This window comes from Amycolatopsis albidoflavus (genome assembly GCF_039525725.1).
Lineage (GTDB): Bacteria > Actinomycetota > Actinomycetes > Mycobacteriales > Pseudonocardiaceae > Amycolatopsis > Amycolatopsis albidoflava.
The window spans coordinates 461476-517210 of record NZ_BAAAHV010000003.1 but is presented as its reverse complement, the minus strand read 5'-3'; the positions used below and the strand labels follow the sequence as shown (position 1 = coordinate 517210).

Sequence of the window (55735 nt, the reverse complement as noted above, 5' to 3'; positions counted from 1 at the left end):
GCATCCGTGGTGGACGCTCTCGACGAACCCGTTCCGGACGACCTCGACGAGGATCGGCTGGCCGGTCATTCCTCGACGCGCCCCAGTTCGCTGTCCAGCAGCTGGTCCACAGTGGCCGCTCCGCTGCTGTAGCGCGCGGCGATCTCGGCGTTGAGCGTGTCCATCACGCCTTGGACCTGGCGGCGAAAGGAGGACACGGACGCTTCCTCGGCCGCGTACGTGTCCAGCGCGGCGGCGAGCTTGTCGTCGGTGAGCGAGCCGACGTCGGTGAGCCCGGTGTCGCCGATCAGTGCCTCGGCGTGCCTGCGGTGCTCGCCCGCGCGGGACGGTTCGAGCTGCTGGTGGCGGCCCGAACCGGCGGCGGGGCCGAGCGCGTTGTCGGCGAGGATCGACGCGAGCCGGTCGACGATGCTGGCTTCCCCGCCGGACGAACGGCGCTCCTGTTCCGCGCGCACGATGTCGATGCGGGCGTGCAGGAGCCGGCGCAGGTAGGACAGGTCTGTCTCTTCCTGCGCGGCCTCGTCGCGCCGCTCGCGCAGCACCGGGAGCGGCAAGTCGCCTAATCCGGTGAGATATCCCGGGCCGAGGACGCGGTCGATCCGTCGCCGCCCGCCGGGACGCACTTCGATCACGGGCACATCCTGCTCCACATTCCGCGACGACGCTACCGTCGAGTTCACTTCAGCCCCGCAGTCTCTGCGCTGCTTCCCGTCCGGGCGCCGCGTGCTCGCCCGGCACCGAGTCCGGATCGACAGTGGCCTGGACCACTCGGTCCTCGTCGCCCGCCAGCAGTTCCGCCCCGCCCGGCACCGAGCGCTTGACCAGCGCCAGCGCGATCGGCCCGAGTTCGTGGTGCTGCGCGACTGTGCCGATCCGGCCGACCACGCGCTCGCCGAGCTTCACCGGGTCGCCGGTCTCCGGCGTGATCTCCGGCGAACCGTCGAGGTGCAGCAGCGCGAGATACCGCGGCGGGCGGCCGACGTTGTGCACCTTCGAGACGGTTTCCTGGCCGCGGTAACAGCCCTTCGCGACGTGCGCGGCCGAGCCGATCCAGCCGACCTCGTGCGGGATCGTCCGTTCGTCGGTGTCGACGCCGAGCCGCGGATGCCGCGATTCCACGCGCAGCGCGTCGAAGGTCCACGAGCCGGCCGGACGCGCGCCGGCGTCGGTGAGCCGTTGCCACCATTGAGTGAGCTGAGCGCGCGGCACCACGAGATCCGCGCCCGCTCGCGTCGGCCACGGCATCCGCCGGGCGAAACCGCCCTCGGGCAGCGCGGCCACCGAGTACGGCTCGGCGCCGAGCTCGACGCCGAGCACGCTGTCGGTCTCCGGGCCGAGCACCGAAAGAACGGCCAGTTCTTTCGTCGCGTCGCGAATCTCGACCTTGGACCAGAATTTCATCGCTTCGAGGTACTCGCGCAGGGTTTGCTTGCCGCCCTTGGGCAACGCGCTCGTGACGAGCGGGCCGGGGTCGCTGTCGAGGTACACCGTGTCGCCGGTGTGCGCGAGCACGAAATGGGTGTCGACGTGGCCTTGGCTGTCGAGGACGAGCGCTTCGGTGCCCGTGTTTCCGGCGAGTTCGGTGACGTGTTGCGAGATCACCAAATGCAGCCAGGACAAGCGTTCCTCGCCGGTGACGGCGAGGGTTTCTCGGTGCGAGCGGTCGATCACGACCACTCCTCGGGCGGCGGTGCGCTGCTCGGCGAACGGATCGCCCCAGTGCCACGGAACTCCGGCTTCCGGATGGCCCTCGGGCGCGGCGACCGCGCGGGGGATTTCGAGCAGCGGCGAGCTGTACGGCATAACGCTAAGGGTAAGTGAGTACCTTGTGGGGATGCGCGTTCTCGCCTTCCTCGACGGTTCACTGGCCGACCCCGAAGCCGCCCACCTCCGGGTGGACGACCTCGGCCTGCTGCGCGGAGACGGGGTGTTCGAAACGATCCTCGTGGCAGTGAAAAAGCCGCGGGAAATGCGTCCGCACCTCGACCGGCTCGCCCGTTCCGCGGCGATGCTGGACCTGCCGGCGCCGGACCTGGACGGCTTCGCCCGAGCCGCGCAGGCAGTCGTCGACGCGTGGCAGGGCGGGCCGGAAATCGCCCTGAAACTCGTGTACACGCGGGGTGTCGACGGTGATCCGGAAGGCAAGCCGACGGCGTTCGCGATGGGCTTGGAGGTCGACGAAAAGGTGCTGCGGGCGCGCACCGAAGGCGTCTCCGTGGTGACCCTGGAGCGCGGTTTCGGCCCCGAACTCGCCGAGCGCGCCCCGTGGCTTTTGCTCGGCGCGAAAACGGTTTCCTACGCGATGAACATGGCCGCGCTGCGCGAGGCGGCCCGTCGCGGAGCCCAGGATGTGATCTTCACCGCTACCGACGATTCGGTGCTCGAAGGACCGACGTCGACGGTCGTCCTGGCGAAGGAACGGACGCTCTACACCCCGCCGTCCACTGTTGGCATCCTGCCAGGAACGACCCAGTACGCGTTGTTCCGCGGCGCGGAGAAGGCGGGTTGGTCGGTGAAGGTGGAGCCGCTGTCGGTGGACGACTTGCTGCACGGTGACGGCGTTTTTCTTACGTCGTCGGTGCGGAAGGTGACCCGGGTGCACACGCTGAACGGGACGGAGCTGCCGGATTCGTCGGCGCTGCACGAGGAGCTGGTGGCGGCTTACGAGAGCGAGTACTGAGCGGCGTTCGCTTCGATGTGGGCGACGTCGCGCAGCCGGTCAGCGGCCGAGTCGATCACTGCTCGCGGGTCGGTGAATCCGTAGCTGTCGCAGAACAGTTTCGCGCGAGGCGGTAGAAGGCGTAGCCGAGGTCGTGCGTTCGAGGACCGGGATGCGCGGTGTCGAAGTCGATCAGGCCCACGACTTCTTCGCCGCGCAACACGCAGTTGTACGGCGCTTCGCGGCGGAAATCAGTGCGGGCGGCCGCAGCCGCCGACGAACTTCTCAGTCACCCACGACCTCCGAAATCAGCACCACCGACGGCGTGATCCCCTCCGCCCGGTACGCGCTGATCTTGTGGTGCCCGTCCACCAGCAACGGCCGCGTACCGGACAAAACCACCGCCACCGGACGGTGTCCGGAACGGATTGCCGTGCGGTAGTACGTGACGCGGGCATCGTCGTCGTCCGGCCAGTCGCTCGCCGGGACCAGGCTCGCCGCCTCGAAGCGTTGCGGGCCGCTGACTCGGTATTGGCCGTCGACGAGCAGCGCCAGCAGCTCGCGCAGGGTTTCCGCCAGCGGCAGGCGTACCTGACCGGTCGCGAGCGCGATGCGCAGCGACTGCGGCAGCTCCGCCCGTCCTCCGGTGTTCAGCTCCAGGAAACCCGCGCCGCCGGTGATCGTTACCCGTTCCACGCTCAGAAGGACGCGTGGAACCGCACCAAGGTTCCGGGGCGTGCTTGAGCGAGTGCTCCGAGTGACTCCCGTCTCACGACCGCGACCACCGGATAACCGCCCGTGGTCGGGTGATCGGCCAGGAACACCAGCGGCAATCCGTTCGGCGGGACCTGAATCGCGCCGGTGAGCACGCCTTCGCTGGGTAACTCCGAATTGGACACTCGACGTAGCGGCGGCCCGTCAAGGCGGACCCCCACTCGGTTGGATTCCGCGGTGACTGTCCACTGTGTGTTGAGCGCGCTCGCGGGATCGGTGAACCAATCGTCGCGCGGGCCGAGCAGGACGGGCACTGTCAGCTGCGACGGCACGGGCGCGGTGACGACCACGTCGGCACCAGAAGGAACACCGGTGACCGGACCGAGGGGGACTCTCGCGCCAGCTTCTAACGGCGAGGGGCCGAGTCCAGAAAGGACATCAGTCGACCGGCTTCCCAGCACCGGCGGCACGGCGACACCGCCGGACACCGTCAGGTAGCAGCGCAGCCCGGTGGCTGGTCGGCCGATCGTCAGTTTTTGGCCTGGCCGCAGCGAAATCGGCAGGTGCGAGCCGGTTTCCCGGCCGTCCACGGACACCGCGACCGGCGGTCCGGTCACCGCGGCAGTGCACGAAACCACAGCCTGGACAGCCAGTCCGCCCAGCACGGTTTCGATCCCGGCGGCGTCCTCGGCATTGCCGACCAGCCGGTTGCCGAGCCGTAGCGCGGCGACGTCAAGAGCACCCGACGGTGGGACGCCCAGATGTGCGTAACCGGGCCGGCCGAGGTCTTGCACCAGAGCCAGCGATCCGGTCGAGACGATCTCCAACGCGCGCATCAGACGCTCCGGAACCGCACGCGGAGACCGGGCGTGAACAACGCCGGCCGCTCGGCGGAAGGGTCGAAAAGCGTCGCCTCGGTGTGTCCGATCAAGCGCCAGCCACCAGGGGATTCTCGCGGGTAAACGCCGGAGTACTCGTCGGCGATGGCCACCGAGCCAGCGGGGACCCGGGTCCGCGGAGAGGTCAGCCGTGGCTGCCGCAACTGAGCGGGAAGCCCGGCGAGATAACCGAAACCGGGCGCGAAACCAGTGAAAGCGACCGTGTAGACCGCGCCGGTGTGGAGGGCGACGACCTCGTCCACGCTGAGCCCCGCGTCTTCAGCGACCAGCGAGAGATCTTCGCCGGAGTAGCGCACGTCCAAAACAACTTCGCGGGCATCCCCGGCGGGCGGATGGTCCAGATCGGCCGAAGCCAGCAAGGAACGCGCAGCTTCCAGGGCACCCGCGGACGCGACTACCAGCAGCGTGCGCGCCCCAGGGACGATCTCCTCGACGCCGTCGAGCGCGGCTTCGGCGAGGGTCGCCCGGGCTGCGCTCATCTCCGCGAGCGAGGCGCAGTCGAGCAGGGCGGCGTGTTCGCCGTACCGCCGCCAGCGCACGGCGTCTCCCGGAGCCTCAGCCCACCACGCGGCGCAGCAGCGCGGAGGCGTGCGGCTGCATTTCCTGGCCGACCATCGCGCGTTCCTCGACGTACCCGAGGTCGCCGTTCACCAGGCCGTACAGCCGCTGCGCACCGGTGACCTCCTTGGCCGTCGCGGTGCGGATGACCGCGTCGGTGCCGAGTTCCCAGGACGTCTGGCTGCGCGGTTTCCCGTAGTACAGCTCGACGATGCCGGAGCTGTGCGTGAGCAGCAGTTCCAGGGTGTCGTCCTCCTGCGGACGCCAGAACCCGGTTTCGCGGGCGGCGGGCCGCAGCACGCTGCCGTCCTCGTTCAGCAGCCACGAGCGCGCCTCGTGGTACAGGAACGGGCGGCCGTCGTGGGCGACGGTCAGCTGCTGGGCGAACTTGATCGGCCCGTCGATCGTCGGGTAGTCGATCTCGCCCTCGCCGCGCCAGACGCCGACGAGCGGCAGCAGTGCGAGGCACGCGTCGTTCAGGTTCGGGCCCTCGCGCAGGTTCGCCGTGTCGTTCGGGATCGCCAAGTCGTCCCACAACGGCAGGTTGCGGTCGCGCGTGCTGGCGGCCCGCTCCTCGGCTGCCGCGATGGCCTCGTCGCCACTCGTCATGCTGGTCAGCGCTGGTCGGCGTACAGCCGGTAGACGACAAAGACCGCGAACAGCACGGTGGCGATGCCCGCGATGATCAACAGGGTCGTAAACAAGGTCTCCACAGCGAGGACAATAGTCCGCCCCGGCTCATCTAGCGCTGCGCAGGGTCGTCGCGGTGAGGACGGTCACCGCCAGCAGCGCCGCTCCAGCCACCGCCATCGCGGTCTGCAGCCCTGTCGTGAGCGTGCTGCCGCGATCGAGAAGGGCTCCGAGCGCGGCGACGCCGAGTGCCATCCCCACCTGCCGCGCGGCGTTCACCGTCCCAGCCGCGGTGCCCGTGCGCTGCACCGGAAGCCCGGCGAGCCCGACGACGTTGGTCGGGGTGATGCTCAGGCCGAGACCGATGCCGGACAGCGCCAGCGGGACGCTGAGCAGCCAATACGGGCTCGTGGTGTCGACCAGCAGAAAGGCGAAACTGCCCGCCGCGGTGATGACCAGGCCGATCGGGAGCACCCGTTCCGCGGTGAAGCGGGCGGCGAGCCTTCCGGAGAAGAACGCGAGAACGGCGTTGGCGACCACGTACGGCAGCATCTGCACGCCGGTCGTCGAGGCGGTGCTGCCCCAAGCCTGCTGCAGGTACACGGCGATCAGGATGGGCAGCGGGTAGCAGGCGAAGCCGATCACGAACGACGTGAAGATCGAGGTGGCGAAGCGGAGTTCGCCGAACAGCCGGATCGGCAGCATCGGATGCGGGGCGCGCAGTTCCACCACGATGAACGCGGCCAGCCCGAGCGCGCCGAGCACCGCGACCACAGCGTTGGACGCGATCACGGCGTAGGTGAACGCGCCGATCCACAACGCGCCGAGCACCTGTCCGGGCAGGTCCAGCGCACCGTGCGCCGGATCGGACGACTCGCCGAGACCCCGGCGGCCGGCGAAGACCGCGAAGACGCCGATCGGCAGGTTGACCAGGAAGATCGCGGGCCAGCCGAACGCGTCGGTGATCGGTCCGCCGATGAGCGGCCCGATGACCAGCGCACCTCCGGCCACCGCGCCCCACGCCCCCAGCATCCGCGCCCGTTCGCGCGGCTCCGGATACGCGTGCGCGAGCAGCGCGATGCCGCCGGGGATGACTGCGGCCGCCGCGACGCCTTGCGCGACGCGCGCGGCGATGAGCAGTTCGAGCGTCGGGGCGAGGCCGCACACCAACGAGGCGAGCGTGAACACGGCGAGTCCGCCGAGGTAGATCCGCTTGCGGCCGTAGCGGTCGCCGAGCGTGCCGCCGGTGAGGATCACCGCGGAGAGCGCGACGGTGTATCCGTCGACAATCCATTGCAGGTCAGTGAATTCGGCGTGCAGCTCGTGTTGAATCGTCGGCAGCGCGACGCTCACCACGCTCGCGTCGAGCAACGCCATGAAGCTGCCGACGAACACGGCGATGGCCAGAAGTGGGCTCCGCGCAACGATTTTCGTTTGGGACACCCTTGCGAGCTTGGGTCCTCAAGTCGGCTTGAGGTCAAGCGTCCGGAAAGCCGTGAAGGGCCCCTTGAGGGAATCAGATTCCCTCAAGGGGCCCTTCACGGACCGTAAATCAGGTGTTCTCAAGCAACCGAGATGGCCAGCTGGTGCAGGCCCGGTCCCTCCGCAGTGACGTTGGCCTCGCCGTTGCCGGTGCGGTGCAGCGCGCGCACCGTCCAGGAACCTTCGGCCGCGTAGAAGCGGAAGTCGCCGTCAGCCGAGGAAACGACCTCGCCCGCGAAGTCGCCGCCGCCGTCGAGCAGCCGGACGAACGCGCCGCCGACCGGACCCTCGGTGCCGGTGACCTTGCCGGCCAGCACGACCTGGCCGTTGGTGTCGAAGTCCGCCGGGGTCGCTTCCTGCACAGGTGCGCTGCAGCCGTCTGCCATTACTTAGCTCCCAACTCGACCGGAACGCCGACCAGCGAACCGTATTCCGTCCACGAACCGTCGTAGTTCTTCACGTCCGCCTGGCCGAGCAGCTCGTGCAGGGCGAACCAGGCGATCGAGGAACGCTCGCCGATGCGGCAGTACGCGATGGTCGCCTTGCCCTCGTCGTAGCCGGCCTCCGCGTAGAGGTCCTTGATCTCCTGCTCGGACTTGAAGGTGCCGTCCTCGTTGGCGACCTTCGCCCACGGCACGTTCAGCGCGCCCGGGATGTGGCCCGGCACCTGCGACTGTTCCTGCGGCAGGTGCGCCGGGGCGAGCAGCTTGCCGGAGAACTCGTCCGGCGAGCGCACGTCGATGTAGTTCTTCGCGCCGATCTCCTTGACGACCTCGTCGCGGAACGCGCGCAGCGAAAGGTCCTGGTCCTTGGCCTTGTAGCTGGTGGCCTCGCGCTTGACCTCGTCGGAGTTCAGCTCGCGGCCGTCGAGCTCCCACTTCTTGCGGCCGCCGTCGAGCAGCTGCACGTTCTCGTGGCCGTAGAGCTTGAAGTACCAGTACGCGTAGGCGGCGAACCAGTTGTTGTTGCCGCCGTAGAGGACCACGCGGTCGTCGTTCGAGATGCCCTTCTCCGACAGGAGCTTCTCGAAGCCCTCCTTGTTGACGAAGTCGCGGCGGACGCCGTCCTGGAGGTCGTTGCGCCAGTCGAGCTTCACCGCGCCGCGGATGTGCCCGTTGTCGTAGGCGGTCGTGTCCTCGTCGACCTCGGCGAACACCACGCCCGGGGTGTCCAGGTTTTCCTCGGCCCACTGGGTGGTGACCAGGACGTCTTCTCGGCTCATGGAAGCTGGCTCTCTTTCTTGGTTGGGTTTACGAGGACGCCCGCGCGGGGCTGAAACGCTTGATCAGCAGGTACACCTGGCACCCGAGGCAATAGTTGAACGCCGCGTTGAGGAAGGCGGCGAAGAGCGCGAACGCGGTAGCGACGACGCCGAGCGGCGTCACGCCGGTCGCGAAGCCGATCGTGCCGACGAGCGCGAACACGAACCCGACCGCTTGGGCGAACCGCAGCGGAGCGGCGTCCTCGCGTTCGGTCGGCGGCCCGAGCCGCGGCGCGACCACGAGCCGGTACAGCACCGAGTACGGCGCGGGCTTGAGCCCGACGAACGCACCGATCGCGAAGACCACGGTCTGCAGTGCGAGCAACGGCCACCACTGCGTGACGAGCACGACGGCGAGCACCACCGTGGTCACGATCGCGGCGAACCTGGGACCTCGCGGGTCTACGGCCGGTCCGGCGGACATGGGTTCCTCCTGCTCAGTGCGAGGGGAAGGGCGTGCGGGCAGCACGCGGCGAAGACGGGTACAGCGGAACGGCGCGAGACGTGCTTCAGCGCCGGCCGGAAAAAGGCAGACACAAGCTGCTGCGCACGCGGCAGAAATCGACCGCGCGGCGCTGCGTCAGAAGGGTGATGGGCAGCTCGTCCACAGGGGGGAGGGTACCCAGGCTCGCTCGCTCCCGGAACCATGTTCATTCCTTGGGACGAGGTCCGGATCCTGAGAATCAACCGCCGCGGGGCCGGGTCTCTCTCCCATGCCCGCCGGCCCGGCACGCCGTGCGGAGGTCCGTGAGGGGAACCCTGACGGAATCAGAGTCCGTGAGGGTTCCCCTCACGGACGTCGGGGCAAGCGGAGCCCGGCGGCGAGAGGGTCAGTGCGACGCGGCGGTGAGGTGCGGGCGGAGCGCCTCGAGCAGCTCCGGGCCTTTGGGCACGCCGCCCACGCGCAGCAGTTCCCGGCCTTCCGGGTCCAGCGCGAGCGTGGTCGGCGTGCTGAGCACCGACAATGCCTGCGCGACCTCGGGACGTTCGGTGACGTCCAGGTCGACGTGGTGCAGGCCGTCGGTCTTCTCCGCGAGCGACGACAGAATCGCCCGCGTGTGCCGGCACGGGGTGCAGAACGTGGTGGAGATCTGCACCAGGGTGACGGCGGATTCCGGATCAAGGGCCTCGGCGACCGGAGCGGGGAGCGTGCTGGCGGTCCGGGTCGCGGCGGCCGGTTTGGCCGCGCGGATCCGGCCGTTGCGCGCGCGCAGGAGCAGGCCCGCGGCCGTCGCCACGACCAGCGTCGCCAGCAGCACCCACACTCCGGTCACCGGGATCAGCCTCCGTGGTTGGTGGACAGGTCGGCGAAGTTCACGTCGTGCGCTTCGCCCTTGAGCGTCACCGAACCGCTGTCCACGCGGACCGCGGTCGGCGTGACCGACAGCGGCAGCCGGGACGTGGAGATGGTCGCCCGGAAGTTCGGCAGCAGAGCTTTCTGCACAGCTTCCGGAACGATCGTGGTGCTCTGGTCATTCCCGAACTGCAGCCGGTAAGGCACGATCGAGATCGACTTCGCCTTGAGCTCGATCAGCGCGAAGCAGAAGATCTCCACCTTCTGCCCGGCCACCTGGACGTCGCCGGAGATCCGCAGTCCCGCGCTGGTGCCGTCGGCCGGTTCGCCGTCGGCGTTGGTCGGCGTCGGGTCCGGCTGCTTGCCCTGCTCGGTGTCGCCGTACTTCACGTACGCCTGGGTCGACTGCTCGATCTTCAGGTTCTGGATCTTGTTCAGCGGCGAGACGCGCGCGAGGTCGGCCGCCTTGATCGTCACCGCGCCGGTGAGCTTGCCGATCTTCACCGCCTTGGTGTTGCCGGACGTGAGGTCCGACAGCGGCGCGATGACGTCCTCGAGTTCGGCGCTGACCCGCAGGTCGCGAAGTTCGCTGCCGACCGGCACGCCGTCCGCGGAAACCGTGATGTGACTGTAGTCACCGGAGAGCGCCTGCACGGTGAACGGGAAGCCGTGGATGGTGACCGACGGATCGTCGCTCAGCCCGAGCTGCGCGCGGGCTTTCTGCGAGATCGTGTGCTCGGCGAAGGCCGCCGCTCCGAAATCCGCACCGACCAGCAGGAGCACCAGCACTCCCAGCACGATGAGCCACCGCCGCACGCGCCTGCCGCGGCGGCCGTTGCCGGGGTTGCTGGCCGGTCGGTCGTCCCGGGTCACGGGCCTGCTCGCCATCGCCTCGGTTCTCCTGTTCGGGTGGATTTCGTCGTGGTGCGGGTCACGCCCGGCGCGTTGGACCAGGTGTGATCGATCCAGCACGAGCTAGGTGCCGGGGTGTTCACCCGCTATTCTCACTTAGCACCGACCGACGCCACGTTTGAGGCGACGAATCTGAAGGCGGTGCGGATCATGAGCTTGGACCTGCTGGTGCTGACGGGGGAACTCGACGCTACCTCCGTACTACCCGCGCTGGACCTGCTGCCGCACACCGTACGCGTACGCGAGCCGGAAGTGACGGCCCTGCTCGACGCGGGCCACCGGGACGTCATCCTCCTCGACGCGCGCAGCGATCTCGCGTCCGCGAAGAGCCTGTGCCGCCTGCTCAAAGGCGCGGAGGACGAATCGGGCACGCCGGTCATCGCCGTCGTCGGCGAAGGCGGTCTGGTCGCGGTCAACGCCGAATGGCGCACTGACGACATCCTTCTGCCCACCGCGGGTCCCGCCGAAGTGGACGCGCGGCTGCGGCTCGCCACCACTCGCGACGGCATCGGCCTGCAGGCGGACGCCGAGCTGCGTGTAGGCGACCTTGTCATTGACGAAGCGACGTACACGGCGAAGCTGCGCCGTCGCACGCTTGAACTGACGTACAAGGAGTTCGAGCTCCTCAAGTACCTCGCCCAGCACGCCGGCCGGGTGTTCACCCGCGCGCAGCTGCTGCAGGAAGTGTGGGGTTACGACTTCTTCGGCGGCACGCGCACGGTCGACGTCCATGTACGGCGGCTTCGCGCGAAGCTCGGTCCGGAGCACGAGCAGATGATCGGCACTGTGCGAAACGTCGGCTACAAGTTCGAGCGGCCGGCGAAGGGCGCGAAGCCGGTGATCGCCGTTCCGTCCGACGCTTCGGAGCTGACCTCCCGCTGACTTTCGCCGGTAAGGTCGGTCTGTGGCTATCGACCTTGGCGACTGGACGACCGATCCCGACGACGCGGTGCGCGAAGTGCTGCTCGCGGCGAAAGCGACTGACGGGCGTCCCGAGGTCGACGCGACCGGGCCGTTGCCGCGCGACTTCGAGGGCGGGCTGCATCTCCTCGCCCGCCTCGACGGCGCGCCCGCCGGGTATGTCCACCTTGATACCGAAGGCGATTCCCACGGCCATCAGGTCGCGGAGCTTTTCGTGCACCCGGATTTCCGGCGTCGTGGCGTCGGCACCGCGCTCGCGCGGGCAGTGGTCGAACGCGCCGACTCGGGATTTCGCGTGTGGGCGCACGGCGATCACCCTGGTGCGGCAGCGATCGCGGCGAAACTCGGCCTCGGCCGTCAGCGCGAAATGCTGGTCCTGCACGTCGATGTCGCCGGTGCGGACTGGCCGGAACCGGTGCTGCACAACGGTTTTCGGCTGCGCACCTTCGTGCCGGGCCAGGACGAGGACGCGATGGTCGCGGTCAACGCGCGCGCGTTTGACTGGCATCCGGAACAGGGCGCGCTGACCGCCGCCGAGGTGCGCGCCGAAGAAAGGCAGGCCTGGTTCGACCCGGCAGGCTTCTTCCTCGCGGAGAACGAGAGCGGCGACGTCGTCGGCTTCCACTGGACGAAGGTCCACGACCCGGTGCCCGGCCGGTTCGACGGAGACCCGGTCGGGGAGGTCTATGTGGTCGGCGTGGATCCTGCTACTCAGGGTAGTGGCCTCGGCAAGGCGCTGACCTTGGCCGGACTCCGTTACCTGCGCTCCCGGGGGCTACCGAGGGTGATTCTCTACGTCGAGGGCGACAACGCCGCGGCCTTGGCCGTGTACAACAAGCTGGGGTTCCAGCGTTTCGAGACCGACGTCCAGTACGGTGAGTGATCACGGTCGGCGCATGCGGTGACCCGGGTTACTTTCTGCGTACTAGCAGGTCACGACCAGGCCACGGCACCCATTCGGGGTAGTAGTCCTGCTCACAAACGGTGACTTGTTCACCTCCCGTTCATGCAACCAAGGACGACCGTCCACCGAGGCTGCCTAGTGTCCGGTTCCGGTGCGGCTCACCCGCCGCCAATCCCGACCGGATTCAAAAAGGCACATCTCCGAGTGGAGGAAATGCAGTGAAGATCATGCGGCCCCTGGGTGCCGTCGGCATCGTGGCGAGCGCCGCCCTCGTCCTCGCCGCTTGTGGCTCCGACCCTTCGGCGTCGAACAGCGGCTCGGGCTCGAACTCCGCCGCTCCCGCCGCCACCGGAACCGCCCAGGTCGACTGCGGGGGCAAGAGCCCGCTTTCCGCTGAGGGCTCGACGGCCCAGAAGAACGCCATCGAGGTGTTCAACCAGGCCTACAACAAGAAGTGCTCCGGCCAGAAGGTGAACTACAACGGCACCGGTTCCGGCGCCGGCGTCAAGCAGTTCAACGCCAACCAGGTCGACTTCGGCGGCTCGGACTCGCCGATCAAGGACGCCGACCTCGAGGCCGCCACCAAGCGCTGCGCCTCGCCCGCGCTGAACATCCCGCTGGTCGTCGGCCCGATCGCGGTCGGCTACCACCTGTCCGGGGTGGACAACCTGACGCTGACCCCGCAGGTCATCGCCAAGATCTTCAACGGCGGCATCAAGAACTGGAACGACCCGGCCATCAAGGCGGTCAAGGGCAACGAGAGCCTGAACCTGCCGGACAAGCCGATCCAGGTCGTCTCCCGCTCCGAGGAGTCGGGCACCACCGACAACTTCCAGAAGTACCTCGGCGCGGCCGCGAAGGACGTCTGGACCCAGGGCGCTGGCAAGAAGTTCGTCGGCGGCGTGGGCAACGGTGCGCAGGGCTCGAACGGTGTCGCGAGCACCGTCAAGGGCGCGGACGGCTCGATCACCTACGTGGAGAGCGCGTTCGCCAAGGACGGCGTCACCCCGGCCAAGATCGACAGCGGCTCCGGCGGCGTCGAGCTGAGCGCGGAGAACGTGGCCAAGTCGCTGGACGCCGCCAAGTTCGCCCACCCGGGCACCAACGACCTGGCGATGGACCTCAACGGCATCTACTCCAGCAACGTGCCGGGCGCCTACCCGCTGCTGCTGACCACGTACGAGATCGTGTGCTCGAAGTACTCGAACCCGGACGTCGCGAAGGCCGTCAAGGCGTTCCTGACGGTGGCCGCCACCGACGGCCAGCAGCCGCTGTCGGCCAAGGGCTACGTGCCGATCCCGCAGAGCCTGCAGGACAAGGTGCTGAAGGCCGTCAAGGAAATTTCCTGAACCGCCTAACTGGTACGAAGGCTGACAGAGACTGTCGATGAGCGACCAATCCTCGACGCGAACGCCCACCGGCGACCCCGGTGGGCGTTCGTCGTCCGCCCGAGCGTTCCCGGAGGATCCGATTTCGGACAAGCCACCCGCGCCGGCGCCGGAAGCGCCGCCCGCGCGGAAGAAGCCGACGAAGGTGCGAGCCGGTGACCGCATCTTCCAGAACTTGACCACCGGGGCCGGGATCTTCGTCGTCGCCCTGATCGCCTTGATCGGGATTTTCCTGGTCGTGCAGGCGATTCCGGCGCTGAAGGCGGACAAGGTCAACTTCCTGTTCAACCACGGGTGGTCGACGAACGACCCGGCCAACATGGCGTTCGGGATCGCCGACCTCGCCGAGGTCACCGTGGCGACCTCGCTGGTGGCGCTGATCATCGCGATGCCGATCTCGCTGGGCATCGCGCTGTTCCTCACCCAGTACGCGCCCGCGAAACTGGCCCGGCCGTTCGCCTACGTCGTGGATCTGCTCGCCGCGGTGCCGTCGATCATTTTCGGCCTGTGGGGCATTCTCGTGTTCGCGCCCGCGATCGAGCCGTTTTCCGAGTGGGTCAACAGCACCTTCTCGTGGATTCCGATTTTCGCGCCGGGCAACATCGCGCCGAACGTGCGCGGCACCATTTTCACCGCTGGGATCGTGCTCGCGGTGATGATTCTGCCGATCATCACGTCGCTTACCCGCGAGGTTTTCGAGCGCACGCCGACCGCGCAGGTCGAGGGCGCGCTCGCGCTCGGAGCCACGCGCTGGGAGGTCATTCGCACCACGGTGCTGCCGTTCGGCAAGGCGGGCTTCGTCGGCGCGTCGATGCTGGGCCTCGGCCGCGCACTCGGTGAAACCATTGCGCTGGCAGTGATTCTGCTGATCCCGCAGGGCCGCAACTTCGACTGGAGCCTCTTCGACGGCGGCGCGACCTTCGCCTCGAAGATCGCCCAGAACTACAGCGAGTTCAACAACCCGACCTCGGCCGGTGCCTACATCGCGGCCGGTCTGGTGCTGTTCGTGCTGACGTTCCTGGTCAACTTCGCCGCCCGCTCGATCGTCGGAAAGAAGGTGGGGTGACCATGTCGACCACCCTCGAACGGCCCGCGACGACACCGGCTTTCCAGCAGGTGAGCGCGGCCCGCAAGGTCAAAAACGGCGTCGCCACGGTGCTCGTGTGGCTGTCCTTCCTGATCGCCGTGGTCCCGCTGGTGTGGGTGCTGTACACGGTGATCGCCAACGGGATCAAGCGGATCCCGTACAGCAACTGGTGGGGCCAGGACTTCGGTTCGGTGCTCGGCGACGAGGTCGGCGGCGGCGTGCTGCACGCGATCATCGGCACCCTGTTGCAGGGCGTGGTGTGCGCGGTCATCTCGGTGCCGATCGGCCTGCTGGTCGCGATTTATCTCGTCGAATACGGTCGCGGCAAGCTGGCGAAGGCCACCACGTTCATGGTGGACATCCTGTCCGGTGTTCCGTCCATTGTGGCCGCACTGTTCATTTACGCGCTGTGGGTCACCACGCTCGGCCTGCCGCGCAGCGGGTTCGCGGTGTCGCTGGCCTTGGTGCTGCTGATGATTCCGGTGGTTGTCCGTTCGGCGGAGGAAATGCTGCGGATCGTGCCGGACGACCTGCGCGAAGCGTCGTACGCGCTGGGCGTGCCGAAGTGGAAGACGATCATGAAGATCGTGCTTCCGACGGCGTTGTCGGGCATCCTCGGCGGCATCATGATGGCGCTCGCCCGCGTGATGGGCGAAACCGCGCCGCTGCTGGTGCTCGTGGGCTACACGTCGTACGTCAACTGGAACATCTTCAGCGGGGAGCAGGCGTCGCTGCCGTTGGTGATGAACAACGAACGCGCCACCAACTCGATGGACCCCGGCAGCGTCGGCTTCGACCGGATCTGGGGAGCCGCGCTCACCCTGGTGCTCATCATCGCCGTGATCAACCTGCTCGCCACGGTCCTTTCCCGCATCGTCGCCCCGAAGAAGAAGTGAGTCATGGCCAAGCGAATCGACGTCAAAGACCTGGACATCTACTACGGCAAGTTCCACGCCGTGGACAGCGTCACGCTGAACGTCCCGCCGCGGAACGTGACCGCGTTCATCGGGCCGTCGGGCTGTGGCAAGTCGACGGTGCTGCGCACGCTGAACCGCATGCACGAGGTCATTCCCGGCGCTCGGGTCGACGGCCAGGTGCTGCTCGACGGCGAGGACATCTACGCCTCGGCGGTGGACCCGGTGCAGGTGCGCCGCACCATCGGCATGGTGTTCCAGCGGCCGAACCCGTTCCCCACGATGTCCATTAAGGACAATGTGGTGGCCGGGCTTCGCCTTGGCGGCACCAAGAACCGCAAGCAGCTCGACGAGATCGCCGAGCGGGCGCTGCGCGGCGCGAACCTGTGGAACGAGGTCAAGGACCGGCTGAACAAGCCGGGCGGCGGCCTCTCCGGCGGTCAGCAGCAGCGGCTCTGCATCGCGCGGGCGATCGCGGTGCAGCCGGACGTGCTGCTGATGGACGAGCCGTGTTCGGCGCTGGACCCGATCTCGACGCTCGCGATCGAGGACCTGATCGGCGAGCTGAAGAAGGAATACACGATCGTCATCGTGACGCACAACATGCAGCAGGCGGCGCGGGTTTCGGACCAGACCGCGTTCTTCAACCTGGCCGGCGTCGGCCAGCCCGGTCGCTTGATCGAGCTGAACGACACGGAGAAGATCTTCTCCAACCCGGACGAGAAGGCCACCGAGGACTACATCTCGGGCCGCTTCGGCTGATTCCACTGTGGACGGCCGCCCTGGTTTTCCGTGCCAGGGCGGCCGTTTTCGTTTCCGGGCACTAAAAAACCGCCACCCGCGCTTGGCCCGGGTGGCGGTTTCCGTTGTGGTGTCTTTAGATAGTCAGGTCTTCGTCGTCGGTGCCGTAGCCCGGCATCCGGCCGGTGACCACGAAAATCATCCGCTTGGCGACGGACACCGCGTGGTCGGCGTAGCGCTCGTAGAAGCGGCCGAGCAGCGTGACGTCGACGGCGGAAGCGACGCCGTGCGGCCATTCGCGGTCCATCAGCACGGTGAACAGGTGCCGGTGCAGGTCGTCGACCTGGTCGTCCTCGGCCTCGAGATCCTTCGCGGCAGAGACGTCCTTGGTCTTGATGACCGCCTCGACCTGCCGCGCGAGCTTGACCGCGGCCTGGCCCATCTCGGCGAAGTACGGCTTGACCGCTTCCGGCAGCACCGGGTCGGGGTGGCGGCGGCGGGCGGCCTTGGCGACGTGCAGGGCGAGATCTCCCATGCGCTCCAGGCTTTCCGCCGCGTGGATGGCGGCGAGCACGGTGCGCAGATCGGTCGCGACCGGGGCCTGCAGCGCGAGCAGCGCGTACGCCTGCTCCTCGCATTCGGCGCGCGCGTCGTCGACCTTCGCGTCGTCGCTGATCACCTGCTCGGCGAGGCCGAGGTCGACCTCCAGCAGTGCTTTGGTGGCCCGCTCCATGGCGTCGGCGACCTGAACCGACATCGCGGCCAGGTTTTCGGCGAGCTGATCGAGTTCCACATGGTAGGCCTCACGCATGAGCACACCCTACGACGTGGACTGTCCGAATACCGCATCGCTGGGTGAACCGCATGTGAACCCCGCCTAACGAATCCGAATGATCAGCCGGTGTTGACGCTCTTGCGCGAATCGGCGTTGGCCGGCGGCGCGCTGGCCGCGGTTCCGGCGGGCTGGTTGCCCGGAAGCGGCGTGTTGTCGCGCAACGCGTCGAAGAGGCTCTTGGACTTTTCCTGGACCAGCACTTCGTTGCCGCGCTTGTTCGGCAGGCCGACGGTGGGCACGGTCATGAAGTTGATGTTGGCCGGGTTCAGCCCGCGCATCGACTGCGCGAGCGTCATCATCTGCTGCACGCCGAGGTTGTCGCCGAACGTGGCATGCGCGAACGCGGTGATGAAGCCGGACAGTTTTCCCGGATCCAGCACGACATCCGAGGACATGACCTTCTTGAGCAGCGCGCCGATGAACGCCTGCTGCCGCTTGATCCGGCCGTAGTCGGAGGTCGGGTCGCCGATGACGTGCCGGGCGCGCACGTAGCTCAGTGCCTGGTCGCCGGAAATGGTCACGTCGCCGGTTTCGGCGAGCACCTTGCCGAGCGTGGTGTCGTCGATCGGTTTCTCGTTGTGCACGGTCACTCCGTGCACGGCGTCGACCATTTCCTTGAACCCGTTGAAATCGATGCCGATGAAGTGGTTGATCCGCAGGCCGGTGATCTTCTGGATCACTTTCGTCATGCACTGCGGCCCGCCGACCGCGTAGGCCGTGTTGAGCTTCGCGATCTTCTGCTCGCGCACGATTTCGTCGGTAGTCTGCGATTTGGCCGGGTCCCACCGGTTGCAGTCCGGGCGGTCGATTTCGAGGTCCCGGGGGAATGAGACGACGACAACCCGCTTCCGGTCCGCGGGAACGTGCGCCACCATCACCGTGTCCGACCGCGCGCCAGGGATATTCGCCGCGTCCCCGACATTTTCCTCGGACGACGCCCCGTCCCGCGAATCTGAGCCGACCATGAGGAAGTTCTCGTCGTTGGCCTGCGCGTCGGCGTTCTGGATGTCGGAAGAGTTCTCGTCCAGCGCGGAAACCTCGGTGAACTTGGCGTCGAACCACGTGACCGCACCCCAGGCGACTCCTGTGCCGATGAAGATCAGCACAGCGACCACAATAAGCGCGATCCGTCCGATCCGGATATTGCGCGCGATGTGCCGCTGCTTTTTCTCCTGCAGCCGGGTCTGCTCGGATTGTTCGGCGGGTTTCTCTTCTGCTTCGTCTTCTTTGTCCAGCAAAACGACCCGCTGCAACGCGGTCCGGGTCTGCTCGAACAACGCCATCGACCGGGTAGTGAGCCGCTCCCGCCGTTCCCGGCGCTTCGCCTCCTCAGCCGCCGCGTCGTCGTGCGCGGCCGAGAACCGGGCGAGACTGTGATCGATCTTGCGACGGTACTGAGTCGCCTCGTCGATCGCCTCCATCTCGTCGGTCATGGTGAGCGGATCCATCTCAGCCCGCGCCGCCGCGGCCGACTTCACCGGCGTACGCCGCGGCCGCTTGCCGTTCGGCCCCTCAACGGCTGGGCTCAGCTGCGTGCGCTCCGGATCAGCGTCCGGTTTGACGGCCGGGCTGAGCTGGGTGCGCTCGGGATCAGCGTCCGGTTTGGCCACCGGGCTGAGCTGCGTCCGCTCCGGATCGGCTGGATGCTCCTCGACCGGGCTGAGGCTGAGCCCCTTGACCGGCGTGAACTGCGTCCGATCGCCCGCGAGCGCCTTCCCGCCGAGCGGCGCGCGTTCCGGATCCGGCCCACGCCTAGGCCGCTCACCACGCCGGCTGTCGATCGCGGAACCGTCGCCGTCCAGGGCCGGACTGAGCTGGGTCTGCTCAAGCCCCGGCCCCCGCGAACCACCACGCCTCTGGCCAGGCTTGCCCCGCAACCGATCCGGCTCGAGGGCCTGACTGAGCTGGGTCCGCTCGAGCCCGTCCTCCGGCTCCGCGCCGTCGACGCCACTGGGCCGCCGCGCACCTGCTGCCCGCCGCCCAGGCGTGTTCGGACCAGGTACCCGGTGCCCGCCAGCGTCCTGCCCAGGCGCCCGCTGCGCCTCGGGGTCGGGCCCGCCCGGCATCGCCGCCGATTCAGGGGCCATCGACTGCCCCGCGGACTCAGGGCCTGCGGCCCGTCGCCTGGCCGGGCCGGGCATCGGCATCGCCGCCGACTCGGGACCGGCTACCGGTGGCCCAGCGGGCGCTCGTCGACCTGGTGTTCGCTGGCCGTCTGGATCGGGCCCTCCCGACAGCGGCCTTGCCGCCGATTCGCCTGCCACCGCTTGCCCAGCGGACTCCGGCCCTGCCGCGCGTCGCCTTCCTGGGCCGGGCGTGCGCTGTCCGTCGGGGTCGGGTCCGCCCGGCATCGCCGCAGACTCGGGGCCGCCCATGGGTTGCCCCGCGGACTCCGGCCCGGTAGCCCGTCGCCTTGCCGGACCGGGCATTCGCTGTCCGTCAGGTTCGGGTCCGCCCGGCATCGCCGCAGACTCGGGGCTGCCCATCGGCTGCCCCGCGGACTCCGGCCCAGCAGCCCGTCGCCTCGCCGGGCCGGGCATTCGCTGCTCGCCCGATTGGTGCCCGCCAGAGTCTTGACCGGGCGTCCGCGGCCCAGCGGCATCGGGGCTAGCCAACCGGTGCTCGTCAGGCATCGGCAGCGCCGCCGAGTCAGGACCAGCGCTCCGTTGCGAGGCCGCGCCGGGATCCGCGACCGGCTGCCCGCCAATACCCGCCACCCGCGGTCCGCCCGGGCCAGCCATGCGCGGCCCGTCCAATTCCGGACCAGGCAACCGATGCCCGCCGGAATCCGGACCGGCCCCCCGCTGCCCAGGAGCGTTCTCCGCCCCGTGCGGCCGCCGCGGCCCAGGCGGATCCGGAGAAACCGGAACCCCGCCACCCTGCCGAGGCCGAGGCGGAAGCCCATCCGCCCGCCGACGCCGAGGCTGCATCCCCCGCTCCGGAGAACCCAAATCCTGCTCGGCATTCCCTGGCAGCCCGTCGTCCGCACGCCGTCGCGGTTCTCCAAGCCGACCGCCCAGCTCCGCGGACCGGCCTTCCTCAAGCCGACCGCCAGACTCGGCAACCCGCCCACCCGGCTCCCCACGACGGCCGCCGGTTCGCCCAGCTACCTCGCCAGAACCAGTCTCGTCAGGACGTCCACCTGCCTCGTGCCCGCCCAAATCCCTGCGACGACCACCAGGCCCGCCGACGTCACCAGGCTGATAAGCCCCAGTCTCCCGACGTCGAGACTCAGCGCTCCGAACCTCGCCAACGGAACCATCCACCGGCGACCCGGCAACATCCGGAGCACCGTGTCGATTGCCGTCAGGCACCGCACCGCCGAAAAGCGCCCGTCCGCCTACTCGCGCGGCATTCCCGCCGTTGACGTCCGAAACACCACCCCGACGATCCCCGTTCGCCCGACGGCCGCCGGACAAATCATCGCCATCGCCCGAAGAACCACCGCGCTGGTCGCCGATCCCGTTGACCTGGCCGTTCGCGAGTACGTCCGCTGTCGGCCCGCTGGCTCCGTTCCGGAACTCGGAACCGTCGGCAACTTCGCGACCGTGCCGACTGCCGACGCCATTGGCCCGGTCAGAGGCCACACCGTCTTCCGCAGCACCACTGTGTCGGTTGCCGCGGCCGTTCGCTCGTCGGCCGATCGAGTCGTCGATTCCGGCCGGTTCGTCGTGCCGTCCGCCGATTCCCTTGCCGCGCCCGTTCGCCGATCCGCTAACTGGCGGGATGTCTGCCGCGGGCTCGCCATGCCGACTGCCGATTCCGTTGGAGTAGCCGTTTGCCGGTCCGCTAACTGGTGCGGCCTCATCGGGCTCGCCGTGCCGTCCGCCGACCCCGTTGACGCGGCCGTTCGCCGGTCCGCCAACGGGCGGGACATCGTCCGCCGCGGGCTCGCCGTGCCGACTGCCGAAGCCGTTTGCCCGTCTGCCCACCGAACCGGCGTCTTCTCCGGCCGGTTCACCGTGTCGACTGCCGACTCCGTAGCCGTTTGTCCGCCCGCCCGCTGGTGCGGCGTCGTCTACCGCTGGTTCTCCATGTCGGCCGCCAACCCCGTTGACCTGACCATTCGCCGGTCCACCCGCTGGCGCGAGGCCGTCCGCCGCCGGCTCGCCGTGTCGGTTGCCGAATCCGTTGGCCCGCCTGCCAGCCGTGCCGTTGCTGCCTCCGGCCAGCTCGCTGCCGTGTGCGCTCGCTCCTGAAGCGTCGTCCTCCGCCGACCCGCCGTGTCGGCCGCCGACCCCATTGACCTGCCCATTCGCCCGATCGCCGCCCAGGTCCGAGGCGTCTCCCGGCTCAGCGTGCCGACTGCCGAATCCGTTGGCGTGCCCATTCGCCCGCCGCCGGCCCGGTTCGGCGGGCAACCCGGTGCGACCGTTCGCCCCCGAATAACCAGCGTCCGGCTCGGCCCGCCGTCGTCCCGGCTCGGGTCGCTCGGCGTCCGCGCGGCGGCGGCCCGGCTCTGCCCGGCGGGCGCCCGGTTCGGCGAGCCGGCTCACCGGCTCCGAGAGTTGCATCCCGGCGTCCTCGGCGAAGGCGGGTCGTTCCCCGGTGTGCCGCGCGACCACGTCGGACACGCTGATGCCGCCGTGAGTGTCCATCGAACGGCGACGTCCGCCTCGGGGGCGTGCCGCGCTGTCGGAATGGCGACCGGTGCCGGGGGTGTTGCGCTCGTCGGGCACTCGGTCTCCTCTCGCACGTCAGGCGCCAGGCTGGGGCGGCTTACCTTTGAACACCCGGCGGCTTCGCCGGGTCTCCCAGGACTCGTCGTACCGGGGGAGCTTTTCGTTATCGTACGGATACCCGCCGTTCGTGACGACACCCTCCCGCGAATTTCTTCACCATGAGTCGCCCTAAGGCGCACTGAAGCGGACGAACAGGTGAAGTTCGGGTTCGGTGAATGGAGTAATCGCAGACGTGCGTTACTCAGAGTGCGTAATTACCTGCGCGGTCTCGCGGTCATGGAAAGCGACCTTGTTGCGGCCGGCCCGCTTCGCGGCGTAAAGGAGATTGTCGGCTCGATGGAGCTGACGCGGCCCGGATTCGGTGCCGTGCGCGAGGCCGACGCTGATCGTAACCCGAAGGCCTGGCTGCAGTTCTGACCAGGGATGACGAGCGACCCGCAGACGCGCGGCGTCGGCGACCCGGACGGCTCCCCGATGATCGATTCCCGGCAGGACGAGAGCGAATTCCTCGCCGCCGTACCGTGCGCAGAACGCATCGGCAGGCAGCCCCTCCTGCAGGAGATCGGCGACCCGGCAGAGGACGCGGTCGCCGAGAAGGTGACCGTACGTATCGTTCACGGACTTGAACCGGTCCAGGTCGACCAGCGCGACGGCCACCGCGGCCGGCAGTTCGGGCAGCCGCTGGTCGAGGTAGCGGCGGTTGTAGCTCGAGGTGAGCGGATCGCGAAGACTGCCCGCTCGGGCAATGTCGAGCGCCGAGCGCAGGTGCCGGTAGGCCCGCCGCCAGTCGCCGCGCGTCGCGAACAGGTCCGCGATGGACTCGTGCAACGTGAGCAGGTCTGGCGCGGTCTCCCCCGTTCCGAGCTCGTCGTACGCCGACACTCTGACCTCCGCCACTCCATCGTTTTCGTCGTAAAGGAGCGGCGGCTTGAGTCATCGGTACGTTCGAAGGTGAATTTCGCTCAAGTGGACGACGGACTTCCGCTGATGTCACGCAACGGAGTTCTCCGCCTCAGAGCGCGGAAAAGGGCTTTTTGTCCTTGAGCTGCGCGAATTGATCACGAGCCCAGTAACTCGCGTCAGTCGTCGGATCCGTGATCCACTGTGTGTAATCGGCCCAGGAAATCCATCGCCAGCCGCCCACCTCTTCGGGATTCGGCCGCGGATCGACGTCCGTCCACGCGGCGAACACCGGACAGAACTCGTTCTCCACGATCCCCTGGAAGGGCGGCGTGCGGTAGCGGTACGTGGGCAACACGCACTCGAGGTCCTCGAGCCCGGGCAGCCCGAGTTCGTACGAAGCCCGCCGGCGCACGGCGGTCTCCAACGCTTCGGCGGGCGCGGGATGACCGCACACGCTGTTGGTCCACACTCCCGGCCACACCTTTTTGTGCGGCGCGCGTTGAGTGATCAGCAGGGCGTTGTCCGAACGGCGCAGGACGTAGCAGGAGAACGCGAGGTGCAGCCGCGTCTCGGCGTGATGACTGGCGAGCTTCGGCCCGGTCTCCCCGGTGGGCACGCCGTCCTCGGTCACGAAGACGACGCGTTCGGTTTCGGCTTCAGTGCTGGTGTCCACTCCGGATACTGAACACCACGCACCTACCGGCCGATACCGCGAGCCGGGTGGCCGTTTCGCCCGATTCGAGTGTCGGATCTTCACGCAGCGCTCGAATCCTTGTCCCGTCGGACACCCAGCCGAACGACTGCGCAGGCCAGACCGGGTGTCACCGGCTGCCGAGATGCTCGACGATCAACGAGGTCAACGCCTCCGGCGCTTCCTCCGCTACCCAGTGCGACACCTCCTCCAGCATCTCGAACCGGTACGGCCCGGTGCACCAATTCGCCGTGTCGAGCGCGGCGGCCGAGCCGAAAGCGACGTCCTCTGTGGACCACACGTACATCGCCGGCACCGAAATCTTGCCGATCTTCCCGCCCGGACGCCCGGCTCGATACCAGTTCAGCGCGGCGGTGAGCGCACCTGGTTCGGACAGCCGCTGGACGTACTCGTCGATCTTGCTCGGCGGGATGCGCCGGTCGAAGATCTCGCGCAGCGCTTTGGCGTTGTCGGCCAGCATGCGCTGCTCGGTGGCGGGCGTCTGCCGCCACTCCGTCATATAGGCCGACCGCAGGTGCTGGTCCTCGTCCGTCCGCAGCGCTTCGGCGAGCGCCCCGGGATGCGGCGTGGACACCACGGTGAGGCTGCGCAGCCGGTCGGGGTGCTCGTCGGCCGTCCACCACGCGACCGCGCCGCCCCAGTCGTGGCCGACCAGGTCGAACGTGCTCCAGCCGAGCGTGTCGGCGATTGCGACGACGTCGGACACCAGCGACGCGATGCCGTATTCGGCCGGGCGCTCGGGCCGCACGTCCGGCGAATAACCGCGCTGATCCGGCGCGATCGCGCGGTATCCGAGCACGCCGAGCGTCGCCACCTGGTGCTCCCACTCCACGGCGGCCTGGGGAAAGCCGTGCAGCAGCAGTACCGGTCGGCCGTCTTCTGGGCCGGCCGCGATTGCGTCGAAGGATCCCGCTTCGGTCGGGATCGTCAGCTGGTCGATCACGAGACGCACTCTACGGACAGGCACCGACAGTTTCGGGCGGTCTCTCGCTGTCACTGTGATCTGAGCTACACGGGAACAAATAAGTTGAGTCGCTCATTGGCAACTTTGCAAGGCTTGGTCAGCGCCCCAGCAGCTGGCCGCAGTTGTCCGAAAGGGGATTCGACATGCTGATCCGCACTGACCCGTTCGCCCAGTTCGACCGCCTGACCCAGCAGGTCTTCGGCAGTCAGGGGACCGCGCCGCGCTCGGTCCCGATGGACGCCTATCGCTCCGGCGACGAGTACGTCATCCAGTTCGACCTCCCGGGGATCGCGCGCGACTCCATCGACGTGAGCGTCGAGCGCAACGTGCTCACCGTCCGCGCCGAGCGCACCCCGGTCGCGGTCGAGGACGCGCAGGTCCAGGTATCCGAGCGGCCGCGCGGCAAGTTCTCGCGCCAGCTGTTCCTCGGCGACACGCTCGACACCACGCGCATCGCCGCGGACTACGTCGACGGAGTGCTGACGCTGCGCATCCCGGTCTCCGAGAAGGCCCAGCCGCGCAAGATCACTGTCGGCGGCGCGCCGCAGGAGATCGACGCCTGAGGTCGCGAACCCAAGTTGTCCCCAGGTTGTCCACAGTGGGTTGTGGATAACCTGGGGACAATTGCTATCCGCGCAGGTCAGCTGGGGATACCCGCTCGCTCGCCCGGCTGCCGCTTGCGCACTAGCGGCGCGATTGTGCGGTTGAGGACGAAGTACTCCGCGACGACCACGCAGATCGTGATCGAACCCCACGCGCTCGTCGTGTAGATGTCGGCGAAGCTCAGCGTCGGGAAGATGCCCTGCATCGCCGCGCCGATGCCGAGAAAGCCGCGGAGCACGACCGCGGCGAAGCTCAGTGCGTAGTTGCGGATCATCCAGATGCGGTGGAGTTGGATCTGGCCCTGCCGGATGAAGGTGTAGCCGCGGTAGAGCGTGTAGAGCCACGCGACGGACAGCAGGTAGAAGGCGATTTGTGACGAGATGCCGTCGACCGAGAACGTCGCTGCCACGAGTGCGGCGACCGCGGCGAAGATCATGCTCACCACGTAGACGCGGCCGAGCACCCGGTGGAGTTTCGGTCGACGTGCGCGCAGTTGTTGGGCGAACTGGAACGGTCCGATCAGCAGCACCAGGCTCGCGGGCAAGGCGTGCAGCACGATCGTCAAGTAGTGCAAGGCGATCCCCGGGTTGAGCGGGATCCGGCTCAAGGTCGGGTCGCCGGTCAGGTAGGTCGCGGCGGAGAACAGCGCTACGCCGACGGCGGACACCGCGACGGCGGCCCAGGCGATCCGTCGGCGGCTGCGGCGGGGAACGGCGAAAGTCATCACGAAACTCCTGCTCGGACTGGGTCTGTGCAGTGAGCGTCTCGTGATGGCGGGGATGGCCGTGTCGGCGAGAATTGCGTAGATCAGGTGGTACGCGAGGGTTTGCCGTCGCTGCTGGTTCGGCGAGGTGCCGAGTTCGCGGTCGCTGTTGTGATGCGACCTCGGCGGTGCGGTGGAGTCCGCGACGGCAGGGGTTCCCAGTTTCCGAATCGCTGCTGTGCGGGCAGCGGTGAAACTGGTCTTCCCGGCCGACGGAGACCGTCGTGTTTTGCCCTAGGACCGCGGTGCTCAGCCCGGCCGATCCCTGCTGGTCAGCCTCCGGAGTGCATGTCCTCGGCCTCGGGGACGCAGTCGTCGTCCGGGTCGTCCAGCCAGCCGTGCGGGAGCGTCACCTTGCCCGGCGAGCCCTGGCGTCCGCGCGGGCCGGTGGCGGCCTCGGGGAAGGGGGCGTCGTGGTCGAGCTGGGCGATGAGGTCGTCGAGTTGGCCCATCGACGAGAGCATCGCGAAGCCGCGCCGCAGCTCGGAGCCGACCGGGAAGCCCATCAGGTACCAGGCCATATGCTTGCGGATGTCGCGCATCGCCTTGTCGTGGCCGTCGTGCTCGATGAGCAGTTCGGTGTGCCGGCGCAGGACGCGCGCGACTTCGCCGAGGTTCGGCCCAGCCGGAATCTCCCGACCCTGGAAGGCGGCTTCTAGTTCGCCGAACAGCCACGGCCGACCGAGGCAGCCGCGCCCGACGACGACGCCGTCGCAGCCAGTCTCGGCGACCATGCGGAGCGCGTCGTCCGCGCTGAAGATATCGCCGTTGCCCAGCACCGGAATGCTGGTGACGGCCTCCTTGAGAGCGGCGATCTTGGTCCAGTCGGCCTGGCCGGAGTAGCGCTGCGCGGCCGTGCGGGCATGCAGACTGACGGCGGCCGCGCCCTCGGCTTCGGCGATGCGTCCGGCGTCGAGGAACGTCCGGTGATCGTCGTCGATGCCGACGCGGAACTTCACGGTGAACGGAACACCGCCTTCAGCCGCCGCCTTCGCCGACTCGCGCACGATGTCCGCGAACAGCCGCCGCTTGAATGGCAGCGCCGCGCCGCCGCCCTTGCGCGTCACCTTCGCGACAGGGCAACCGAAGTTGCTGTCCACGTGGTCGGCGAGGCCTTCGCCGACGATGATCCGGACCGCCTCGGCCATCGTCTTCGGGTCGACCCCGTAAAGCTGCATGGACCTCGGCTTTTCGTGCTCGCCGAAGGTCATCATGTGCATCGTGCCGGGGTGCCGTTCGACGACCGCGCGGGCGGTGATCATCTCGCACACGTAGATGCCCGCGCCGTACTCCTGGCAGAGCTGCCGGAACGCCACGTTGGTGATCCCCGCCATCGGAGCGAGCACGACGGGAGGATCGACCTGGTAGGGGCCGATCTTCAACGTGGGCGCGGTCAAGGTGGCAGTCACGCTTCCATTGTCGCCCGTGACGTACGGCACACGCATCCGGGCAGCTCCGCGGTCGCGAGACCATCTCGTGTCCAGCCTTGAGTAGTGCTACGGATCCGATCATCGCTCCGTTTCTCCGACGATGTCCGGTATGACCACGGAAGCTGCAACGCTCCACCGCCTGGCCGGCGAACTGGACGACCTCGGCCGCCGCCTGACCCACGTAGGCGCCGAACTCCGCGCAGTGCACCTCCAGCCCGAGTCGGCCACCGATCAGCCCGCGCTGGCCTCTGACCAGCCCGCGCTGGCCACCGACAAGCCCGCCGAGGAATCCGGCCCAGACACAGCGGCCTCCCAGCCGACGCCAGGCCACCCGAGCGGCCACGCCGAGTCAGCAGCGTCGACCGGGGAGTCGTCGCAGTCGGCCTTCTCGCCCGGCCCCACTCAGCCGGTCAGCTCCGACACGGCCGCGGAGGGCATTGCCGACGTGGCAGGCGCTTCCGCTGCGCTGGGTCAGGCCGCCGCGCCGGGCGAGCCGTCCGAGTCAGGCCGCCCCACCGAACAGGGCCACCCCACCGAACAGGGCCACCCCACCGAACAGGGCCACCCCACCGAACAGGGCCACTCCGCCGAACAGGGCCAGCCCGCCGAAGAGGTCCGGGCCGCCGAGCCAGGCCGCTCTGCCGGGCCAACCCAGCCTCCTGCACCTGGTCACCCTGCCGCGCAGGGCTACCCGGCTGCTCCAGGCCAGTCGCCCGCCCCGGGCTACCCAGCTGCGCAGGGCGGCCCCTACCTGTACCCGGCCTACTCGGCCGCGCACGGTGCGGCGTTCCACCCCCACCCGGGTTACTACCCGCACAACCCTTACGCAGCTTCGTATTCCGCCCAACCTGCGGCCAGCGCGACCCACCCGTCAACACCGCAACCCGGCACCCAACAGCCAGGCCCGGAAGGTCTCGCCGCCGGACAGTCAGCCCAAGAACACCCCCAGGCAACCGCCCAGCAGGTGCCGTATGGCCAGAGGCTCTTCGCTCAACCGCCTTTCGGCTATCACCGCTACACCCCATCTCCGACGCTCCGTGAGCGACTCGGCCGTGAAGGCGCCGGTTCGCGACTGCTGGCGTGGGTGGGCGGCGCGGTGACGTTGCTCGGGGTTGTCCTGCTGCTGATTCTGGCCATCCAGCGCGGCTGGCTCGGCCCGCTGCCGCGGGTGGCGGTCGGTGCTGCGTTCGGCGGGATCCTTGTCGGCGCGGGCGCTTGGCTGCACCGCAAACCGGCCGCGCGCACCGGTGCGTTCGCTCTTGTCGCCACGGGGATCGCGACGCTCTACCTCGACACTGTCGCTGCCACCTCCTTGTACGATTTCTTACCGGTTCCCGCCGGGCTCGCGGTCGGCTTCGCGATCGCGGTGGGCGGACTTTTGCTTGCGGTCAAATGGGATTCCTCTCTCTTGGCGAATGCCGTGGTGGGAGGATGCGGAGTGTGTGCGCCCCTGATCACTTGGGGCTTCACCTATGAACTCGTGACGTTCCTTCTCATGATCCAGATCGCGACCGTTCCTGTCCACCTCCGACGGTCATGGTCGCCACTTTCGTTTACTGCAGCCATTCCGCCCTTGACAACGGCGCTGATCGGCACCGGGCTGCGAACCTTGCCGCTGTGGGCAGTGATTGCCGCCGGTGTCGTCAGCGCGGCGACGGCGCTGATCACTTTGCGGCGTAACGATAACGAGCCCTACTCGCTGGCCGTGCTCGCTGTTGCCCCGCTGCCTGTCCTGGCTGCCGCACTGCTTCTGCGCCGGCCGGAATCCGTGTTTCTGGCGGGCGGAACGGCGGTCGTGCTCATCGCGACCTGGCCCATCGTGCGAGGGAATTCCGGTACTGTCGCGGGAATCGCTGGCCTCGTCGCCGCGATGCAAGCGACTGTCACGCAGTTCGATGGCGGGGCGGTCCTGCTCGGCGAAGCGGTCGTGCTCGCGTTCGCGGCGAAGTTCACACGGAACCGGTTCGCGCTAGGCGGTTCTCTCGCCTTCGCGGTGATCGGCGGCCTGTTCGTGCTCGGGTCGGAGCTGACGCTGCCGCTGCTGATGCTCCCGCACTGGCATCCGCGGGATCTTCTTTTCGCCGCACTCGCCTCGGCTGCGCTTCTCCTCGCCGCCGCGATCGCGTTGCCATGGGCGGCAATTCGTCTCAACGTGGTGAAATCGGCCAGTCTTGCGCCTTGGCTGCCCGCGGGACTGTGTGCGCTCTACGGCGCTGCTGGTCTGGTGCTCGCAGCGTCCATGCTCGTGTCCCCTGGTCGGCTCGGATTCCTGGTCGGCCACACGCTAGTCACGGTTTCCTGGACGGTGGTCGCGTTTGTCCTTCTCCTGCGCGGGATCGAGGTGGTCGCGTTGCGGATCGCCGGGCTGGTGCTGGTGGCTGCCGCGGTGGCGAAGCTCGTGTTGTTCGACCTTGCCGCGCTGGACGGTTTGGCCCGGGTGGGCGCTTTCCTCGGTGCTGGCGTGATCCTGCTCGTGGCGGGGGCGCGGTACGCGCGGGTTGTCGCGTCGCGCTGATTCGCGAGAAGTCCCCCGATCCGGGGAATCGAGAATGATCTCGGATCGGGGGATTTCCCTTTTGTGTAAACAAAAATTTGCTGTGGTGACAGTGGCTTGAGGCAGTCCGAGGCGTCCTCGGTGCGGGCTGATGTCGCGGAACTGTCGGTGGCTCGTGGTTACCTGGGAAACCTACCGAGGAGGTATCCGACCATGACCTACACCCACGACCCGAAACTCATCGAACGCGCAGGCGAGTCCGTCGCATGGCTCACCACCGTGACTCCGAGCGGCCGCCCCGCGCCGAGGCCGGTCTGGTTCGTGCTCGACGGCGAAGAAATCGTGGTTTTCAGCCGGCCTGGTACGGCCAAACTCCGGCACCTTGCCGCCAACCCGGAGGTGAGCTTTCACTTGAACAGCGACGAACACGGCGGGAGCATCATCGTCGTCAACGGGCGCGCGCACATCGACGAAGCCAAAGCCTCTGAAGCTCCCGGCTACCTGGCGAAGTACCAACGGCATTACGCCGGTATCGGGTTCGCCGATCCAGCCGCCTTCGACGCCGACTACTCGGTGCGGATCCGGATCGTGCCCGAGAAGTCCTGGGGGTTTTGAGGGCGTTCCGGATTCAGAAGCCGACGTTCAGGCAGGCCAGCCGCCCACCCGCGGTTCCGGCGTGCCCGGGGTTGGTGTGGGTATGGGTTTCGTGGATTACCACGGACTTCGCCCGTCGTTCGCCGAATTTCCAGTCCACAATGGAGGTTGCATGACCGATGCCTGAGCGGTCGGTGGTGAAGTCGAGCCAGATCTCGTTGCGCGGGTTGGCGTAGGCCGGATCCACCGATGGCTTCACCGGGTCCGGCACGTGCTGGAAGTGTCCGCCCGCGGCGTCACCGGTGGCGCCGCAGGAGTTCACGTGCGCGTGCGCACCGTATTCGTGCTGCGGCAGGAGGCCGCTGATCACCAGCACGGTGGTGGTGCCGACGCGACTGCCGGACAGGGCGGAGACGTGCGCCCTGGCCCCGGAGGGCACGAGATCCGGGCGGTAGGTGACGGCTTGGCTGCCCGGTGTGTACGCCGCGAACGTGCCGTGGGCGGTGGTGAAGCGCAGTGGTGAGGCCTCGGCCGGAGCTGCTGCGACGGTGGCGGCCGAGAGGCTCGTGACGGTGAGACCGGCGGCGAGGGCCGCGGAAAGGAACTTAGGGAGGAAACGCATGAAACTTCTCTAACCAGTCGGCGCGTGCCGTGCCATGTTCTCCACTCGAACGTGTGGAGGTCGTCCGGATCTCGGGACGGCTTTCGTGCGGGCGTGAGGTGCGCTGGGGCGTCGGTTGGGGCGGCAGCGGGAGCGGCCAGATTCAGACGTGGACCAAGCCGTGCCGCTAGGCAGGTGGTCAGGCCGGGCCAGGCTCGAGTGGGAGCGCGGGCTTCTGTCTGGACGCAAGGCGTGCGGCTCCCGCTTGCCGTTGGTATTGGTGCCGGTTGTGTCGCGGCGACGGAGTCCTGGTGCGCTCCGCTGACAGGAACGGGCCGACGGGCCGGATGCGGCTTGGGCGGCTCGGGCGGCGGTTGCGGCGGAGACGAAGGCGCTCGACTGGCCTGGGCGAGTTTTCGGGCGATGACGCGTTGGGTACTTGGCAGCGTGGCAGCGTCGGACTTGCCCGGCGATGCTTCGGTGAGCACCGGTGGAGCCTGACATGCCTGACGACCCGAACAGTGCCATGGGGTTTGACGGCCGTCGTGCGGACGTCCACGGGTCGGCAGAGGCCGGTGGACCGGTCGAGGCTGGTGGGTCGCCGGAGAGTGGCCGGCCGGCGGACTCCGGCGGGCAGGCCAGCTGCGGCGGATCGACCGAGGGCGGGCAGGCTAGCGGCGGCGAATCTCCCGGCGGCGGGAATACCGGCGGCGGTCAACCGGTCGACGGTGGGCTGGCGAGCAGTGGCAAACCGGCCGACGGTGGGTTGGACAGCGGTGGCCGACCGACTGGCAGCGGACTGGCGAGTGGTGGCCGACCGGCCGACGGTGAGCTGGCGAGCGGTAGCCGACCGACTGACAGTGGGTTGGACAGCGGTGGCCGACCGACTGGCAGTGGACTGGCCAGCGGCAGCCGACCGGCTGACGGAGGGCTGGCGGAAAGCAGCGGACCTTCCCAGCGCACCGGATCGTCGGACGGCACTGGCTCCTCGGAGGGCGGCGGGTTCGCTGCGGTCGGCGGGTCGGCGCGGGTCGGCGGGTCAGCGGAGCTAGACGACGACGTCGAGCACACTGGCGAGACGCGGAACCAGATGCTGCAGCGGAATGTCGGCGAGCTGTTGCAGGAGTTGCGGGTCGCGCAGGCGGGCGTTCAGATCCTTTTCGGATTCCTGCTGTCGGTGGTCTTCACGGGCCGGTTCCACGACGCCAGCGGGTTCGAGAAGACGCTGCACCTGCTGGCGGTGCTGCTCACCGTCGCGGCGACGGCGTTGCTGATCGCGCCTGCGGCGTGGCATCGCATGCTGTTCCGGACTGGGCGGCGGGAGGAGATCCTGCGGGTTGGCAACCGGGTCGTGCTTGTTGGCTTTGGGTGTCTTGCCGCGGCGATCACGGTCACCGTTGCGCTGATCGCGAAGGTCTCCTTCGGGCCGGTTGCGATGGGGCTCGTCGGTGGGATGGCGGTGTTGCTGTTCGGGCTGTTGTGGTTCGCGGTGCCGGGAATGCTCGTCGGCGACCAAAGGCGACGCGACGGTCACTGAGCGGCGTCGGTGCCTGCCGGATTTGTCCTGCACAGGACAGAAACGGAGCTGTTCATCGAGCCGTCGGCAATTGTTGCCGTAGCGGTTGGGGCCGGCCCGTAGCTTCCTGCTCGTGACTGACTCTTCACGGCGGAACTTCCTGCGCGGTGCCGGAATCCTCGGTGCCGGCGCGGCGGTGTCCGCGCTGCCTGGTCTGAACGGGATCGCTGCGGCTGATCCCAGCGTCGCTCGCCGGCCGGACGGTGACAGTCCGCGGTTCACGATCGCGGTCATGCCGGACACCCAGTACCTGTTCGACGAGGACCGGGGCGACTCGACGCCGGTGGACGCGTCGTTGTCGTACGTGCTGCGCCACGCGCACGACGACAACGTTGTCTTCCTCGCGCACCTCGGCGACCTCACGCAAAACGGGCAGGCGCGGGAGTTCGCGGGCATCAGCCGGTCGTTCCAGGCGCTCGACCGGTTCCGGTTCCCGTACAGCACGCTCGCGGGCAACCACGACATCGACGGCTCCACCGACGACCAGCGCGGGCGCACGCCGTACCTCGACGCGTTCGGGCCGCAGCGGCAGCGGAACTCGCCGACTTTCCGCGGCTCCTCGAAGGACGGCTACAACACCTACCACGTGTTCCGGGCCGCTGGTCGGGAGTGGCTGGTGCTCGCGATGGACTGGCGTCCGTCGGCGGGCGGTTTCGCGTGGGCGAAGCAGGTTCTCGCGCAGCACCCGCGGATGCCGGCCATCCTGACGATCCACGAGCTGGTCAACTCCGACGAGCAAGGCAAAGCGTTCCTGTCGGACTTCGGCCAGCAGGTCTGGGACCAGTTCGTCAACGAAAGCGACCAGATCTTCCTGACCCTCAACGGCCACTACTGGCCGCCGAGCCGTCTGGTGAAGCGCAACGCCGCCGGGCACGACGTCCACCTGCACCTCACGAACTACCAGGACCGCTACTACGGCGGCAGCGGAATGATCCGGCTGTACCAGTTCGACGTCGCCCGCGGCGTGATCGACGTCCGCACCTTCTCGCCGTGGCTCGACGGCAAGCGCGACCTCACCGAACTCGAGCGCATCGAGGCCGAGCGCAGCACCGACGTCGATTACTTCAGCATCGACATCGACTTCGACAAGCGGTTCGCCGGTTTCGCGCCCGTTCCGGTGCCGCCGGCCCGCCCGGTGAAGCCGCAGCTCGTGCCGGGCACCGTCGCGTACTGGCGGTTCGAGGGCGGCCGCGCGGGCTCTCCGGTGCCGGACAACGCGGTGATCAAGGACCTCACCGGCCGCGGCAACGACCTGCGCCGCATGACCGTGTCGGGCAGCGGGCCGACGGCGTTGACTTACTCGGCGGACTTCGCGTCTCGCCAACCGTCGCGGGCGAGCCTTCGCTTCGACGGCGCGCGCAATCCCGGTCGTGGCGCGTACCTCCAGACCGTCGACAGCGCACCGATGAACAGCCTGACCTTCCAGCGCGGTTATACCGTCGAAGCGTTCGTCCGGCTGCCGGAAGACTTCCGCGACGGCACCCACGGCTGGTGCGGCATCTTCGCGCGCCTCGGCAACGGCGGCGCGGCCGGGAAATCCGGCGATGACCCGAACGAATCGGCCGCGACCTTCAGCGTCTCGGACGGCGCGGAGCTTCAGTGGGCGGTGTTCCCGTTGAACCAGAACGGGATCTCGACCAACTGGGGCCACGAACTGCCGCTGGCGAAGTGGTGGCACGTCGCGGTCGTCAACGACGGGTGGCGCAGCACGCTGTACGTCGACGGCTGCCCGCTGCTGCGCAATCCCAAGACGCCGGCGATCGGCCTGGCCAATCCGGGCGGCGGCTGGCTGATCGGCGCGTCGTCGTACCGGGGCAAGGTGGAGCGCAGCTTCTACGGCGAGATCGGCGAGGCCCGGGTGGTCGACCGGGCGCTGGCTCCGCGGGAATTTCTGCTGGGCTGACCGGCGGCGTCGAGTGGCCGCTCGGCAATTGCGGCTGGCGACCACGGTTCGCGAGGCGGACGCGGCGGCTGGGGACGGGGGAAAGTGGCGCGGCGGCTCGGGGATTACGGAAGACGGGTGCGGCGGCTGGGGTTGCGGAAGACGGGTACGCGGCTGGGGATTGCGGAACCGACTTGTTGGCGGAAGGTCGATACGGAATCCAGCTCGCTATTCCGATTGCGCAGCAGGCAAATTCGACTGGTGCGACCGTTCGGGGGTATTAGCAAAACTGATGGCTTCGGCCAGTCGGGCTAATCGGGGAAGGGATTGTAATGGCCAGCTGTTAAGAGCGTCGGAGTGGCTGGTCGCGAATTCGGTCGGTGGCGAGCGTTGGCCGCGGGGCATTTTTTCGCGGCCAGCGCTGTTCCGATGAGTGGGACGCAGGTCTGCTGTGCGGAGGGCGCGCGGAAATCGGCGAGCGTTCCCGTGCCGGGGACTGGGGCAGGGAACGTCGGTGTGCGACCGGAGGCGGTCCAGCGTCGATGCTGGGACGGGATTCCGGGGTCATGGCCGGCGCCGTTGCCGGAGCCGGTGCTGATGCCGGAGTCGCGTTGCCTGGTCGGCACGGATGCCGGGGCTCGGGCTGACGCCCGTTGCCGGGACCGGCGTCTCCGCCTTCGACGGGTGACGCCGGGTGGTGCGTGTTGCCGGACCAGCGCGGATACCTTGGCTGGCGGTGGAGCTCGTTGCCGGGGCCAGCACGGGTGCTGGAACCGGTGGTCGAGCCGGGACCGGCGTCGTTGCCGGGACTGGTGTCGACCTGCTTTGCGCCGGGACCGGCGTCGTTGCCGGGACTGGTGTCGACCTGCTTTGCGCCGGGACCGGCGTCGTTGCCGGGACTGGTGTCGACCTGCTTTGTCGCCAGGTCAGCGTCGTTGCCGGGACTGGTGTCGACCTGCTTTGCGCCGGGACCGGCGTCGTTGCCGGGACTGGTGTCGACCTGCTTTGTCGCCAGGTCAGCGTCGTTGCCGGGACTGGTGCTGACTTGCTTTGTCGCCGGGTCAGCGTCGTTGCTGGAACTGGCGGCTTAGCCTGTTTGTCGCTGGACCGGCGTTGTTGCTGGAGCTGGCAGTCAAACCTGCTTCGTTGCCAGGTCAGCGTTGTTGCTGGAGCCCGTGGTCAGGCCGGATGCCGCGCCAGCGTCCTTGCTGGAGACAGCCGCCGGTTGGGAGCCCGTGCTGGCCAGCGTCGTTGCTGGACAGCGGTGGGGCCGGGAATCAGTGCCGGAACTGGCGTTTGGCTGGAGCCCGTTGCCGGAACGGTGCCTCGCCGCCGGGACCAGTGCTGATTCCGGGACCGGTGTTCGTGCCGGAGTTCCGAGGCCGGGACCAGTCCGGTTCGGGTACGCCGAACCAGGCCTGGGGGCCAGCCCGGTCCAGTCCTCGGAGTCGCGCCGACGCAGCCGGGGTACCGGCCCGATCCGGACCGGCCGTGTCAGCCCTAGCACGCCTGACCGAGGACATCGTTCGATGACCCAAGCCGGGCGCTCTAGCCCGAGAGCTAGGACCGAAAGTCCGGCTCAAGCCGAGTGCTCCGGTCTGAGGACCAGGACCGGAAGCCCTGCCCGCGCCGAGCGCTCTAGCCCGAGAACCGAGGCCGCAAGCGCTGCCCAAACCGAATGCTCCAACCCAAGGACCAGGACCATAAGCCCAGCTCAGGAACCCAGTCAGGCATCCGCCCAGCTGAAGAACCCTGCCGAGCCACCGGTCCGTCCGCGCCGGGTGGAGAACCCAGTCGGTCGGCAAGCCGCGCAGCTTAGGCCGGGAACCCCACCGAGAACCCAGTCCGAGCACGTCAGCTCGTGGACCCGACCACAAGCCCAGCCACAAGCCCGACCACGCGCTCACCAAGAGCCCAGCCACGAGCCCGACCACGAGCCAGGCCGGAAACCCGGCCATGGACCCAGTCGCGAACCCAACCCGCGGATCAGGCGGTCAGCCTTCCCCACGAATAGTCCTGTTTCGCGAGCTTCAGGTACACGAACAGCTCCGTCGCGACGACTCCCGCGATGGGCCGTACCTCGTCGCCGAGTACGGACAGCAGGTGGTCGTCGTCGCGGCATAGCAGTTCCGCCAGCAGGTCGAAGCGGCCCGAGCAGAGTGCCACCTGGTGTACGTCGGCGACCTTGGCCAGTTGCTGGGCCACTTCGCGGGCGTCTCCGTCCACCGTGATGCCGACCATGGCCCTTCGGGTCAGGTCGACGTGTTCCGGCGAGGTCACGGCGACTATCTGCACCATTTCCTCTCGCAGCAGCCGTTGTACTCGCTGCCGCACCGCGCCTTCCGAAAGACCCACCGCCTTGGCCAGTGCGGTGAACGACGCCCTGCCGTCTTCCTGTAACAGCGTGATGAGCGTCCGGTCGGTCCCGTCTAGCGCTCTCGGAGCACGCGGTTCCTCGATTTTCGTACGGTTTTCGTCACCCATGCCGTCCCTCCCTGTGTTTCGGCATGTGATTCGTCAGACGCGCAGCGTATCGGCAGGAGCCGGAGAGCAGGAGACCCTTTCCCGTTTTCTTCTCCAGATGGCGGACATGCGGCCGCCGTTCTGGCTCGGGCAAACGCCGGGTACGGTCGCGGACCGCCGATCTTGAGGAGGAATATTCCAATGACCGAAGCCGTCGCCGCGCCGGTGGTGCCGGCCAAGGGGCTCCGCTCGAACGCGCTGGGCATGGTGTCTTCGACGGTGATCGGAATGTCGTCGACCGCCCCGGCCTATTCGATCGCGGCGACGCTCGGGTTCCTCGTGCTCGCCGGAACGGGGTTCAAGGCCGCCGCGTTCGTGTTGCTGTCGTTCGTCCCGGTGCTGTTCGTCGCGTTTGCCTTCCGGGAACTCAACGCGGCCGAACCCGATTGCGGCACCAACTTCACCTGGGCGACCCGCGCGTTCGGCAGTCGCGTCGGCTGGATGACGGGCTGGGTCGTCCTGGTGGAGCAACTGCTGGTGATGAGCAGTCAGTCGGCGCTGACCGGCCGGTACACCCTGCTGCTGTTTGGTCTAGACGACCTGGCCGACAACCGCGCGGTGACGACGGCGATCGGGGGCGCGTGGCTGCTCGCGCTGTGCTGGCTGTGCTACCGCGGCATCGAGGTGTCCGCACGGGCGCAGTGGGTCCTCCTCGGCATCGAACTCACCGTCCTGGTGATCTTCTCCGCCGTAGCGCTTTCGCGCGTCTACAGCGGCACTGCGGGCCCGCAGGCGACGACGCCGCAGTGGGACTGGCTGTGGCCGAACGGGGTCAGTGTCGGGACGGCGGTGTCGGCGGTGCTGCTCGCGGTCTTCATCTACTGGGGCTGGGAGAGTTCGCTTTCGGTGAACGAGGAATCGGCTGATCCGCGGCACGCGCCGGGCCGGGCGGCGATCCTCTCCACCGTGCTGCTGGTGCTCAACTACCTGTTGGTGACCGTCGCCGCGCTGGCTTTCGCGGGCGTCGGCGAGCACGGGATCGGGCTGGCCAACGAGCCGAACGCCGAGGACGTGCTCGCCGGGCTGGGCGGCGCGGTGTTCGGGACGTCCGGGTTCGGCAAGGTCATGGGGGTGCTGCTGATCGTGTCCGTGCTGACGAGCGGCGCGGCCACGAGCCAGGCGACGATCATGCCCGCCGCGCGCACGACGTTGTCGATGGCCAGTCACGGCGCGCTGCCCAAGGTGTTCGGCCGGGTGCATCCGAAGTACCAGACGCCGTCGGTGACGACGTGGGCGTTCGGGTTGGTGTCGCTCGCCTTGTACGTGCTGCTGGCGTTGTGGAGCCGCAACGTGCTCGCGGATTCGGTCGACGCGGTCGGGCTCACGATCGCGATCGAGTTCACGGTGACGGCGCTCGCTTGCGTATGGGTGTTTCGCCGGACGCTGTTGTCGAGCGTGCGCAACTTCCTGCTTCGCGGCTTACTGCCCTTCGTGGGCGGCGTGTTCTTCCTGGCGGTACTGGTGCTCGCGGCGATCGCGTACGCGAAGCCTGACGCCGGAGAGACCACTGTGTTCGGCATCGGCGGTGTCGCGGTGATCGGGGTCGTAGCGATCCTCGTTGGGTTCCCGTTGATGTTTGCCGTGCAACGCGCCTGCCGTGACTTCTTCGCGGGGCGACGTCTGACGCGCGGCGCCGTTGCCCGCGACGGTCAGACCATCGAGAGCTAGCAGCGGCGAAGCAGGTCTTCTTCGGTTTCGCGGCGTACGAGGAGCGTCGCGTGTCCGTCGCGTACGCCGACGAGCGGTGGGCGGCCGACGAGGTTGTAGTTCGACGCCAGCGAGTGGTGGTACGCGCCGGTGCACGGTACGGCCAGCAGATCGCCGACGTGGATGTCGTCGGGCAGGCAGACGTCCGCCAGCACGTCGCCGGACTCGCAGTGTCGTCCGACAACCGTCATCGGCGTACGCGCGACCTTCGTGCGACGGCCGACGAGACGCGCGGTGTAGCGCGCGCCATACAGCGCGGGGCGTGGGTTGTCGCTCATGCCGCCGTCGACAGCGACGAAGGTGCGCGCGCCGCGTTTCACGGCGCACACGCGGTAAACGGTGATGCCGGCCGGTCCGACGATCGCTCGGCCGGGTTCGATTGTCAGGCGTGGCAACGGGAAGTCGCGTGACGAGCATTCGTAGCCCAGTGCGACGCGGAGGCGTCGTGCGTACCCTTCAAGGTCGAAGGACGCTTCACGGTCGGCGTACGGGACTGCGTGGCCGCCGCCGAGATCCAAGTCGCGCAAGGTGATTCCGTAGTGGTCGCGGATGCGGACGAGGACTTCGACCATCTTTCGCGCGGCTTCTTCGTAACGGTCCACACGGGACACTTGCGAGCCGATGTGGCAGTGCAGTCCGGTTAATTGGAGGCTCGGTTGCGAGAGCACTGCTGCGACAGCGCGGTCGACGTTGTCGCGTACGTCGGGGCGCAGCGAGAAGCCGAACTTCTGTCCTTCGGTGCCTGTCGTGATCGCAGCGTGCGTGTCGCCGCTGACGCCCGGCGTGACGCGGATGAGAACGCGCTGTGCGCCATCGGCAAGGGTGCCGAGTTGTTCGATTTCGTCGAGAGAGTCGAGGACGATGCGGCCGACGCCGTACTGCAGCGCGGCTTTCAGGTCTTCGGGCGTCTTCGCGTTGCCGTGCAACAGAATTCGCTCCGCGGGAAAACCGACAGCGCGCGCGACGGCGATCTCGCCGGCGGAGCAGGTGTCGAGCGACAGTCCTTCTTCGGCGACCCAACGCAACACTGCTCGCGTACAGAGCGCCTTGCTCGCGAAGGCGACGTCGGCCTCCGGCAGCGCACGGCGATACGCGCGGGCCGTGTTGCGCACCTGTTCCTCGTCGAGAAGGTAAGCGGGTGTACCGAAGCGCGCGGCCAAGTGGCTGACCGGCGCGCCCGCGAAGAGCAACTCACCGCCTTCGCCGAGCTTCGTGCCTTGCGGCCAGAGTCCCGGTTCTAGATGGTCGGCGGCCTCGCAGCCGAGACTCGGGAGCAGCTCGCTGAGCGTCACGGTTACCTCCGGTCGATGTCGATCGCGGCGAACATCGCCAGCACACGCCGCCGACCCCGGCCCGGGGCGTCCCGGCAACGGGCCCCTGACGGTCCCGGCGGTCGTGCTGACGTGTTCTTAACGCGCGAGTAACCTCCGCCACACCCCGGTTGAGCTGGGCTTTGCTGAGTTTTCCGGTGCCCGGCCGTCTTATCGGACATGGTTGAACAGATGACCGACTTCGCGAGCGAGACCGAGCCGTACCGGCACGAGCTGCGGGTGCACTGCTACCGGATGCTGGGCTCGTTCGACGAGGCGGAAGACCTGGTCCAGGAGACGCTGCTGCGCGCGTGGCGCGGCCGTTCGACATACGAGGGCCGCGCGAGCCTGCGGGCGTGGTTGTACCGGATCGCGACCAACGCGTGTCTGGACCACCTCGACGCACACCCGCGCGAGCTGCCGACGCTCGATCTTCCGGTCACGCACGACTCCGACCTCGCGCCGCGTCCCGATGTCGCGGTGCCGTGGTTGCAGCCCGCTCCCGACAGCGCGCTTCAGCCGGACGCTGTCGTCGTCGCGCTCGAGACGGTGGAGTTGGCGTTCCTCGCAGCCATCCAACATCTTTCGCCGCGACAGCGGGCTGCCTTGGTGCTTCGCGACGTACTCGGTTGGTCTGCGCGCGAAACGGCTTCAGCGCTCAGTACGACGCCTGCGTCGGTGAACAGCAATGTGCTGCGCGCGCGGGCCGAGCTGAAGGAGCACTTGCCTACGCGACGTACGGAGTGGGCGTCGGCGTCCGCGAGCGACGAGGAACGGGCTGTCGTTGCGAAGTACGTGAAGGCGCTCGTAGAGCACGACGAAGCGGCCTTCGCCGAACTGTTGCGCGAAGACGTGCGTTGCAGCCACGCGCCTGGCGCTGGCGGGCATATGGGAGCGGAACCGACGTGGTACGCGGGACGGGCTGCTGTGCTCGAAGGCTGGGCACCGGCGTTGCATGGCGGCGACGCTGCCGAGTTCCGCGTTGTCGAGACGCGCGCGAACGGTCTGCCCGCGCTCGCCACGTACGCGCGCACAGTCGGAGAGTTCCGGGCCTTCGGACTGGTGACGCTGCGTCTGGACGGCGACCGCGTCGCGGAGGTGACCACCTTCGGTCCGGAAGTTTTCCCGGCTTTCGACCTCCCGCCAGCGCTCGCCTGACGCGTTACGCAAGCCCCCACGAGGACAGGATTTCGAACAGTTGGTCCCGTTCGGCGGCCGTCAGCAGCCTGCTTGGCGGCCGCACGTCGGGGCGGCACAGGCCAAGCTGGGAGAGCGCGTCCTTGACCACGCTGACGTTGTTGGCATTGCCCTCCGCGGCGCGCATCTGCTCGAACGGGCGGATCCGGTCCCAGATCTCCATCGCCCCGGCGAAATCGTGGTTGCGCAGCCGGCGGAACAGGTCGAGCGAGATCTGCGGAGCGACGTTCACCAGGCCGGAGGTGAAGCCTGTCGCGCCGACTGCGAAGTACCCAGGGGCGGACAGCTCGGCGAGGCCCGCGATCCACACGAAGCGCTCGTACCCCGCGTCGCGCGCGACAGTGCGGAAGCGCACCGGGTCCGGCACCGCGTACTTCACGCCGAGCACGTTCGGCGCGACGTCGGCGAGCTGTGCCAGGTCTGAACCCTCGATGGCGGGGTTGCGCACGTACAGGACAACCCCGAGCTCGGGCACTTCGTTCGCGATAGCGCGGTGGTAGTCGATCCAGCCCGCGCGCGAGACGTACGGGTGCACGGGCTGGTGGATCATCACCATGTCCGCTCCAGACGCGCGCGCGTGCTTCGCGGCCTTCACGGCTGTACTCACGTCATGGCCGACCCCAGCGAGGACGCTCGCCTCGCGCGCGGCCTTCGTGGTGACTTCGAGACACTGCCGCGTTTCTTGCTCGTCGAGCGCGTAGAACTCGCCGGTGTTGCCGTTCGGCGTGACGACCTCGACGCCGCTCAGCACGAGCCGCTCGACAAGCCGCTCGTACGTCTCGGCGTCCACGTCCCCGGCCGCGGTGAACGGGGTCACCGGGATCGCCACCACGCCGGCGAGCCGCTGTCGCTGTTTCTCGAACGCCACGAGCAGATCCGATCTGATATATGATGTCTCGACGCACGGAGCGTAACACGCGGACCTGCGGGACAAGTGTCCTGATCTTTGGGATAAGCGTCCCAGTTCGACGTCAGCGAAGGCTGGACCTGGAGAAAAACAAGATGGGCGAAGGAGAGTCGCTGAGTACCGTGGTCCGGTGCCTGATGCGATTTTCGCCGATCCCCGCCTCGCGCCGATCTACGACACCTTCGATGGCGACCGGGTCGACTTGCCCGCGTACGTCCGCATCGCCGACGAGTTGGCTGCTCGCCGGGTGCTCGACGTCGGCTGCGGGACGGGCTGCCTGGCGGTCTTGCTGGCCGGAACCGGACGCACGGTCGTCGGCGTCGATCCGGCCGAGGCGTCGCTCGACATCGCGCGAGCGAAGGACCCGAGGGTCGATTGGCGGCTCGGGGACGCGACAACCCTGCCCGCGCTCGACGCGGATCTCGCGGTGATGACCGGGAACGTCGCGCAGGTCTTCCTGACCGACGACGACTGGGCCGCGACCCTCCGCGGGATCCGGACGGCCTTGAGGCCCGGCGGGCACCTGGTGTTCGAGACCCGCCGGCCGGACTACCGCGCCTGGGAAACCTGGGATGTGCCGCCGCACACCCGCGAGGTGCCGGGGATCGGCGCGGTGGAGCAGCGGGTCGACGTCACCGAAATCCGGCTGCCGCTCGTCTCGTTCCGCATGACTTACACGTTCCAGACCGACGGCAGCGTCCTCACCTCGGATTCGACCCTCCGGTTCCGCAGCCAGGACGAGGTGGAGGCAAGCCTGCGAGAGCAGGGTTACCGAGTCACCGACCTCCGGCAGGCACCCGACCGGCCGGACCGCGAGTTCGTCTTCCTCGCGCAAGCCGAGTGAGCCGGCCCGCCCCGGTCAAGGGCGGGCCGGAAACTCAGCGCAGAGCGTCCAGCGCGAACGCGGTGTACATGGCTACCCCGGCTGCCATCGCCGGTTCGTGGAACCTCACCCGGTTCGAGTGGTTGTCCTCCGTGGTCGCCGGATCCGCTCCCGGCTCCCGGGCCCCGATGAACGCGAACGTCCCCGGAACCCGTTGCAGCACATACGAGAAGTCCTCCGCGCCCATGATCGGCGTGGTGAGCTCCTCGGCGTTCTCCGCGCCCAGCACCTCGGCGCCCAGCGCCAACACCTCAGCCGCCACCTGCGGGTCGTTGACCGTCGTCGGGTAACCCGGGTCCACTCCGGCCGACACGCGACATCCGTGGGCCGCTCCGACCGCCTCGCACACCTTCGGCAGTTCCTCGCGGACGAAGGACCGCGTCGTCTCCGACAGGGTGCGAATGGTCCCCTCGAGCACCGCCGTCTCGGGGATGATGTTCGTCGTCGTCCCGGCCACGATGCGGGTCACCGAGACCACTGCCGGGTCGAAGACGCTGATGCGACGCGTGACCATCGTCTGCAGCGCGCCGACCATCGCGGCCGCCGCCGGGACTGGGTCGATGGCGTCGTGCGGAGCCGAACCATGGCCGCCGCGGCCGGTGACCTCGACGCTGAACGTGTCGGCTGAGGCCATCATCGGTCCGCCGCGCACCTGCAGGACTCCGCTCGGGCTGTTGGCGATCGTGTGCAGGCCGAAGGCTCGCGTGACGCGCGTGCCCGCCGCGTCCAGCACGCCCTCGTGGATCATGTGCCGCGCGCCGTGGAGGCCTTCCTCGCCCGGCTGGAACATGAACACCACCGAGCCCGCGAGGTCGTCGACGCGCTCCGACAGCAGCCGCGCCGCTGAAGCGAGCATCGCGACGTGCGTGTCGTGTCCGCAGGCGTGCATCGAACCGTCGATCTCGGACGAGAACTCCAGGCCGGTGTCCTCGGTCAGCGGCAACGCGTCCATGTCGGCCCGCAGCAGGATGGCCGGTCCGGGACGGGCTCCGCGCAGCACGCCGGTGAGCGACGTCGTGGAGCGGCCGTCGGTGAGTTCGATCGGCAGGTCGGCCAGTGCGGCGCGGATCGCCGCCTGGGTGCGCGGCAGCTGCAAGCCCTGTTCGGGGTGCCGATGCACAGCGCGGCGGAGCTCGACAGTGCGGTCTTGCAGCTGCCGAGCGGCGTCGAGCAGCCCGGCGTGCCGATTGCCGGGCAGAGTGGGGAGGTCGGTGGGTCCGGTCATGGCTCGATAGTGGCACCTCGCACGCTTCGGGCGCACCGTGCGTGCGTTCGTCAGCGAGGCGGAATACGGTGTGCGCATGGCGGTGCAAGAGCCGGTCACGGGCTTCGCGATAGCTGTGGTCCGTGAAGACGGTCGGTGGCGGTGCAGTGCGCTCGATTCTTCGGCGCTCACAGAATTGGACGCGGCGATCACCGAGCTGGGGAAGCTCCGGTCGACCGGGGCGGCGTTCGGCCTGCTGGCCGTCGACGACGAGTTCTTCGTGATCGTCCGGCCCAGCCCGAGGGGACCGTCGCTGCTGCTGTCGGACGCCGCGGCGGCGCTCGACTACGACATCGCGGCGGACGTCCTCGACGTGCTGCGCGTCGATCCGCCCGACGAGGACGACGACGCCGTGTGGCCCGAGGGCGACCTCGACATCCTGGCCGACCTCGGCCTTCCCGGCGGCGAGCTGGAGGTGATCGTCGGCGAGGTCGACCTCTACCCCGACGAGCAGCTCCAGATGATCGCCCAGCGGTGCGGGTTCGAGGCCGAGTTCTCGAAACTGCTGGACCAGCTCTGAGACGGCCGGACGACATCGAGGCCGTGCGGGCCGCGCTGGACGCGGCCCGCGCTCCTGGTGCGGACATGCCCATCGGCGCGGTCGTCTTCGATCCGGACGGACGTCCGCTGGCCGCCGCCCGCAACGCGCGCGTCGAGCTGGCTGACCCCACCGCGCACGCGGAGGTCCTCGCCCTGCGCGCGGCGGCCCGCAAATTCGGCGACGGCTGGCGGCTCGAAGGCTGCACGCTCGCGGTCACGCTGGAGCCCTGCACGATGTGCGCCGGCGCGCTCGTGCTCGCCCGCGTCGCCCGGCTGGTGTTCGGAGCCTGGGAGCCCAAGACCGGTGCGGTGTCGTCCCTGTGGGACGTCGTGCGCGACCGCCGCCTCAACCACCGGCCGGAAGTCCTCGGCGGAGTGCTCGAAAACGACTGCGCCGCCCTGCTCGAGGCGTACTTCGCGGACCGGCGGCCGGGGGCCGAGTAACCCCCGCCGCACCCGCTGTCGGGGGTCCGGTATTGTTCTCGGCGGTGGCGTGTCCGAGCGGCCGAAGGAGCACGACTCGAAATCGTGTGACGGTTAATCCCGTCCGTGGGTTCAAATCCCACCGCCACCGCTCGCGATAGTGAGAACGCCCGGCACCCACAGGGGGTCGCCGGGCGTTCTCGCGTTGGCACTCAGTTGCGCTTGAGCGAGGACCTCAAACCGGGTCCCGATCTTTCCCCGCCCGACCCGAGTCCTGCGCGGCGGGTTGCCCACGCGACAGGATTGTCAACTGTGTCGCATACAGAAGGACACCGTCAGCATCCCTGGTGGGGCCGATAGCTAGCGAGACTCCTGCTCGGCCCCTTCCGAGCATTAACCTCTACTCGGGGACGGCTTCTGTTTTGTCTCGCTCGGCGAGAAGTGCCCACGAAACCCGTTGGGCGCTGCTTGCTCGGCCGTCTGTGAACTTAATGCCCTGTTTCTCGAGCAGCAGCTGACAGTGCTCAGGACCGCGGCCTTCACTGTCGTGCCAGCGCGGATTCACGCTGCCATCATCCATCAGTAATCGCTCAGGGTGCGGAAACTCGGGGTCGGTTGCGGCGGCACGGCCGACACCTCGTGCCGCAGCGGTGTCGCCACGGACGGCGATCGAGATATCTCCGTAGCTTGCCCACTCGCCCTTTCGAATCCGCGAAGAGACCCGCTTGAAAACTGCCGATGTTGTTCGGTAGCGGGCGGCGATACGCCAACGCTGGGGCGTTGCCCTGGGAACCATCTCGACCAGGCCAGCTCTCTCGAGGGCCTGGAGTGTTGAGTGCGTATTTGGTACTTCGTACTCAATCGTTGCGGCGATATCAGCGGTCTTCATCCCAGCATCGTCGGTTGTTGGGAGAAGCTCGAGGATCTGTTGCTGGCGCTGGCCGCGCCCGCGCGGCAGTTCGATGTCCTCGGCAGGCGCGGGTGTCGCTGACGCAGTCTCCAGCTCGCTCGCGAACGTCAAGCACGCGTCACTCACGGTGCGGAGAAAATTGGTGAGGGCGGGAATGTTCTCCATGGTCAGTCCCTGTCATATTGAGGTCACCTTGTCGCACAGTAAGGTAGTGCACTTGTGTAAATAGGTCAACTGGTTATGACATATCGGCATAACCCCGACCGGGCACTCCGGCCGGGGTTCGTTCGTTTGACCTTCCGGGTAGCTGGTCCCCGTACCCGAGGTGGCGCGTTGTACATCTATGCCCGGCGTCGTTCGCTCTCGTTCAGCGGCAAACAGGTGACGATCAAGGCCGCGATCAAAGACGGCCTGTTCGGTGCGGACAAGACGCACAGTTTCAGGGTCAGCAGGATCAGCGGGGTCAGCAACACCGAACCCCGCGCGTTCAGCCCGGGGTGTCTCAAGTTCAAGGTGACCGGGGCGTCGACGGCGGTGATCGAGAACCCGGCCTCCGGTGGCGACAAGGCCGACCTGTGCACCTTTTACTACAGTTCGTCCGACAGAAAGAAGGTGCGCCGGCTGGTCGAGGAGATCAAAGCCCTGATGCCGAAGTAGCTTCGTCCGTACGCTGGGCTCATGAGCGAAGAGCTTCCGCCGGTCGGCAAGACCGCGGTTGGGGTGGCTGGGCTTCGGGCGTTGGAGAGCGGGCGGCCGGACCGGCTGTTCGAGGATCCGTACGCGGGCGCGTTCTTCCATGCCGGGCGCGCGATCTTCGAAGGCAAGGAGCGGGATTCCCGGCTCGGGATGGTGTTCGCGCAGCAGGTCGCGATCCGCACCCGGTTCTTCGACGACTTCGTTTCCGGCGGGACGCAGACGGTGCTGCTCGCGGCCGGTCTCGACGCTCGTGCGTTCCGGCTTGGCTGGCCGGACGGCGCGCGGGTGTTCGAGGTCGATCTGCCGGACGTGCTCGCGTTCAAGGAAGCCGTGTTGGCCGAGCAAGGTGCGCGGCCAAGGTGCGAGCGCACGGCTGTCCCGGTGGATTTGCGGGACAACTGGGCCGCTGCCTTGGAAAACGCGGGATTCGACCCGGAACAGCCGACGGTTTGGCTCGCCGAGGGGCTACTCATCTACCTCAGCCGGGACGAGGCGGAGCGGCTGCTCACGACCGTCACCGACTTATCCGCGCCAGGTAGCCGGATTTCCTTCGAGCATCGGCCGGACGGTGAGCGGGACGGGCTGCTGGATCAGGCTCGCAACGTCGGCGGCGAGGTCACGTCGCTCTGGCTCGGCGGGCTGGCCGGCGACGCTCCGGAGTGGCTCGCCGAGCACGGCTGGCGGCCGGAAACCGTTACTGTCGCGGAACTTGCCGTCCAGTACGGACGCGAGCCGTTGGACATCACGCGCGGCGGATTCGTGACCGCGACTCGCTAGTTTTCTTCCTGCAGCACCGGTGTTCCGAAGGCGTCGAGGAAAGTCGTTGCCTCTCCTATGGTCGCGACGCCGCGAGCGACCGCTTCGGCGATAGTTCCGCACGCCTCTCGGACCGCCGGTTCCGCGGACCGGTCTCCGGCCAGCAGCGCGGCGGCCGCCGGGGAAACGCCTTCCGCGATCAGCATGACTCGCGCCGCGGTCTGATCTGCCAGCCGGTCAAGGAGATCCGCCAGATCCAAGCCGACCGACGCGGTGCGGGCGGCGGCTTCGGCGGCCTGCCGGTAATGCGCGTCCAGTTCGTCGGCGCTGCCCCGGAATTGCGCGGCCGGTTCGCCGCCCCATTTGCGTTCCGCGCTGTGCGCTCCGCGTTCGAACTCCAGACGGGCCATGACCAAAACGTCGCGGCCGCCCGACAGGGTGCGCGCCGATTCGCGGATCGTCTGCGGGGAACAGTCGATCTGCCTGAGCGCGGTGATCGGGTCCGGTGCGCCGATCACGGCGGCCGCGGCGCCCAATGAAGCAAGCCCGGCGGCCGCGTTGTCCAGCGCCGGGTGGAGGAACGGCATCAACTCAGCAGCGCCGTCGCGATCGTCGGGCGGTGGTGGTGGCCGCGGGCGGCCATCCGCAGCTGGCCGGCGAGGTCGGACGTCGCGTCGCCCAGGATGCGCGCGTCGACGTCCCGCGCGGCGAGCGCGGCCTCCCACCGGGCGGCGATTTCCCGTGCGGGCGCGGAAATCCCCCACGGCGTCGATTCGAGGCGGGCTTCGGAGAACCGGCCCGCCGCGCGGTCCGCGTCGGCAGCCGCTCGATCGAGCGCGTCCGCGGCGGCGTTGAGCCGCTCGCTCGTCGAACCTGCCATCGGGACCTCCGCTTCCGGGAGAGCGCGAACCGCGGCCCGCCACCCTCTGGAGAGATCTAACCCCATCGAGGCGGCCCGGGTCACTCGGCCGGGCGTGCGACGATTCCACATCGTGGGGATCCTTGACCGGGCGTTCTCCGGACCGCCAGAATTGGAGTCATGCCAGAGAACCGGGAAGTGCCGCTAGCCGGCCGTGCCCCGGCACGGACGGACGGCGAGGGCGTGGCCGCCCTCCTCAAGCGTCGCGGTCGTCTCGGCTCTCCTCCCGCGTAGGCGATTTTCCGCTGCTACAGCCGAATTCACCTATTCTTCCGGGAGTACCGCCATGTCTGTAGACCTGCCTGCCCGCCTGCGCTCGTCCGCCACGCCGGACGACGGAATCCTCGAAGGCCCGCGCGTGCTGCGCCGCCTTTCCGGTGCCGAAGCTCCGTACGAACTTTTCACCCTGCGCCCGCTCGGACGAGTGATCGGCGCTGAAATATCCGGAGTGGACCTCGGCGCGCCGGTGCCGCCGCCGCTGCGTGCGGAGCTGAACCGCGCGCTGCTGGAGTGGAAGGTGCTGTTCTTCCGCGACCAGCACATCACGTCGCAGCAGCAGCGCGCGTTCGCCGCGAACTGGGGTGAGCTGGAAACCAACCCGTTCATCCCGCGGGGAGATTCCGACGAGGTCGTGCGGTTCACCCGCACCGCCGGGATGCCCGGGTACGAGAACATCTGGCACACCGACGTCACCTGGCGGCCTAATCCGGCGCTCGGCTCGGTGCTGCGCCTGGTCGAGGTCCCGCCGATCGGCGGCGACACGATGTGGGCCGACATGGCCGCCGCCTACGACAACCTGCCCGCCGACGTCCGCGAGCGGATCGACGGCCTGACCGCGGTGCACGACTTCATCCCCGGTTTCGACCGGTTCACCGACCCGGATCTGCTGGCCCAGTGGCAGGACGCGTACCCGCCGGTCGAGCACCCGGTGGTGCGCACCCATCCGGAGACCGGACGGCGGACGTTGTTCGTGAACCAGGCGTTCACCACGCACATCGTCGGCCTCGACCGCGCCGAAAGCGACCGGCTGCTGCGGTATTTGTTCCTGCAGGCGCACACGCCGGAGTTCCAGGTGCGGTTCCGCTGGGAGCCGGATTCGGTGGCGTTCTGGGACAACCGCGCGACTCAGCACTACGCGGTCAACGACTACCACCCGCACGTCCGGATCGCGGAGCGCGTCGCGATCGTCGGGGATCGGCCGTACTGATCAGCGGGTGACTCCGGTGAGGACGGTGTCGACAAGTCGTTCGAGGTAGGCGTCGTCGGCGGATTTCGCTCGGATCAGCGTGTGGAACCACAGGTTTCCGCCCAGCAGATCCATGACCATCTCTGCATCCGCGGCGTCGGCTAGTTCGCCTCGGTCGCGGGCGCGGTCGAAGACGGCCTGCTCGCGGCCGAGGCGGTCGGCGAAGAAGCGTCCGGCTGCCTCGGCGGTGGCGGGACGGTCGGGCAGCGCGGAGACGACGGCCGTGATGACGCGCCGGTTCGCGGGATCGGACAGCAGCCGGTGGATTTGCTTCGCGAGCTCGAAGAGATCGCCGCGCAGGGAGCCGGTGTCGGGGATGGCGAAGGTCAGTTCCGGAGCCTGGACCAGGGCATCGGCGAAGACCTCGTCTTTGGTCGCCCACGTGCGGTAGATCGTCGTTTTGTGCACTCCGGCCTGCGCCGCTACAGCCTCGATCGTCAGTGCGTCGTAACCGCGTTCGGCCAGCAGCGCGAGGGTCGCGGAGAAGATGGCGTCCGCCTTGCGCGGGCGGGAGGCAGTCCGGTTCATGGCCCGATCTTAGCCAGATTTGCAACGGTGCGTTGCATTTGGTCTCGGCGTCGTGGTAGACCCGAATGCAACGATCCGTTGCATTCGGAGGTGGGGGCATGAGCGACGTTCTGCCGGTGGTTTTCGTACACGGCATCCGGCTGTCCGGGGCGTGTTGGCAGCAGCAGAAACGCCTGGCACGCGGCCGAATCGCCGCGCCGGACCTGCCTGGACACGGGACGCGGCGCGGGGAGCGGTTCACCCTCGACGGCGCAGTGGACGCGGTCGCCGAGGCCATTGACGAGGTCGGCGGCCGGGCGGTTTTGGTCGGGCATTCGCTCGGCGGCTACGTCTCGATCGCGACCGCGGCACGCCATCCGGATCGGGTCGCTTCCCTGGTGGGAGCCGGATGTTCGCTCGCGCCGAGTTCGGTGCTGCGCGGCGGTTTCCGGTTCGCCCGGCGTGGATTGGCGACGACTGCTGACGACGGTGCGTCCTTCAGCGCGTGGCTGCTCCGCCGGGTTCTTCCGGCCGAAGTCGCCGAGCCGGTCATTGCCGCGGGTATCGCGTCCGAGGTCATTCCCGACGTGATGGAAGCGGCCGCCGGGATGGACCCGCTAGCCGACCTGGCGCGGTACCCGGGGCGGGTACTTCTGCTAAACCGCCGCCACGACCACTTCCGACTCGGCGAACGCCGGTTTTTGGCTGCCTGCCGGGACGGGGCGCTGCAGATCGTGCCGGGGGCCGGTCATTACCTGCCGCTCACCCACGGAGAAACGTGTGCGCGCGTGGTGGACGGCGTCGCGTCGGCTCTCGTCAGCGGATAGTGCTCACGAGTGGCGAGGCGGGCCGCCTTCCTCCCCCTCCCGCGCTCCCCTGCGCGGTTAAGGCGGCGCCTCGCCACTCGCGAGGCTTCCCCGGGGCAAATCCGTGGAGCCGCGGTCGCGGGCGAAGCGGAAAGTCCCGCGCCCGCGGCTGTTTTCCCGGGTGGTGGCACCCGCGCACTCGACGACGGTCAACCCCCACGTGACCGTGTCGCCTCCCCCGCGAGGTGCTACCCGTGAGCCCGGGATGCGGCCCGAAAGTGGTCTGGGCCACAGTTTCCGCGCTCATCGGTAAGGTACTCCCGCCCGGTACCGGTAGACCCCGGGCTTGAGCTGCATTTAAGGCAGATGCGCCGTCCGGGTGACGGCGGGACCGGCGGTCTAGCTGCGAAGTCCTTCGACGGTCGCGAAGCCATCACTGACCGTCACGTTCGTCCCGCGCCGCGCGGACAGCTCCACAAACCGCCGCAGCGCGTCGTCGGCGTCCGCTCCCGTCAACGGTACGCATTCGTTGTCTTCGTCGCGGCGGATCGGCACTAATTCGACCCGCATCTGCTCGCCGACGACGCAGCCGGCGAGCAGTCCGTCGCGGTGCCGGTCGCGCATGGCGGGCCAGTCGAAGACGAGGTTGCCGAGGCTGTAGAGGATCGGGCAGCCGCGGTAGACCTCGACCGGTTGCACGGTGTGCGGACCGTGTCCGACGACCAGGTCGGCGCCGGCGTCGATGATCGCGTGCGCGTAGGTCACCTGGTACTCGGTCAGTTCTTCGCCGGGGATGCCCCAATGCATCGACACCACGACGTGGTCGGCCTCGGCGCGGGCCCGGCGGATGTCAGCGAGCAGCAGCTCCAGGTCGCGGCGGACCGGCGTGGTGTGCACGATCGGCGGGCGGCCGGGGACGTCCAGGACGCGCGGATCCGGTTGGTACGACGTGTAAGCGCTCGCCACGGCGACGCCAGGGGAGTCTTCCGTCGCTTCTTGCCCGACCGGCCAGCACAGCGAGGTGTAGGCGAGGAAGGCGATCCGGCCGCCTGGGCGTTCGAGGATCGCCGGCGCGTGCGCTTCGGCCAGGTTCGCTCCCGCGCCGCAATGCGCGATTCCGGCGCGGTCCAGCACGGCGAGGCTCGCCATCGCCGCGGCTGGCGGGTAAGTGACGTTGTTGGCCACCGACACCACGTCGATCTCGGCGCCGGTCAGCGCGGCGACCATCTCCGGCGGCGAGTGCCGCCAGTTCGGCTTGTGCGGGATGTCCATGCCGGTTGAGCCGGACAGCGGTCCTTCGAGATTCACGAACCGCACATCGGCACCGGTGAGCAGCGAGGTCAACGGGTGGAACGCCGTTTCCGGGTTCGCGCGGCCCTGCAGGTTGACGTCTCCGCCGAGTACGAGCGTGATCATTGCGTCAACCCGTCCAAAGGAGGAAATCCCTCCAGCTCGTTACGAATCGTTGCCCTTTCGTCTTCCTCTGCTTCGCTTGTTCGGGGGACGATGCCTCGACCGTTGACATGCAGAGGGGACTCAGGGTGACCATATCCCGTCGTCCCGCCGGGGGCCGCAGCGCCGGTGGGGCAAGACTGACCAGAGGCGCGGTTGCCGTCTCCGCAGCTGCTCTCGTGCTTGGCGGACTGGCCGCGCCCGCTTCGGCGGCACCGAGCGCGGACGCCCTGATCGCCGAGGTCTACGGCGGTGGCGGCAATTCCGGAGCCACGCTCACCAACGACTTCATCGAACTGGCCAACCACGGCGGCGCGCCCGTCGCGCTCGACGGCTACAGCGTCCAGTATCTGCCTGGTTCGGCGAGCGCGTCGAGCAAGTGGCAGGTCACGCCGCTCGCCGGGTCCGTCGCGCCGAAGGGCCGCTACCTCGTCGCGGAGGGGAAGGGCAACGGTGGCACGGTCGCGCTGCCGACGCCCGACGCGACCGGGGCCATCGCGATGTCCGCGACCGCCGGGACCGTCGCTCTCGTATCCGACAGCGCGCCGCTGACCTGCAAGACCGCTGCCGATTGCGCTGCCGACAGCCGGGTCAAGGACCTCGTCGGCTTCGGCGATGCCGTTGTCCGCGAAGGGGATCCGGCCGCCGCGCCGTCCAACACGACCTCGGTCGCGCGCGCGGCGACGCTCGCCGACACCGACAACAACAGCGCGGACTTCGCGGTCGGCGACCCGACGCCGACCAACACCAAGGGCGAGACCACCGGTACGCAGCCGGGCGAGCCAGGTGTTCCGGCGAAGATCCACGACATCCAGGGCACCACGCGGATTTCGCCGTTCAAGGACAAGCAGGTCGAGGACGTCACCGGCATCGTCACCGCGGTTCGCAGCTTCGGCTCGGCGCGCGGGTTCTGGATCACCGACCCGCATCCGGACAGCGACCCGCGCACCAGCGAGGGCCTGTTCGTGTTCACCGGATCGACCACCCCGGACGTGGCGGTCGGCGACGCGATCACCGCGCAGGGCAAGGTCAAGGAGTACTACCCGGACGCGCCCGCGACGTCGAACTACCAGTCGCTGACCGAGCTGACCAGTGCACAGTGGACGGTCGACTCGTCGGGCAACCCGCTGCCCGCCCCGACCGTGCTGACGCCGGATCAGGTGCCGGATGTGCTGGCCCCCAACGCGGGCGGCAACATCGAATCGCTGCCGCTCGAGCCGTCGAAGTACGCGCTGGACTTCTGGGAATCGCACGAAAGCGAGATCGTCCAGGTTTCCGACGCGCGGGTGGTCGGCCCGAGCAACAAGTACGGCGAGCTGTACGTGACCACGAAGCCGCAGCAGAATCCGACGCCGCGCGGTGGCACGGTGTACCTCGGCTACGACAAGATCAACACTGGGGTACTGAAGGTCCAGTCGATCATTCCGTCCTCGCAGCAAGCGGCTCCGAAGGTCAACACCGGTGACGTGCTCACTGGCGTCACGTCCGGTCCGGTGGAGTACAGCAACTTCGGCGGGTACACGCTGTTCGCGTCGAAACTGGGTGCGGCCAAGGACAACAAGCTGCAGCGGGAGACCACGCGCAAGCAGCGTCCGGGCGAGCTTTCGGTGGCGACGTACAACGTCGAGAACCTCGCACCGTCCGATTCGGACACCAAGTACGCGCAGCTCGCGCACGGCATCGTCGACAACCTCGCGACGCCGGACATCGTTACCCTGGAGGAAATCCAGGACAACAGCGGCGCGACCGACGACGGCACGGTTGATGCGGACGAGACGCTGAAGAAGTTCACCGACGCGATCGTCGCCGCCGGCGGCCCGCAGTACCAATGGCGGCAGATCAACCCGGTGAACGACGAGGACGGCGGACAGCCGGGTGGCAACATCCGCGTGGGCTTCCTGTTCAACCCGTCACGAGTGTCCTTTGTGGATCGCCCAGGTGGCAGCCCGACCTCTTCGGTGGGCGTGGTTTCCGACCGCGGCAAGGCACACCTGACGCAGTCGCCGGGCCGGGTCGACCCGGGCAACGAGGCGTGGGAGGACAGCCGCAAGCCGCTGGCAGGCGAGTTCGTGTTCCGCGGCCGGACGGTTTTCGTGCTGGCCAACCACTTCAACTCCAAGGGCGGCGACCAGCCGACGCATGGCCGCTACCAGCCGCCGACGCGCAGTTCCGAGGTGCAGCGGCAAAAGCAGGCGACGGTTCTGCAAGGATTTGTGTCGCAACTGCTGGGCGCGGACCCGCGGGCGAACGTCGTGGTGGCCGGGGACCTGAACGACTACCAGTTCTCGCCTGCGCTGGCGAAGCTGACTTCGGGTGGGTTGTTGAAGGACTTGATCGCGACACTGCCTCCGGCTGAGCGGTACAGCTACGTTTTTGAGGGTCAGTCGCAGGTTCTGGACCACATCCTGGCTTCCGCTGCTCCGCGCGGTGTGGATTACGACGTGGTGCATATCAATGCCGAGTTCGCTGATCAGGCGAGTGACCATGACCCGCAGGTGGTGCGGTTCCGGCCTTCGGCGGGGAATCCGTTCGCGGATCTCGCCAACGACGTGCTCGACCAGCTTGACCGGTTTCTGCGCCGTACGGCGTAGCTAGTTGTTCGTGAGGGGAACCCTGAGGGAATCAGATTCCCTCAGGGTTCCCCTCACGGCTGTTGCTTCCTGGGGCGATCCATCTGTCCGCGATTGCCTGGATGGTGGATGACTTCAGCGATCTTGGGAAGATCTTGAGGCAGGGCCTTCGCCGCGAAGGTTCTCGCCGTCAGCCACTTAAAGAGCGGCCGGGCGATGCTTCCTAGCAGCGTTCCGGAGGCGGCAACAATTGCCGCGACTTCCGCCACTGTTGCCGTCACGACGTACGCCTCTCCCCGCGTAGATCACCCCGATTCATGACCGCGGGCGCGATGTCACCGGCTAGAACTGGGCGATGTCACGCGTGAACCGTGACTTCGTGGGCCGGATACTCTCTGGGGTTGGCGTGGCTCCCACGCCGTTCGGGCAGGTTGAGGCGTCTCCGGTCCTGGCATGGACGATAGAGTTGGCCGACTGAGTTTCAGTCGTTCAGTTCACTTTCTGACGCGTTTCGCCAGCCGAGTGCGCTAGCTGTCTGGGACAGGGCTTTCACGGCTTAACGTTTCGCCCGCCAGCCGAGCCCCAGCACCGCCTGGACCAGTTCCTGATAACTCGGCTTGACCTCTTCCAAATACCGATCCAAATACTGCGGCCGAGCCGTAGTAACCGGCTGCGGATCATCCAAAGCCTCAACGAAATTCAGCCGCGAAACATTG

Annotated in this window: 55 protein-coding genes, 1 tRNA gene and 1 pseudogene (2 of these 57 running past the window's edge); 24 read left to right on the top strand and 33 right to left on the bottom strand. The window is 68.3% G+C overall.

Annotated features, from left to right (window positions below; genetic code table 11):
- The 3 genes in view from ABD156_RS03485 to ygfZ are tightly spaced (at most 49 nt apart) and all read right to left on the bottom strand, a layout consistent with a single transcriptional unit that may run on beyond the window.
- Window positions 1-69, bottom strand: the beginning of a protein-coding gene (locus ABD156_RS03485) for an asparaginase (RefSeq protein ID WP_344266195.1). Its footprint begins 876 nt before the window's first position; the window shows 69 of its 945 coding nt (coding positions 1-69); it begins with the start codon at window positions 67-69; its stop codon lies off the left edge, out of view.
- Entirely contained in the window at window positions 66-632 is a 567-nt protein-coding gene (locus ABD156_RS03480; protein ID WP_344266192.1) for an RsiG family protein, read from the bottom strand. Before ABD156_RS03480 ends, ABD156_RS03485 begins: the two co-directional genes overlap by 4 nt.
- Before the next feature lie 49 nt (window positions 633-681).
- The gene (gene ygfZ / locus ABD156_RS03475; protein ID WP_344266189.1) at window positions 682-1803 is read right to left on the bottom strand and encodes a CAF17-like 4Fe-4S cluster assembly/insertion protein YgfZ; all 1122 of its coding nucleotides are present in this window, start codon (window positions 1801-1803) and stop codon (window positions 682-684) included.
- 31 nt (window positions 1804-1834) lie between these two features.
- Between ygfZ and ABD156_RS03470 the strand changes: the two genes are divergently transcribed.
- Window positions 1835-2680 (top strand): aminodeoxychorismate lyase, encoded by an 846-nt coding sequence (locus ABD156_RS03470; RefSeq protein ID WP_344266186.1) that lies wholly within the window; start codon window positions 1835-1837, stop codon window positions 2678-2680.
- Between the two features lie 55 nt (window positions 2681-2735).
- Here ABD156_RS03470 and ABD156_RS03465 read toward each other — a convergent pair whose 3' ends face one another.
- The 11 genes from ABD156_RS03465 to ABD156_RS03415 all read right to left on the bottom strand — a co-directional run bounded on the left by ABD156_RS03465 (window position 2736) and on the right by ABD156_RS03415 (window position 10385).
- The gene (locus ABD156_RS03465) at window positions 2736-2879 is read right to left on the bottom strand and encodes a phosphotransferase (RefSeq protein ID WP_344266183.1); all 144 of its coding nucleotides are present in this window, start codon (window positions 2877-2879) and stop codon (window positions 2736-2738) included.
- 65 nt (window positions 2880-2944) lie between these two features.
- Window positions 2945-3355 carry a hypothetical protein gene (locus ABD156_RS03460; RefSeq protein ID WP_344266180.1) on the bottom strand — a complete coding sequence of 137 codons (411 nt, stop codon included), beginning with the start codon at window positions 3353-3355 and terminating at the stop codon, window positions 2945-2947.
- Between the two features lie 2 nt (window positions 3356-3357).
- Entirely contained in the window at window positions 3358-4209 is an 852-nt protein-coding gene (locus ABD156_RS03455; RefSeq protein WP_344266178.1) for a 5-oxoprolinase subunit C family protein, read from the bottom strand.
- Window positions 4209-4811, bottom strand: a complete 603-nt coding sequence (locus ABD156_RS03450; protein WP_344266174.1) for a 5-oxoprolinase subunit B family protein — start codon at window positions 4809-4811, stop codon at window positions 4209-4211. Before ABD156_RS03450 ends, ABD156_RS03455 begins: the two co-directional genes overlap by 1 nt.
- A gap of 16 nt (window positions 4812-4827) precedes the next feature.
- Entirely contained in the window at window positions 4828-5439 is a 612-nt protein-coding gene (locus ABD156_RS03445) for a heme-binding beta-barrel domain-containing protein (RefSeq protein ID WP_344266171.1), read from the bottom strand.
- A 129-nt stretch (window positions 5440-5568) separates the two neighbouring features.
- Window positions 5569-6903, bottom strand: coding sequence for an MFS transporter (locus ABD156_RS03440; RefSeq protein WP_344266168.1), 1335 nt, complete (start codon window positions 6901-6903; stop codon window positions 5569-5571).
- Between the two features lie 119 nt (window positions 6904-7022).
- Entirely contained in the window at window positions 7023-7328 is a 306-nt protein-coding gene (locus tag ABD156_RS03435) for a DUF1416 domain-containing protein (protein ID WP_344266165.1), read from the bottom strand.
- Window positions 7328-8164, bottom strand: a complete 837-nt coding sequence (locus tag ABD156_RS03430; RefSeq protein ID WP_344266162.1) for a sulfurtransferase — start codon at window positions 8162-8164, stop codon at window positions 7328-7330. Before ABD156_RS03430 ends, ABD156_RS03435 begins: the two co-directional genes overlap by 1 nt.
- Window positions 8165-8192: 28 nt before the next feature.
- Window positions 8193-8627, bottom strand: a complete 435-nt coding sequence (locus ABD156_RS03425; protein ID WP_344266159.1) for a DUF4395 domain-containing protein — start codon at window positions 8625-8627, stop codon at window positions 8193-8195.
- A 406-nt stretch (window positions 8628-9033) separates the two neighbouring features.
- Window positions 9034-9477, bottom strand: coding sequence for a TlpA family protein disulfide reductase (locus tag ABD156_RS03420; protein WP_344266156.1), 444 nt, complete (start codon window positions 9475-9477; stop codon window positions 9034-9036).
- 5 nt (window positions 9478-9482) lie between these two features.
- Window positions 9483-10385, bottom strand: a complete 903-nt coding sequence (locus tag ABD156_RS03415; RefSeq protein WP_344266153.1) for an LmeA family phospholipid-binding protein — start codon at window positions 10383-10385, stop codon at window positions 9483-9485.
- A 174-nt stretch (window positions 10386-10559) separates the two neighbouring features.
- Here ABD156_RS03415 and ABD156_RS03410 point away from each other — a divergent pair, with 174 nt between their 5' ends.
- The 6 genes from ABD156_RS03410 to pstB all read left to right on the top strand — a co-directional run bounded on the left by ABD156_RS03410 (window position 10560) and on the right by pstB (window position 16385).
- Entirely contained in the window at window positions 10560-11291 is a 732-nt protein-coding gene (locus tag ABD156_RS03410; protein ID WP_344266150.1) for a winged helix-turn-helix transcriptional regulator, read from the top strand.
- 22 nt (window positions 11292-11313) lie between these two features.
- Window positions 11314-12213 (top strand): mycothiol synthase, encoded by a 900-nt coding sequence (gene mshD, locus ABD156_RS03405; protein ID WP_344266147.1) that lies wholly within the window; start codon window positions 11314-11316, stop codon window positions 12211-12213.
- A 239-nt stretch (window positions 12214-12452) separates the two neighbouring features.
- A complete protein-coding gene (gene pstS, locus ABD156_RS03400) occupies window positions 12453-13583 on the top strand; it encodes a phosphate ABC transporter substrate-binding protein PstS (protein ID WP_344266144.1) in 1131 nt (376 codons plus the stop codon).
- A 184-nt stretch (window positions 13584-13767) separates the two neighbouring features.
- Entirely contained in the window at window positions 13768-14688 is a 921-nt protein-coding gene (pstC, locus tag ABD156_RS03395) for a phosphate ABC transporter permease subunit PstC (protein ID WP_344266713.1), read from the top strand.
- Between the two features lie 2 nt (window positions 14689-14690).
- Window positions 14691-15605: a phosphate ABC transporter permease PstA gene (gene pstA, locus ABD156_RS03390; protein ID WP_344266141.1), complete on the top strand. Its 915-nt coding sequence runs from the start codon at window positions 14691-14693 to the stop codon at window positions 15603-15605.
- 3 nt (window positions 15606-15608) lie between these two features.
- Window positions 15609-16385, top strand: coding sequence for a phosphate ABC transporter ATP-binding protein PstB (gene pstB / locus ABD156_RS03385; RefSeq protein ID WP_116204524.1), 777 nt, complete (start codon window positions 15609-15611; stop codon window positions 16383-16385).
- A gap of 115 nt (window positions 16386-16500) precedes the next feature.
- On the opposite strand, the gene phoU is transcribed toward pstB, so the two are convergent.
- Both phoU and ABD156_RS03375 read right to left on the bottom strand, forming a co-directional pair.
- Window positions 16501-17175: a phosphate signaling complex protein PhoU gene (gene phoU / locus ABD156_RS03380; protein ID WP_344266135.1), complete on the bottom strand. Its 675-nt coding sequence runs from the start codon at window positions 17173-17175 to the stop codon at window positions 16501-16503.
- A gap of 83 nt (window positions 17176-17258) precedes the next feature.
- A complete protein-coding gene (locus tag ABD156_RS03375; RefSeq protein ID WP_377926896.1) occupies window positions 17259-18647 on the bottom strand; it encodes an LCP family protein in 1389 nt (462 codons plus the stop codon).
- 1380 nt (window positions 18648-20027) lie between these two features.
- Between ABD156_RS03375 and ABD156_RS03370 the strand changes: the two genes are divergently transcribed.
- Window positions 20028-21398, top strand: coding sequence for a hypothetical protein (locus ABD156_RS03370; RefSeq protein ID WP_344266129.1), 1371 nt, complete (start codon window positions 20028-20030; stop codon window positions 21396-21398).
- Window positions 21399-22118: 720 nt separating this feature from the next.
- On the opposite strand, the gene ABD156_RS03365 is transcribed toward ABD156_RS03370, so the two are convergent.
- The 3 genes from ABD156_RS03365 to ABD156_RS03355 form a co-directional block, all read right to left on the bottom strand.
- A complete protein-coding gene (locus ABD156_RS03365) occupies window positions 22119-22778 on the bottom strand; it encodes a GGDEF domain-containing protein (RefSeq protein WP_344266126.1) in 660 nt (219 codons plus the stop codon).
- A gap of 115 nt (window positions 22779-22893) precedes the next feature.
- Window positions 22894-23457, bottom strand: coding sequence for an isopentenyl-diphosphate Delta-isomerase (gene idi, locus ABD156_RS03360; protein ID WP_344266123.1), 564 nt, complete (start codon window positions 23455-23457; stop codon window positions 22894-22896).
- 148 nt (window positions 23458-23605) lie between these two features.
- The gene (locus ABD156_RS03355) at window positions 23606-24439 is read right to left on the bottom strand and encodes an alpha/beta fold hydrolase (protein WP_344266120.1); all 834 of its coding nucleotides are present in this window, start codon (window positions 24437-24439) and stop codon (window positions 23606-23608) included.
- 164 nt (window positions 24440-24603) lie between these two features.
- Here ABD156_RS03355 and ABD156_RS03350 point away from each other — a divergent pair, with 164 nt between their 5' ends.
- The gene (locus tag ABD156_RS03350) at window positions 24604-25023 is read left to right on the top strand and encodes an Hsp20/alpha crystallin family protein (RefSeq protein WP_344266118.1); all 420 of its coding nucleotides are present in this window, start codon (window positions 24604-24606) and stop codon (window positions 25021-25023) included.
- A gap of 77 nt (window positions 25024-25100) precedes the next feature.
- On the opposite strand, the gene ABD156_RS03345 is transcribed toward ABD156_RS03350, so the two are convergent.
- Both ABD156_RS03345 and dusB read right to left on the bottom strand, forming a co-directional pair.
- Complete coding sequence (locus ABD156_RS03345; protein ID WP_344266116.1) at window positions 25101-25787, bottom strand: DUF2306 domain-containing protein; 687 nt, start codon at window positions 25785-25787, stop codon at window positions 25101-25103.
- A gap of 311 nt (window positions 25788-26098) precedes the next feature.
- On the bottom strand, window positions 26099-27271 hold the full coding sequence (dusB, locus tag ABD156_RS03340; protein WP_344266113.1) for a tRNA dihydrouridine synthase DusB: 1173 nt from the start codon (window positions 27269-27271) through the stop codon (window positions 26099-26101).
- 94 nt (window positions 27272-27365) lie between these two features.
- Between dusB and ABD156_RS03335 the strand changes: the two genes are divergently transcribed.
- Both ABD156_RS03335 and ABD156_RS03330 read left to right on the top strand, forming a co-directional pair.
- Window positions 27366-29771 (top strand): DUF2339 domain-containing protein, encoded by a 2406-nt coding sequence (locus ABD156_RS03335; protein WP_344266110.1) that lies wholly within the window; start codon window positions 27366-27368, stop codon window positions 29769-29771.
- A 192-nt stretch (window positions 29772-29963) separates the two neighbouring features.
- The gene (locus ABD156_RS03330; RefSeq protein ID WP_344266107.1) at window positions 29964-30365 is read left to right on the top strand and encodes a TIGR03667 family PPOX class F420-dependent oxidoreductase; all 402 of its coding nucleotides are present in this window, start codon (window positions 29964-29966) and stop codon (window positions 30363-30365) included.
- A 13-nt stretch (window positions 30366-30378) separates the two neighbouring features.
- Here the strand turns inward: ABD156_RS03330 and ABD156_RS03325 are convergent, their stop codons facing one another.
- Window positions 30379-30966 carry a superoxide dismutase gene (locus tag ABD156_RS03325; RefSeq protein ID WP_344266104.1) on the bottom strand — a complete coding sequence of 196 codons (588 nt, stop codon included), beginning with the start codon at window positions 30964-30966 and terminating at the stop codon, window positions 30379-30381.
- Window positions 30967-32008: 1042 nt separating this feature from the next.
- On the opposite strand from ABD156_RS03325, the pseudogene ABD156_RS03320 reads away from it, so the two are divergent.
- A pseudogene (locus tag ABD156_RS03320) lies at window positions 32009-32482 on the top strand (DUF6328 family protein); the annotation flags it as partial.
- A gap of 112 nt (window positions 32483-32594) precedes the next feature.
- Complete coding sequence (locus tag ABD156_RS03315; protein ID WP_344266101.1) at window positions 32595-34424, top strand: LamG-like jellyroll fold domain-containing protein; 1830 nt, start codon at window positions 32595-32597, stop codon at window positions 34422-34424.
- A gap of 1965 nt (window positions 34425-36389) precedes the next feature.
- Here ABD156_RS03315 and ABD156_RS03310 read toward each other — a convergent pair.
- Entirely contained in the window at window positions 36390-36887 is a 498-nt protein-coding gene (locus ABD156_RS03310; protein WP_116202834.1) for an Lrp/AsnC family transcriptional regulator, read from the bottom strand.
- Window positions 36888-37067: 180 nt separating this feature from the next.
- On the opposite strand from ABD156_RS03310, the gene ABD156_RS03305 reads away from it, so the two are divergent.
- Window positions 37068-38594: an APC family permease gene (locus tag ABD156_RS03305; RefSeq protein WP_344266093.1), complete on the top strand. Its 1527-nt coding sequence runs from the start codon at window positions 37068-37070 to the stop codon at window positions 38592-38594.
- On the opposite strand, the gene lysA is transcribed toward ABD156_RS03305, so the two are convergent.
- Window positions 38591-39925: a diaminopimelate decarboxylase gene (gene lysA, locus ABD156_RS03300; RefSeq protein ID WP_344266090.1), complete on the bottom strand. Its 1335-nt coding sequence runs from the start codon at window positions 39923-39925 to the stop codon at window positions 38591-38593. The two genes, ABD156_RS03305 and lysA, sit on opposite strands and share 4 nt — an antisense overlap.
- Window positions 39926-40135: 210 nt before the next feature.
- Between lysA and ABD156_RS03295 the strand changes: the two genes are divergently transcribed.
- Window positions 40136-41101: an RNA polymerase subunit sigma-70 gene (locus ABD156_RS03295; RefSeq protein WP_344266087.1), complete on the top strand. Its 966-nt coding sequence runs from the start codon at window positions 40136-40138 to the stop codon at window positions 41099-41101.
- A gap of 4 nt (window positions 41102-41105) precedes the next feature.
- On the opposite strand, the gene ABD156_RS03290 is transcribed toward ABD156_RS03295, so the two are convergent.
- A complete protein-coding gene (locus ABD156_RS03290) occupies window positions 41106-42008 on the bottom strand; it encodes a dihydrodipicolinate synthase family protein (protein WP_344266085.1) in 903 nt (300 codons plus the stop codon).
- 169 nt (window positions 42009-42177) lie between these two features.
- Between ABD156_RS03290 and ABD156_RS03285 the strand changes: the two genes are divergently transcribed.
- Complete coding sequence (locus ABD156_RS03285) at window positions 42178-42891, top strand: class I SAM-dependent methyltransferase (RefSeq protein ID WP_344266083.1); 714 nt, start codon at window positions 42178-42180, stop codon at window positions 42889-42891.
- 34 nt (window positions 42892-42925) lie between these two features.
- Here ABD156_RS03285 and ABD156_RS03280 read toward each other — a convergent pair whose 3' ends face one another.
- Window positions 42926-44155 carry a M20 metallopeptidase family protein gene (locus ABD156_RS03280; RefSeq protein WP_344266080.1) on the bottom strand — a complete coding sequence of 410 codons (1230 nt, stop codon included), beginning with the start codon at window positions 44153-44155 and terminating at the stop codon, window positions 42926-42928.
- A gap of 76 nt (window positions 44156-44231) precedes the next feature.
- Between ABD156_RS03280 and ABD156_RS03275 the strand changes: the two genes are divergently transcribed.
- The 3 genes from ABD156_RS03275 to ABD156_RS03265 all read left to right on the top strand — a co-directional run bounded on the left by ABD156_RS03275 (window position 44232) and on the right by ABD156_RS03265 (window position 45308).
- Window positions 44232-44714, top strand: a complete 483-nt coding sequence (locus tag ABD156_RS03275) for a tRNA adenosine deaminase-associated protein (RefSeq protein ID WP_344266077.1) — start codon at window positions 44232-44234, stop codon at window positions 44712-44714.
- 23 nt (window positions 44715-44737) lie between these two features.
- Complete coding sequence (locus tag ABD156_RS03270; protein WP_344266074.1) at window positions 44738-45178, top strand: nucleoside deaminase; 441 nt, start codon at window positions 44738-44740, stop codon at window positions 45176-45178.
- A 43-nt stretch (window positions 45179-45221) separates the two neighbouring features.
- A tRNA-Ser gene (locus tag ABD156_RS03265) sits at window positions 45222-45308 on the top strand.
- 249 nt (window positions 45309-45557) lie between these two features.
- Here ABD156_RS03265 and ABD156_RS03260 read toward each other — a convergent pair.
- A complete protein-coding gene (locus ABD156_RS03260; protein WP_344266071.1) occupies window positions 45558-46232 on the bottom strand; it encodes a hypothetical protein in 675 nt (224 codons plus the stop codon).
- A gap of 216 nt (window positions 46233-46448) precedes the next feature.
- On the opposite strand from ABD156_RS03260, the gene ABD156_RS03255 reads away from it, so the two are divergent.
- Both ABD156_RS03255 and ABD156_RS03250 read left to right on the top strand, forming a co-directional pair.
- Window positions 46449-46724, top strand: a complete 276-nt coding sequence (locus tag ABD156_RS03255; protein WP_344266068.1) for a hypothetical protein — start codon at window positions 46449-46451, stop codon at window positions 46722-46724.
- 21 nt (window positions 46725-46745) lie between these two features.
- Window positions 46746-47540: an SAM-dependent methyltransferase gene (locus ABD156_RS03250; RefSeq protein ID WP_344266066.1), complete on the top strand. Its 795-nt coding sequence runs from the start codon at window positions 46746-46748 to the stop codon at window positions 47538-47540.
- Here ABD156_RS03250 and ABD156_RS03245 read toward each other — a convergent pair.
- Together ABD156_RS03245 and ABD156_RS03240 are read right to left on the bottom strand one after the other, a co-directional pair.
- Complete coding sequence (locus ABD156_RS03245) at window positions 47537-48106, bottom strand: hypothetical protein (protein ID WP_344266063.1); 570 nt, start codon at window positions 48104-48106, stop codon at window positions 47537-47539. The two genes, ABD156_RS03250 and ABD156_RS03245, sit on opposite strands and share 4 nt — an antisense overlap.
- Window positions 48106-48399, bottom strand: coding sequence for a hypothetical protein (locus tag ABD156_RS03240; RefSeq protein WP_208720114.1), 294 nt, complete (start codon window positions 48397-48399; stop codon window positions 48106-48108). Before ABD156_RS03240 ends, ABD156_RS03245 begins: the two co-directional genes overlap by 1 nt.
- A gap of 325 nt (window positions 48400-48724) precedes the next feature.
- On the opposite strand from ABD156_RS03240, the gene ABD156_RS03235 reads away from it, so the two are divergent.
- The gene (locus ABD156_RS03235; RefSeq protein WP_344266057.1) at window positions 48725-49645 is read left to right on the top strand and encodes a TauD/TfdA dioxygenase family protein; all 921 of its coding nucleotides are present in this window, start codon (window positions 48725-48727) and stop codon (window positions 49643-49645) included.
- Here the strand turns inward: ABD156_RS03235 and ABD156_RS03230 are convergent, their stop codons facing one another.
- A complete protein-coding gene (locus tag ABD156_RS03230) occupies window positions 49646-50212 on the bottom strand; it encodes a TetR/AcrR family transcriptional regulator (RefSeq protein WP_344266054.1) in 567 nt (188 codons plus the stop codon). It lies immediately after the preceding gene.
- 98 nt (window positions 50213-50310) lie between these two features.
- On the opposite strand from ABD156_RS03230, the gene ABD156_RS03225 reads away from it, so the two are divergent.
- Window positions 50311-51018 (top strand): alpha/beta fold hydrolase, encoded by a 708-nt coding sequence (locus tag ABD156_RS03225; protein WP_344266051.1) that lies wholly within the window; start codon window positions 50311-50313, stop codon window positions 51016-51018.
- 378 nt (window positions 51019-51396) lie between these two features.
- On the opposite strand, the gene ABD156_RS03220 is transcribed toward ABD156_RS03225, so the two are convergent.
- The gene (locus tag ABD156_RS03220; protein WP_344266048.1) at window positions 51397-52413 is read right to left on the bottom strand and encodes a CapA family protein; all 1017 of its coding nucleotides are present in this window, start codon (window positions 52411-52413) and stop codon (window positions 51397-51399) included.
- A 215-nt stretch (window positions 52414-52628) separates the two neighbouring features.
- Between ABD156_RS03220 and ABD156_RS03215 the strand changes: the two genes are divergently transcribed.
- A complete protein-coding gene (locus ABD156_RS03215; protein WP_344266045.1) occupies window positions 52629-55040 on the top strand; it encodes an endonuclease/exonuclease/phosphatase family protein in 2412 nt (803 codons plus the stop codon).
- A 53-nt stretch (window positions 55041-55093) separates the two neighbouring features.
- On the opposite strand, the gene ABD156_RS03210 is transcribed toward ABD156_RS03215, so the two are convergent.
- Together ABD156_RS03210 and ABD156_RS03205 are read right to left on the bottom strand one after the other, a co-directional pair.
- The gene (locus tag ABD156_RS03210) at window positions 55094-55300 is read right to left on the bottom strand and encodes a hypothetical protein (protein WP_344266042.1); all 207 of its coding nucleotides are present in this window, start codon (window positions 55298-55300) and stop codon (window positions 55094-55096) included.
- 275 nt (window positions 55301-55575) lie between these two features.
- Window positions 55576-55735 carry the final stretch of a hypothetical protein gene (locus tag ABD156_RS03205; protein WP_344266039.1) on the bottom strand. The gene runs 212 nt beyond the window's last position, so the window shows 160 of its 372 coding nt (coding positions 213-372); its start codon lies beyond the right edge, outside the window; it ends in the stop codon at window positions 55576-55578.

Bases quoted from the DNA above. Each gene is read 5' to 3' on its own strand.
- ygfZ (WP_344266189.1), bottom strand. From the start codon at position 1,803: ATGCCGTACAGCTCGCCGCTGCTCGAAATCCCCCGCGCGGTCGCCGCG.
- ABD156_RS03470 (WP_344266186.1), top strand. From the start codon at position 1,835: ATGCGCGTTCTCGCCTTCCTCGACGGTTCACTGGCCGACCCCGAAGCC.
- ABD156_RS03455 (WP_344266178.1), bottom strand. From the start codon at position 4,209: ATGCGCGCGTTGGAGATCGTCTCGACCGGATCGCTGGCTCTGGTGCAA.
- ABD156_RS03445 (WP_344266171.1), bottom strand. From the start codon at position 5,439: ATGACGAGTGGCGACGAGGCCATCGCGGCAGCCGAGGAGCGGGCCGCC.
- ABD156_RS03435 (WP_344266165.1), bottom strand. From the start codon at position 7,328: ATGGCAGACGGCTGCAGCGCACCTGTGCAGGAAGCGACCCCGGCGGAC.
- ABD156_RS03430 (WP_344266162.1), bottom strand. From the start codon at position 8,164: ATGAGCCGAGAAGACGTCCTGGTCACCACCCAGTGGGCCGAGGAAAAC.
- ABD156_RS03425 (WP_344266159.1), bottom strand. From the start codon at position 8,627: ATGTCCGCCGGACCGGCCGTAGACCCGCGAGGTCCCAGGTTCGCCGCG.
- ABD156_RS03415 (WP_344266153.1), bottom strand. From the start codon at position 10,385: ATGGCGAGCAGGCCCGTGACCCGGGACGACCGACCGGCCAGCAACCCC.
- ABD156_RS03410 (WP_344266150.1), top strand. From the start codon at position 10,560: ATGAGCTTGGACCTGCTGGTGCTGACGGGGGAACTCGACGCTACCTCC.
- pstA (WP_344266141.1), top strand. From the start codon at position 14,691: ATGTCGACCACCCTCGAACGGCCCGCGACGACACCGGCTTTCCAGCAG.
- pstB (WP_116204524.1), top strand. From the start codon at position 15,609: ATGGCCAAGCGAATCGACGTCAAAGACCTGGACATCTACTACGGCAAG.
- phoU (WP_344266135.1), bottom strand. From the start codon at position 17,175: ATGCGTGAGGCCTACCATGTGGAACTCGATCAGCTCGCCGAAAACCTG.
- ABD156_RS03375 (WP_377926896.1), bottom strand. From the start codon at position 18,647: ATGGATCCGCTCACCATGACCGACGAGATGGAGGCGATCGACGAGGCG.
- ABD156_RS03350 (WP_344266118.1), top strand. From the start codon at position 24,604: ATGCTGATCCGCACTGACCCGTTCGCCCAGTTCGACCGCCTGACCCAG.
- ABD156_RS03345 (WP_344266116.1), bottom strand. From the start codon at position 25,787: ATGACTTTCGCCGTTCCCCGCCGCAGCCGCCGACGGATCGCCTGGGCC.
- dusB (WP_344266113.1), bottom strand. From the start codon at position 27,271: ATGCGTGTGCCGTACGTCACGGGCGACAATGGAAGCGTGACTGCCACC.
- ABD156_RS03335 (WP_344266110.1), top strand. From the start codon at position 27,366: ATGACCACGGAAGCTGCAACGCTCCACCGCCTGGCCGGCGAACTGGAC.
- ABD156_RS03330 (WP_344266107.1), top strand. From the start codon at position 29,964: ATGACCTACACCCACGACCCGAAACTCATCGAACGCGCAGGCGAGTCC.
- ABD156_RS03325 (WP_344266104.1), bottom strand. From the start codon at position 30,966: ATGCGTTTCCTCCCTAAGTTCCTTTCCGCGGCCCTCGCCGCCGGTCTC.
- ABD156_RS03310 (WP_116202834.1), bottom strand. From the start codon at position 36,887: ATGGGTGACGAAAACCGTACGAAAATCGAGGAACCGCGTGCTCCGAGA.
- ABD156_RS03305 (WP_344266093.1), top strand. From the start codon at position 37,068: ATGACCGAAGCCGTCGCCGCGCCGGTGGTGCCGGCCAAGGGGCTCCGC.
- ABD156_RS03295 (WP_344266087.1), top strand. From the start codon at position 40,136: ATGACCGACTTCGCGAGCGAGACCGAGCCGTACCGGCACGAGCTGCGG.
- ABD156_RS03280 (WP_344266080.1), bottom strand. From the start codon at position 44,155: ATGACCGGACCCACCGACCTCCCCACTCTGCCCGGCAATCGGCACGCC.
- ABD156_RS03275 (WP_344266077.1), top strand. From the start codon at position 44,232: ATGGCGGTGCAAGAGCCGGTCACGGGCTTCGCGATAGCTGTGGTCCGT.
- ABD156_RS03260 (WP_344266071.1), bottom strand. From the start codon at position 46,232: ATGGAGAACATTCCCGCCCTCACCAATTTTCTCCGCACCGTGAGTGAC.
- ABD156_RS03250 (WP_344266066.1), top strand. From the start codon at position 46,746: ATGAGCGAAGAGCTTCCGCCGGTCGGCAAGACCGCGGTTGGGGTGGCT.
- ABD156_RS03245 (WP_344266063.1), bottom strand. From the start codon at position 48,106: ATGCCGTTCCTCCACCCGGCGCTGGACAACGCGGCCGCCGGGCTTGCT.
- ABD156_RS03240 (WP_208720114.1), bottom strand. From the start codon at position 48,399: ATGGCAGGTTCGACGAGCGAGCGGCTCAACGCCGCCGCGGACGCGCTC.
- ABD156_RS03235 (WP_344266057.1), top strand. From the start codon at position 48,725: ATGTCTGTAGACCTGCCTGCCCGCCTGCGCTCGTCCGCCACGCCGGAC.
- ABD156_RS03230 (WP_344266054.1), bottom strand. From the start codon at position 50,212: ATGAACCGGACTGCCTCCCGCCCGCGCAAGGCGGACGCCATCTTCTCC.
- ABD156_RS03225 (WP_344266051.1), top strand. From the start codon at position 50,311: ATGAGCGACGTTCTGCCGGTGGTTTTCGTACACGGCATCCGGCTGTCC.
- ABD156_RS03220 (WP_344266048.1), bottom strand. From the start codon at position 52,413: ATGATCACGCTCGTACTCGGCGGAGACGTCAACCTGCAGGGCCGCGCG.